This is a genomic window from Granulicatella elegans ATCC 700633 (assembly GCF_000162475.2).
Classification (GTDB): Bacteria; Bacillota; Bacilli; order Lactobacillales; family Aerococcaceae; genus Granulicatella; species Granulicatella elegans.
Genome location: NZ_KI391971.1, coordinates 213,285 through 265,985, shown reverse-complemented (window position 1 = coordinate 265,985; position 52,701 = coordinate 213,285). Strand labels below are relative to the sequence as shown.

Annotated in this window: 49 protein-coding genes and 1 other annotated feature (1 of these 50 cut by a window edge); of the genes, 8 read left to right on the top strand and 41 right to left on the bottom strand. The window is 34.2% G+C overall.

Annotation, left to right across the window (positions count from 1 at the left end; genetic code table 11):
- Window positions 1-300: a sequence feature (16S ribosomal RNA rRNA prediction is too short), on the bottom strand.
- Between the two features lie 404 nt (window positions 301-704).
- Window positions 705-1,418, top strand: a complete 714-nt coding sequence (locus HMPREF0446_RS01155; RefSeq protein WP_006703597.1) for a pseudouridine synthase — start codon at window positions 705-707, stop codon at window positions 1,416-1,418.
- A 47-nt stretch (window positions 1,419-1,465) separates the two neighbouring features.
- Here HMPREF0446_RS01155 and HMPREF0446_RS01150 read toward each other — a convergent pair whose 3' ends face one another.
- From HMPREF0446_RS01150 to malQ, 14 genes are all read right to left on the bottom strand, one after another.
- On the bottom strand, window positions 1,466-2,701 hold the full coding sequence (locus HMPREF0446_RS01150; RefSeq protein WP_006703598.1) for an NAD(P)H-dependent oxidoreductase: 1,236 nt from the start codon (window positions 2,699-2,701) through the stop codon (window positions 1,466-1,468).
- Between the two features lie 27 nt (window positions 2,702-2,728).
- Window positions 2,729-3,337 carry an NADPH-dependent FMN reductase gene (locus HMPREF0446_RS01145; RefSeq protein ID WP_006703599.1) on the bottom strand — a complete coding sequence of 203 codons (609 nt, stop codon included), beginning with the start codon at window positions 3,335-3,337 and terminating at the stop codon, window positions 2,729-2,731.
- A 26-nt stretch (window positions 3,338-3,363) separates the two neighbouring features.
- Complete coding sequence (locus HMPREF0446_RS01140) at window positions 3,364-4,284, bottom strand: FAD:protein FMN transferase (RefSeq protein WP_020991251.1); 921 nt, start codon at window positions 4,282-4,284, stop codon at window positions 3,364-3,366.
- Between the two features lie 187 nt (window positions 4,285-4,471).
- The gene (locus HMPREF0446_RS01135; protein WP_006703601.1) at window positions 4,472-6,325 is read right to left on the bottom strand and encodes an acyltransferase family protein; all 1,854 of its coding nucleotides are present in this window, start codon (window positions 6,323-6,325) and stop codon (window positions 4,472-4,474) included.
- A 141-nt stretch (window positions 6,326-6,466) separates the two neighbouring features.
- The gene (locus HMPREF0446_RS01130; RefSeq protein ID WP_006703602.1) at window positions 6,467-6,799 is read right to left on the bottom strand and encodes a zinc ribbon domain-containing protein YjdM; all 333 of its coding nucleotides are present in this window, start codon (window positions 6,797-6,799) and stop codon (window positions 6,467-6,469) included.
- 36 nt (window positions 6,800-6,835) lie between these two features.
- Window positions 6,836-8,077, bottom strand: coding sequence for a peptidase U32 family protein (locus HMPREF0446_RS01125; protein ID WP_006703603.1), 1,242 nt, complete (start codon window positions 8,075-8,077; stop codon window positions 6,836-6,838).
- A gap of 10 nt (window positions 8,078-8,087) precedes the next feature.
- Entirely contained in the window at window positions 8,088-9,008 is a 921-nt protein-coding gene (locus HMPREF0446_RS01120; RefSeq protein ID WP_006703604.1) for a peptidase U32 family protein, read from the bottom strand.
- Between the two features lie 169 nt (window positions 9,009-9,177).
- Window positions 9,178-10,365: an elongation factor Tu gene (gene tuf / locus HMPREF0446_RS01115; RefSeq protein WP_006703605.1), complete on the bottom strand. Its 1,188-nt coding sequence runs from the start codon at window positions 10,363-10,365 to the stop codon at window positions 9,178-9,180.
- A gap of 160 nt (window positions 10,366-10,525) precedes the next feature.
- On the bottom strand, window positions 10,526-12,613 hold the full coding sequence (gene fusA / locus HMPREF0446_RS01110; protein WP_006703606.1) for an elongation factor G: 2,088 nt from the start codon (window positions 12,611-12,613) through the stop codon (window positions 10,526-10,528).
- Between the two features lie 71 nt (window positions 12,614-12,684).
- The gene (gene rpsG, locus HMPREF0446_RS01105) at window positions 12,685-13,155 is read right to left on the bottom strand and encodes a 30S ribosomal protein S7 (protein WP_006703607.1); all 471 of its coding nucleotides are present in this window, start codon (window positions 13,153-13,155) and stop codon (window positions 12,685-12,687) included.
- 62 nt (window positions 13,156-13,217) lie between these two features.
- Window positions 13,218-13,631, bottom strand: coding sequence for a 30S ribosomal protein S12 (rpsL, locus tag HMPREF0446_RS01100; protein WP_005607493.1), 414 nt, complete (start codon window positions 13,629-13,631; stop codon window positions 13,218-13,220).
- A 273-nt stretch (window positions 13,632-13,904) separates the two neighbouring features.
- Complete coding sequence (gene yaaA / locus HMPREF0446_RS01095; RefSeq protein ID WP_006703608.1) at window positions 13,905-14,624, bottom strand: peroxide stress protein YaaA; 720 nt, start codon at window positions 14,622-14,624, stop codon at window positions 13,905-13,907.
- Window positions 14,625-14,721: 97 nt separating this feature from the next.
- On the bottom strand, window positions 14,722-16,983 hold the full coding sequence (gene glgP, locus HMPREF0446_RS01090; protein WP_006703609.1) for a glycogen/starch/alpha-glucan family phosphorylase: 2,262 nt from the start codon (window positions 16,981-16,983) through the stop codon (window positions 14,722-14,724).
- 25 nt (window positions 16,984-17,008) lie between these two features.
- Complete coding sequence (gene malQ, locus HMPREF0446_RS01085; protein WP_280510977.1) at window positions 17,009-18,529, bottom strand: 4-alpha-glucanotransferase; 1,521 nt, start codon at window positions 18,527-18,529, stop codon at window positions 17,009-17,011.
- 309 nt (window positions 18,530-18,838) lie between these two features.
- Between malQ and HMPREF0446_RS01080 the strand changes: the two genes are divergently transcribed.
- The 6 genes from HMPREF0446_RS01080 (at window position 18,839) to HMPREF0446_RS01055 (ending at window position 25,073) form a co-directional block, all read left to right on the top strand.
- On the top strand, window positions 18,839-20,140 hold the full coding sequence (locus HMPREF0446_RS01080) for an ABC transporter substrate-binding protein (protein WP_006703611.1): 1,302 nt from the start codon (window positions 18,839-18,841) through the stop codon (window positions 20,138-20,140).
- Window positions 20,141-20,239: 99 nt separating this feature from the next.
- A complete protein-coding gene (locus tag HMPREF0446_RS01075) occupies window positions 20,240-21,166 on the top strand; it encodes a carbohydrate ABC transporter permease (protein WP_006703612.1) in 927 nt (308 codons plus the stop codon).
- Window positions 21,166-22,041, top strand: coding sequence for a carbohydrate ABC transporter permease (locus HMPREF0446_RS01070; protein WP_006703613.1), 876 nt, complete (start codon window positions 21,166-21,168; stop codon window positions 22,039-22,041). Before HMPREF0446_RS01075 ends, HMPREF0446_RS01070 begins: the two co-directional genes overlap by 1 nt.
- Window positions 22,042-22,124: 83 nt before the next feature.
- Window positions 22,125-23,108: a LacI family DNA-binding transcriptional regulator gene (locus HMPREF0446_RS01065; protein WP_006703614.1), complete on the top strand. Its 984-nt coding sequence runs from the start codon at window positions 22,125-22,127 to the stop codon at window positions 23,106-23,108.
- 109 nt (window positions 23,109-23,217) lie between these two features.
- The gene (locus HMPREF0446_RS01060; RefSeq protein WP_006703615.1) at window positions 23,218-23,691 is read left to right on the top strand and encodes a MarR family winged helix-turn-helix transcriptional regulator; all 474 of its coding nucleotides are present in this window, start codon (window positions 23,218-23,220) and stop codon (window positions 23,689-23,691) included.
- A 23-nt stretch (window positions 23,692-23,714) separates the two neighbouring features.
- Window positions 23,715-25,073 (top strand): MATE family efflux transporter, encoded by a 1,359-nt coding sequence (locus tag HMPREF0446_RS01055; RefSeq protein WP_006703616.1) that lies wholly within the window; start codon window positions 23,715-23,717, stop codon window positions 25,071-25,073.
- A 20-nt stretch (window positions 25,074-25,093) separates the two neighbouring features.
- Here HMPREF0446_RS01055 and HMPREF0446_RS01050 read toward each other — a convergent pair whose 3' ends face one another.
- From HMPREF0446_RS01050 to HMPREF0446_RS00955, 20 genes are all read right to left on the bottom strand, one after another.
- Window positions 25,094-25,939: a hypothetical protein gene (locus HMPREF0446_RS01050; RefSeq protein WP_040507387.1), complete on the bottom strand. Its 846-nt coding sequence runs from the start codon at window positions 25,937-25,939 to the stop codon at window positions 25,094-25,096.
- Between the two features lie 200 nt (window positions 25,940-26,139).
- The gene (locus tag HMPREF0446_RS01045) at window positions 26,140-26,496 is read right to left on the bottom strand and encodes a YbaN family protein (RefSeq protein ID WP_006703618.1); all 357 of its coding nucleotides are present in this window, start codon (window positions 26,494-26,496) and stop codon (window positions 26,140-26,142) included.
- Window positions 26,497-26,505: 9 nt separating this feature from the next.
- Window positions 26,506-27,861: a 23S rRNA (uracil(1939)-C(5))-methyltransferase RlmD gene (rlmD, locus tag HMPREF0446_RS01040; protein WP_020991249.1), complete on the bottom strand. Its 1,356-nt coding sequence runs from the start codon at window positions 27,859-27,861 to the stop codon at window positions 26,506-26,508.
- A gap of 493 nt (window positions 27,862-28,354) precedes the next feature.
- Complete coding sequence (locus tag HMPREF0446_RS01035) at window positions 28,355-28,735, bottom strand: hypothetical protein (protein WP_006703620.1); 381 nt, start codon at window positions 28,733-28,735, stop codon at window positions 28,355-28,357.
- Window positions 28,736-29,063: 328 nt separating this feature from the next.
- Window positions 29,064-29,792: an ABC transporter permease gene (locus HMPREF0446_RS01030; protein WP_006703621.1), complete on the bottom strand. Its 729-nt coding sequence runs from the start codon at window positions 29,790-29,792 to the stop codon at window positions 29,064-29,066.
- A complete protein-coding gene (locus tag HMPREF0446_RS01025; protein WP_006703622.1) occupies window positions 29,785-30,609 on the bottom strand; it encodes an ABC transporter ATP-binding protein in 825 nt (274 codons plus the stop codon). Before HMPREF0446_RS01025 ends, HMPREF0446_RS01030 begins: the two co-directional genes overlap by 8 nt.
- Before the next feature lie 183 nt (window positions 30,610-30,792).
- On the bottom strand, window positions 30,793-31,821 hold the full coding sequence (locus HMPREF0446_RS01020) for a YdcF family protein (protein WP_006703623.1): 1,029 nt from the start codon (window positions 31,819-31,821) through the stop codon (window positions 30,793-30,795).
- A 14-nt stretch (window positions 31,822-31,835) separates the two neighbouring features.
- A complete protein-coding gene (gene brnQ, locus HMPREF0446_RS01015; RefSeq protein WP_006703624.1) occupies window positions 31,836-33,197 on the bottom strand; it encodes a branched-chain amino acid transport system II carrier protein in 1,362 nt (453 codons plus the stop codon).
- Between the two features lie 87 nt (window positions 33,198-33,284).
- Window positions 33,285-35,297, bottom strand: a complete 2,013-nt coding sequence (gene metG, locus HMPREF0446_RS01010) for a methionine--tRNA ligase (RefSeq protein ID WP_006703625.1) — start codon at window positions 35,295-35,297, stop codon at window positions 33,285-33,287.
- A gap of 94 nt (window positions 35,298-35,391) precedes the next feature.
- Window positions 35,392-35,817, bottom strand: coding sequence for a GtrA family protein (locus tag HMPREF0446_RS01005; protein WP_006703626.1), 426 nt, complete (start codon window positions 35,815-35,817; stop codon window positions 35,392-35,394).
- Between the two features lie 84 nt (window positions 35,818-35,901).
- Window positions 35,902-36,510, bottom strand: coding sequence for a DNA-directed RNA polymerase subunit delta (gene rpoE, locus HMPREF0446_RS01000; RefSeq protein WP_006703627.1), 609 nt, complete (start codon window positions 36,508-36,510; stop codon window positions 35,902-35,904).
- A gap of 62 nt (window positions 36,511-36,572) precedes the next feature.
- Window positions 36,573-36,983: a DUF1934 domain-containing protein gene (locus HMPREF0446_RS00995; RefSeq protein ID WP_006703628.1), complete on the bottom strand. Its 411-nt coding sequence runs from the start codon at window positions 36,981-36,983 to the stop codon at window positions 36,573-36,575.
- A 145-nt stretch (window positions 36,984-37,128) separates the two neighbouring features.
- The gene (gene gatB, locus HMPREF0446_RS00990) at window positions 37,129-38,559 is read right to left on the bottom strand and encodes an Asp-tRNA(Asn)/Glu-tRNA(Gln) amidotransferase subunit GatB (protein WP_006703629.1); all 1,431 of its coding nucleotides are present in this window, start codon (window positions 38,557-38,559) and stop codon (window positions 37,129-37,131) included.
- A gap of 13 nt (window positions 38,560-38,572) precedes the next feature.
- Window positions 38,573-40,030, bottom strand: a complete 1,458-nt coding sequence (gene gatA / locus HMPREF0446_RS00985) for an Asp-tRNA(Asn)/Glu-tRNA(Gln) amidotransferase subunit GatA (RefSeq protein WP_006703630.1) — start codon at window positions 40,028-40,030, stop codon at window positions 38,573-38,575.
- Between the two features lie 5 nt (window positions 40,031-40,035).
- On the bottom strand, window positions 40,036-40,335 hold the full coding sequence (gene gatC / locus HMPREF0446_RS00980) for an Asp-tRNA(Asn)/Glu-tRNA(Gln) amidotransferase subunit GatC (protein ID WP_006703631.1): 300 nt from the start codon (window positions 40,333-40,335) through the stop codon (window positions 40,036-40,038).
- 68 nt (window positions 40,336-40,403) lie between these two features.
- Window positions 40,404-41,522, bottom strand: a complete 1,119-nt coding sequence (locus tag HMPREF0446_RS00975) for a CamS family sex pheromone protein (RefSeq protein WP_006703632.1) — start codon at window positions 41,520-41,522, stop codon at window positions 40,404-40,406.
- A 2-nt stretch (window positions 41,523-41,524) separates the two neighbouring features.
- A complete protein-coding gene (gene ligA, locus HMPREF0446_RS00970) occupies window positions 41,525-43,531 on the bottom strand; it encodes an NAD-dependent DNA ligase LigA (RefSeq protein WP_006703633.1) in 2,007 nt (668 codons plus the stop codon).
- Window positions 43,532-45,829 (bottom strand): DNA helicase PcrA, encoded by a 2,298-nt coding sequence (gene pcrA, locus HMPREF0446_RS00965; RefSeq protein ID WP_020991248.1) that lies wholly within the window; start codon window positions 45,827-45,829, stop codon window positions 43,532-43,534.
- A 29-nt stretch (window positions 45,830-45,858) separates the two neighbouring features.
- Complete coding sequence (locus HMPREF0446_RS00960; RefSeq protein WP_006703635.1) at window positions 45,859-46,971, bottom strand: ATP-grasp domain-containing protein; 1,113 nt, start codon at window positions 46,969-46,971, stop codon at window positions 45,859-45,861.
- Window positions 46,972-46,978: 7 nt separating this feature from the next.
- Complete coding sequence (locus HMPREF0446_RS00955) at window positions 46,979-47,620, bottom strand: glycoside hydrolase family 73 protein (RefSeq protein WP_006703636.1); 642 nt, start codon at window positions 47,618-47,620, stop codon at window positions 46,979-46,981.
- Window positions 47,621-47,805: 185 nt separating this feature from the next.
- Here HMPREF0446_RS00955 and HMPREF0446_RS00950 point away from each other — a divergent pair, with 185 nt between their 5' ends.
- Complete coding sequence (locus HMPREF0446_RS00950) at window positions 47,806-48,303, top strand: FUSC family protein (protein WP_020991246.1); 498 nt, start codon at window positions 47,806-47,808, stop codon at window positions 48,301-48,303.
- 53 nt (window positions 48,304-48,356) lie between these two features.
- On the opposite strand, the gene HMPREF0446_RS00945 is transcribed toward HMPREF0446_RS00950, so the two are convergent.
- From HMPREF0446_RS00945 to HMPREF0446_RS00915, 7 genes are all read right to left on the bottom strand, one after another.
- Entirely contained in the window at window positions 48,357-48,593 is a 237-nt protein-coding gene (locus HMPREF0446_RS00945) for a hypothetical protein (RefSeq protein ID WP_006703638.1), read from the bottom strand.
- Window positions 48,594-48,849: 256 nt separating this feature from the next.
- Window positions 48,850-50,070, bottom strand: a complete 1,221-nt coding sequence (locus HMPREF0446_RS00940) for a hypothetical protein (protein WP_006703639.1) — start codon at window positions 50,068-50,070, stop codon at window positions 48,850-48,852.
- Between the two features lie 13 nt (window positions 50,071-50,083).
- On the bottom strand, window positions 50,084-50,878 hold the full coding sequence (locus HMPREF0446_RS00935; RefSeq protein WP_006703640.1) for an ABC transporter permease: 795 nt from the start codon (window positions 50,876-50,878) through the stop codon (window positions 50,084-50,086).
- Window positions 50,875-51,564, bottom strand: coding sequence for an ATP-binding cassette domain-containing protein (locus HMPREF0446_RS00930; protein ID WP_006703641.1), 690 nt, complete (start codon window positions 51,562-51,564; stop codon window positions 50,875-50,877). Before HMPREF0446_RS00930 ends, HMPREF0446_RS00935 begins: the two co-directional genes overlap by 4 nt.
- 1 nt (window position 51,565) lies before the next feature.
- The gene (locus HMPREF0446_RS00925) at window positions 51,566-51,937 is read right to left on the bottom strand and encodes a GntR family transcriptional regulator (RefSeq protein WP_006703642.1); all 372 of its coding nucleotides are present in this window, start codon (window positions 51,935-51,937) and stop codon (window positions 51,566-51,568) included.
- 234 nt (window positions 51,938-52,171) lie between these two features.
- Entirely contained in the window at window positions 52,172-52,351 is a 180-nt protein-coding gene (locus HMPREF0446_RS00920) for a 2-hydroxymuconate tautomerase (RefSeq protein WP_006703643.1), read from the bottom strand.
- A gap of 34 nt (window positions 52,352-52,385) precedes the next feature.
- On the bottom strand, window positions 52,386-52,701 hold the 3' portion of the coding sequence (locus HMPREF0446_RS00915; protein WP_006703644.1) for a folate family ECF transporter S component. The gene runs 212 nt beyond the window's last position; only the last 316 of its 528 coding nucleotides appear in the window; the start codon falls outside the window, past its right edge — the gene reads right to left on this strand; the stop codon is at window positions 52,386-52,388.

Sequence of the window (52,701 nt, the reverse complement as noted above, 5' to 3'; positions counted from 1 at the left end):
CCCCGTAGGAGTTTTGGGCCGTGTCTCAGTCCCAATGTGGCCGATCACCCTCTCAGGTCGGCTATGCATCACGGCCTTGGTGAGCCGTTACCTCACCAACTAGCTAATGCACCGCGGGTCCATCCATCAGTAGAAGCCGAAGCCTCTTTTCCTTCTTCAGTCATGCGACTGTAGAACCTATGCGGTTTTAGCATCCGTTTCCGAATGTTATCCCCCTCTGATGGGCAGGTTACCCACGTGTTACTCACCCGTTCGCCACTAGATTGACCAGTGCAAGCACCGGTCGCTCTCGTTCGACTTGCATGTATTAGGCACGCCGCCAGCGTTCGTCCTGAGCCAGGATCAAACTCTCATGAAAATACATTCATAAGCTTTTGAAAGCTCATTTAATTACTGACTTATTGTTTTTCTCCTTAGAGAAAAGAAATTGTTGTTTCTTCACTTTCGTGAAGTCCCTACACATTTGGTTTGTCTTCTTTGTTTAGTTTTCAAAGGCCAACGTCGCTTAGCGCGACAACTCCTATATATTATCATAGGCGTTTTTCTCTGTCAACAACTTTTTTCATTTTTTGAAAATTGTTTCAGAGTCGTTTTTGTTGTTTCGCAACAACGTTTAATAATTTATCATAGATATACTTCATCGTCAACCCTTTTTTTATAAAAATATGCTATAATTTTTTCGAATATTTATTAAGGAGGTTTTTATGCGTCTTGAGCATTTATTAATGAAGCATTTTGATATTTCTCGAAAGCAAATGAAAAAATTAATTTCTTCTGGCGAAGTACTAATCGATTCAACTCCCGCAACTCATGTAAGTAATAATGTCGATCCACAAATTCAAGTGATTACCGTTCAAGGAAGTCGCATGGAAGATAACTCCCAAAAGTATTATTTATTAAATAAACCTAAAGGAGTCATCACTGCTACCACCGATTCTCAACTTCCTACAGTTATTGATTTATTTAAAAATGAAAATATCGAAGGATTATATCCCATTGGTCGATTAGATAGAGATACGGAAGGACTTTTAATCATTACGAATAACGGACCTTTAGGCTATCGTTTATTAAATCCCATTCAACATATTGAAAAGGAATATTATGTAGAAGTAAATGGGCCTTTAGACAATTCCTGTATTCAGAGATTTTACGACGGAATTATGTTTCATGATGGAACGATTTGTAAACCTGCTAAATTATCAATTCTTGAATCGTCTCCTTCCTTTAGTAAAGCTACTGTTACAATTTCAGAAGGAAAGTTTCATCAAATTAAAAAGATGTTTTTATGTGTTGGAGTCAAAGTCACTTTCCTTAAAAGAATTCGTTTTGGTGAATTTCTTTTAGATGAATCTCTTTCCCCAGGTGAGTATCGTCCTTTAAATTTTTCTGAACTTCAAATCTTAAAACATTATTTTTAACACTAAAAAAGGCAAACGAAAATTTCGCTTGCCTTTTATTGTTATTTTTAGTTACTTGCATTTGAAGTTGCGTCTGCTTCACCATGACTTGGAGTATCTGATGAAGCTCCTGATGTTGCATCTGCACTTCCATGAGAACCATGTCCTCCTGCAGCTGGAGCATTTCCTCCAACTAAACGTTGACCAGTTGTTTCTAAATACCAATCTAACCATGGTTGGAAGTTAAAGATAATTTCGTTAATTCCTGCATATGAACCATCTGGATAGTACATTGCTTTATAGTTATGAGTATTAATAACTCCTTCTGGTTGTCCCGGAACAATTGTACGAACGTACTCTTGATCACCATTACGTAATACACCTACAACCCACTCAACGTTTTTCATTCGTGCTGGTGGTAATGAAGCATGCACAGTTCCTAATCTGCTACCCGCTTGAACACGTACACGTTTACCAAACATTGTGCTTGGTTCTTGATGAGCGTTATTGTAATACAAGAATTGGTTGTTATCATCTGCATATGTTAACTCAAATGGCATTGCTTTTAAGAACATGTCAATTTGGTTAACTGTTAAGATACCATGGTCTAATTTAACATAAGTATCTCCAGATACAGCACCTACGATTTCTGCTGCTTTTTCAACCCAATCTGGATCATCTGGGTCAACACCTTGAATTGTTGTTGCAATTGGATTTGTACAATATAAATCTTCTGGAGCAATTGGTTTTGGTTTTTTCAATTTAGAAACGACCTCCACATATTTTACAAAGTTATCTAAGCAAGATTCTAAGAATTTCACTGTTCCTTCATTCGTGATATTTCCATTAGCATCAAATGCTTCTTTAGCTTTCCCTAATAAGAATTCATTTCCTGGTAATGTATATGCATTCACACCTGGAGCATCTAAAATTTTACGTAAATGTACTTGCGCACGTGATGTTCCTTGATCGTGGTATGAAGCACCCACAATCATAACTGGTTTGTTTTCAAATGGATGTACTTTGTAAGATAACCATTCTAACACGCTTTTTAGTGATGCTGTAATTGTATGATTGTGTTCTGGTGTTGCAATGATAACACCATCAGCACGAGTAATTTTGTTATATAAATAACGTAATTGGAAGCAATCGTCCCATTTTTCATCTTGATTGAATACTGGAACTTCATCAATTTCAAGAACTTCTAATTCAAATTTTAATTTAAATTCACGTTGAATGAATTGTAATAATTTACGGTTATATGATAGTTCAGCATTTGAACCTACAATCCCTACAAATTTCATAATGTCTTTTCCTCTCTTTTTAAGGTATTAAATATTTTCCCAATCAAAGTTTTCTGCTTCTTTGTGTAATAAATCTTGAGCACTTCTTAATTTTTGAGTAATTTTCACGAATAAACGGAAATCATCAAATAAAGCATCTAATTTTTTGATTGTATCTAAATCGATTAAATTACCTTTTTTATCAAATGCTTGAAGTGAGTGAGATAATAAGAACTCAGATCCTGGCATTACATTTGCTTTTAATTCTGGAGAGTCCAAAATTTGACGTAATTGTAATTGAGCACGAGAAGAACCTAGTGTTCCATAAGATGCTCCTGTAATCATTACAGGTTTATTTAATAATGGATGAATACCATATGATAACCATGCTAATGCGCTCATTAATACAGCTGGAATAGCGTGGTCATATTCTGGAGTACCAATAATTACTCCATCAGCAGCTTCAATTTTAGCAGCAATTTCTGTTACAAGTTCTGGTACTTGTTTATTTGCTGGTTTGTTGAATAATGGAATATCTTTAATTTCCACTAATTCAATTTCAACTTTATCTGCAAAATGATTTTGCATATATTGTAATAAAGTACGGTTTGTAGAACGTTGTGAGTTTGTTCCTACAAGTGCAATAAATTTTGTCATAATAATTCCTTTCTATACATCTCTGATTAAACGAAATGAATTCCAGATGTATACATCATTTTTTGATTTTTTGTAATCACAAATGCTTCCAGTCCAGGTTGTTGTTCGATTTCTTCAATAATGTCATATGGATTTTGTCCAAACAAACGCGTCGTCCATATTTCGCAATCTACTGATTTTTCAGCAACTATTGTAATACTAGCTAGCTCTGTTTCCATTGGATAACCTGTTGTTCGATCAAATATATGGTGATAAGTTTTTCCATCTACCACTAATTGACGTTCATAAATCCCAGAAGTTACAACAGACCCATCAGATACCTCAATGACTGCTACATGTTCCCCTCTGTCTAATGCAGGATTTTGAATTCCAATTCTCCAAGGTCTGTGAAAAGTTGGATTTTCACCAATTGTAAGAATATTACCTCCTAAATCAATAATTCCTGATTGAACTCCTTGTTCTACCAAAAATTCTTTTAATTTATCAGCAATATATCCTTTTGCTAACGCTCCTAAATCGATTCTCATCCCTTCTTTTGATAAATAGACTTCTCTATTTGAATCATTTAAGAATATTTCTTCAGGATCTGTTATTTTTAATAACCTTTGAATCTCTTCTTCTGAAGGAAGTTTAGCATCTGAAAAACCAATTCTCCACGTTTGAACTAAAGGTCCAATCGCAATGTTAAGATGACTATTCGCTGCAATACTATGTTTCTTTCCTAACTCAATCAATTCAAACAATTCTGGATGAACTTGAACTGCTTTCTTTCCAGCTTGTAAATTAATCTCCATTAGTTCTGAATCAGCATCATTAGCACTGAAACGATTTTTATAAAGATGTAACAGTTGTTCACTCTGTAACAATAAATTCTGTGCATCTTCATGAAAAATCGTTAAATGAATAGATGCTCCCATTAATCGAAGACTGTGACTAGCACTTTGCAAACAATTTCCTCTTTCCTTTTGCATTTACATTTAATATACCAAAACAATGACGTTTTCTCAAGCAATTTAGCTCATTTACTCACATTGGTTTATATAAAATAAGTACACATTTTCATAACTGTTCTGCTTTTTATAACAAAAAAACCTCTTTAAATAGCTAGAAACTAATTAAAAAGGTTTTTATATTTTATTCATTTATTTTCATTTGCGTAATAGCATCTAATAAATACTCTGCAAATTGTTCTGCTCCTTGATTATTCGGATGAATTTTATCTTCATAAAACCACTCTGCATGATTTTTTGCTAATTCATACCAATCAATAACTCGAACATTTGCATGACGCGTTTTAGCTTCGTGTAATTGTTGATTTACTTCATTATTCCATTTCACCGGAGCAAATATTGTAACAAAGTATAATTCTCTATCTTCTCCGAGAATTCGAATATATTCATCTAATTGTTTTTGAGAAAAAGTACCATTCGTTCCTAAAACTGTTACAACTCGATTTGCCATTTTCCCTTTAGAAATTAAGTCTTGTAAAGTTGCCGAACTAGAATATAATTGTCTTCCTATTTTCCCGTCGATAATAGCTCTAGGGAATAATTCTTGAACTTTATCTGCTGCTGCTAATAAAATCGAATCTCCAACAAAGGTAACTGGTTCTTGAGCAATTCGTTCTTTCAATTCAATTTCTCTATTCGGATCTACTGTTGTACTTTCTTCTTGAGTTGTTTGTTCAATCAATTCTTGGTTTCGTTTAATCACACTTTCCAATTGCTGTGCAACTAAATTTGTTTCCGCTGAAGATTGAAAGAATCCGACAAATGCCAATCCAATTAAAACAATATAAGTAAATGAAAAGGCTATTCCCATCATTTTTTTAACCGGAGGTAACTCCTTCACAGTAAAATGATGAATACTCATCAAACTAAATGTTTGTCCAAAAGGTACCAACCATTTTTTCGTTTCAAACACTTTATAAGTTATTTCCGCTAACATTACAATACATAACATTTGAACACCTAAAAACACAATATTAGATTCTTCCCCACTTTGGAAATAAGGTGCAAACATATGTACTGGATAAAACCATAAATAATAAGAAAAACTTCTTCTACCAAAAAACGTAAATCCTCTAAAGCGTAAGAAATAATTTAATACAGAGTTTTCATACAAAATACTCCATAAAAAGACAATCGAAATAATGGAAAATAATTGCATTCCATATAAGTAAGTGTCATCTTGTACACCATTAAAACTTAATGCCATCCATCCCATTAATAAAAAACTAACTAATCCTAGCAATTGGATGAATAATGAAGCTGATTTACTTCTAGGTAAATGAAGAGATAATTGTCCTTCTGTAAAATAGCTTAAAACTCCACCTAATAAGAACGAGAAAATCCTAGTTGAAATCGCATAGTATATATAAGAAGGATCCTTTTGTACGATATACATAACCGTCATTAACACAGCTGAAAGAACACTTAAGATAAATAAAATTAAACTTTCTTGCATTCGTAATAAATTTAAACGATGAAATACTTTCCGAATTCCAACAGCTATTAACATTAATTGTAAATAAAGGGATACATACCATAAATGAACAAATGGACTTGGATTAATCGATTGTACAAAGTAAGATTGTTGATTAATGATTTGATAGTAGTTATTGAAAAATACTAAAGACGATAATGACATCATTCGAATATTTTTCAAATGTTCCGGCAATGCAATAAATAAAAATGCTACCGTCCCAATAATCATAAATAACATTGGAAGCCATAATCGAGATAGTTTTGATGACAAATGCCATTCTACTGGTTTTTTATGAAACAAATGCTTATTATCACGAAAAGCTAAGTAGCCACCTATCGCAAAAAATGCATTTACCGCAAAAAAACCACCTGGCAAATAATTTTGAAAATAATAATATCCTATAATTGCAAGAATCATCATCCCTTTAAAACCATCAAGGGCTGCTACACGTTTATATTTAGAATTTTTTTGAGATTCTTGCATCACATTTTGTTGAACCACGTGAAATTTTCCATCCTTTAATTTGTTGTCCTCTCCATTATATTCTCTGGAAATTTTCCCGTCAAACCTCTTTTGAAATATTTTGTAGATTTTTAATAAATCATAAAAAGCTGAGGATTTCTCCTCAGCTTTGCTATTGAATTAGATTTTTTTTACAAATTCAGACTTTAATTTCATCGCACCAAAACCATCAATTTTACAATCAATATTGTGGTCTCCTTCTACGATACGAATATTTTTTACACGTGTGCCTTGTTTAATATCTTTTGGAGCACCTTTAACTTTTAAGTCTTTAATGACTGTTACAGTATCTCCATTTTCTAAACGATTTCCATTTGCATCAATGGCAACTACTCCATCTTCTTCAACTTCTTGTCCTGGTTCCCATTCATAGGCACATTCTGGACAAACTAATAATACACCATCTTCATACGTGTATTCTGAATTACATTTTGGACAATTTGGTAATGACATAATCGTCTCCTTTCTCTCTTTTTGTTTGTATCTATTTTACCTTCTTTTTCGAATCATGTCTAATGGTTTCACTGTTTCAGTGACTTTCATCTTGCAAATCATCATCGCATGAGGAGCTGCTTCGATTTCTTCACCATTTTCATCCCATAAAGTTGTTAACACTTCTTCATGATGACGCATGCCTGGTCCATAAAACTCAATATGATCTCCTACTTTGAAGTTGTTTCTTTGTTGAATCGTTGCAATTTGAGTTTCTGGGTCATATGCTAACACTTGACCAACGAATGCATATTGCGGAATTTGGCGACGTGCACCAAATAATTGTTCTTCTTCTGTAGGAATTTGATAATAGAATCCTGTTGCTAACTCACGTTGAGCTGCTTTCCATAATTCATCTACCCATTCTTGTTTACATACATAATTATCTGGATCTTCACAATAACTATCTACTGCAGCACGGTATACATTTGCCACTGTTGAAACATAGTGAATAGACTTCATACGTCCTTCAATTTTCAAGCTATCTACTCCAGCTTCAATTAAATCTGGTAAGTTATGAATCATTGATAAGTCAACCGCACTCATAGAGAATTTTTCTTCGATACCTTCTTCACCAGCACCAACCATATTTTTTTCATTCGCAAATGGCATATCAAACAAACCATATTTCCAACGACAAGATTGCGCACATCCTCCACGGTTCGCATCACGACGCACCATGTGATTAGATAATACACAACGACCTGAATAAGAAATACACATTGCACCATGAATGAATGCTTCAATTTCAACATCCACTTTTTCTTGCATTTCTTGAATTTCTGCCATAGAAACTTCACGTGCTAATACAACACGTTCTAATCCTTCATCTTTCCAGAAGTTTAACGTTTCCCAGTTTGCAGCAGAAGCTTGTGTAGAAAGGTGAATTGGTAATCCTAGAGCTTCTGAAGCACAAATGTCCATTAAAGCCATATCACTGATAATCGCAGCGTCAATTCCAAGGTCGCGAACTGTACGGAAAAATTCTCCCGCACCTTTTTCGTCTCCTTCGTGAGTAACCATGTTCGCTGCAATATATACTTTAGCATTATGGCTATGTGCAAATTCTACTGCCTCTTTCATTTCTTCGAAATCAAAATTCCCTGCACGACTTCTTAGTCCGTATGCTTCTCCTCCTAAGAAAACTGCATCTGCACCATATAAAATCGCTGTTTTTAATTTTTCAAGTGTTCCTGCTGGAGCAAGAACTTCTGGTTTTTTCAAAATTTTTCTTCCCATTGGTCTCCTCCTATTTCACATCTTCTGGATTTAATATATAAAATCCTGCGTCTAAACCACGTTGTTCTGGATGAAGTTCTCTTACTTGTAATTCTAAGCTAGCACTCTTTTCAACTGTCCAAGTACCTGCTTCAATTTCTTTACGAGCATTATCAAATAATTGAACCACTTTAACAAAGTTATCGCCAGGAGTTAAAACTCCATCAAATTTCCATTGAGGAACACCCATTTGACTTAATTCTAATAAATAAGGTGCAAGAGAAACATCATTATTCGCGAAAATATGTGTCCCATTAATATCTTGATAGATTGAATAATGAGAATCCTCATCTGCAGGCTCACTCACAAACAATCCACGTTTTTTCTCAACACTTTCTTCTTTCTCAATATAGTTAAAGTAATTTTGTAATAATGGACGTTTAGAATGATGGATACATGTTGCACCATAAACTAACACTTCAATTGGAACTTCCACTTGGCTTGCTAAAATTTCCATTTCTGCTCTTGGAATTTCTCTAGCAATCACTGCACCTATTGCTCCACGTTTAGCCCAAAAATTAACTTGACGACTACTTGTGACTAATACAGCCGCATCGTAATAATAAGGAATTGAATATTCTGGGTTCTTCATAATTTGTACAACACCAGGATCTCCTACTGTAATCATATCTACATTAATAGATTTTAAAAATTGTAAATATTCCGGAACTTTCGCAATTCCTTCATTATGAAAAATCGCATTCACCGCTACATTTACTTTTTTACCATAGCGATGTGCCAATTCTGTTAATTCTTTTTGTTCATCTCGTGAAAACGACATTGGTAATCTTAAACCAAATAAGTCTTCACCAAAGCACAATACATCTACTCCTGCTTCAAGTAGTGCTTGCGCTTGTTGGATTGATTCAACTGTTGCAATCAGCTCTATCATTCCAAACGCCTCCTATTCTTTCATTAAAATATACTGATATAGAGTAGCATAAAATTCAAAATATCGCCACCAAAAACCAGTAATCTAGAATGAGAACAGTTTTCAATTAGAATTTTTATATAAAAAAATCCTCCCATAAAGGGAGGATTGAAAATCAATTTAATAAAAATTATTTTTCGATAGAAGCTACGATTCCAGCACCTACAGTACGTCCACCTTCACGGATAGAGAACTTAGTACCATCTTCGATCGCAACTGGGTGAATTAATTCAACTTCCATAGTTACGTTGTCACCAGGCATTACCATTTCAGTACCTTCTGGTAACACACAAACACCAGTGATGTCTGTTGTACGGAAGTAGAATTGAGGACGGTAGTTAGAGAAGAATGGAGTGTGACGTCCGCCTTCTTCTTTAGTTAATACGTAAACCTCAGCTTTGAATTTTGTATGTGGAGTGATTGTTCCTGGTTTAGAAAGAACTTGTCCACGTTCGATGTTGTCACGTGTAACACCACGTAATAATGTACCAATGTTATCCCCAGCTTCAGCGTAGTCTAACAATTTACGGAACATTTCAACACCTGTAACAGTTGTTTTAGAAGTTTCTTCAGAAATACCAACGATTTCTACTTCGTCACCAACACGAACTTGTCCACGTTCAACACGTCCTGTAGCTACAGTACCACGACCAGTGATTGAGAATACGTCTTCGACTGGCATCATGAATGGTTTGTCAGTGTCACGTTCTGGAGTTGGGATATATTCGTCAACAGCAGCCATTAATTCTAAGATTTTTTCTTCGTAAGATGCATCGCCTTCTAAAGCGCGTAAAGCAGAACCTGCAACAACTGGAGTGTCATCGCCTGGGAAATCGTATTCTGATAATAAGTCACGAACTTCCATTTCTACTAATTCTAATAATTCTTCATCGTCAACCATGTCAACTTTGTTTAAGAATACAACGATGTAAGGAACACCTACTTGACGTGATAATAAGATGTGTTCACGTGTTTGAGGCATTGGACCGTCAGCTGCAGATACTACTAAGATAGCACCGTCCATTTGAGCAGCACCAGTGATCATGTTTTTAACGTAGTCCGCGTGTCCTGGGCAGTCAACGTGAGCATAGTGACGAGTGTCTGTTTCATACTCAACGTGAGCAGTGTTGATAGTGATACCACGTTCGCGTTCTTCTGGAGCTTTATCGATTGAACCGTAATCTTGAGCTTGTGCGAAACCTTTCTTAGCTAAAACAGTTGTGATAGCTGCAGTTAAAGTTGTTTTACCGTGGTCAACGTGGCCGATTGTACCAATGTTAACGTGTGGTTTTGAGCGGTCAAATTTTTCTTTTGCCATTTTAAATAATTCCTCCTAAATGTTTGAGTATTTTTGTTAGATTCTATAACAGTATCTACCGATTTGAATTATACCAAAGAATACCTATAAAAATCAACTGGTTACACTAGGTAACCAGTCGACCTAGATTCTTTGATGAAGTTGCGTTTTTAGCAATTTATTATTCGCCATTTCCGCCATTTTTCTTAATGATTTCTTCTGCAATGCTCTTAGGAACATCTTCGTAGTGGTCGAATGTCATTGAGAATGTACCACGACCTTGTGTTGCAGAACGTAATGTAGTTGCGTAACCGAACATTTCTGATAAAGGAATCATACCTTTAACGATTTGTGCGTTACCACGAACTTCAGAACCTTCAACGCGTCCACGACGAGCGTTAACGTGACCCATTACATCTCCGAAGTATTCTTCTGGAACTGTAATTTCTACAGCCATCATTGGTTCTAAGATAGATGGTTGTGCTTTCTTAGCAGCAGCTTTCAATGCCATTGAAGCAGCAACTTTGAAGGCAGTTTCTGATGAATCGACATCATGGTAGCTTCCATCATATAATTTAGCTTTGATGTCAACTAATGGATAACCAGCTAATACCCCGTTTTCCATAGCATCTTTCAATCCTGCTTCTACAGCTGGGATGTATTCACGAGGAACTACCCCACCGACGATAGCATTTTCGAATTCGAATCCAGCACCTTCTTCGTTAGGAGCAAATTCAATCCATACGTGACCGTATTGACCTTTACCACCTGATTGACGAACGAATTTACCTTCTGCTTGAGTAGAAGCACGGAATGTTTCACGGTAAGATACTTGAGGAGCACCTACGTTAGCTTCAACTTTGAATTCACGACGCATACGGTCTACGATAATATCTAAGTGTAACTCACCCATACCAGCGATAACTGTTTCACCAGTTTCTTGGTTAGTGTAAGCACGGAATGTTGGGTCTTCTTCAGCAAGTTTTTGTAATGCAATACCCATTTTATCTTGGTCAGCTTTTGATTTTGGTTCAATCGCTACTTCGATAACTGGATCAGGGAATTCCATAGACTCTAAGATAACTTCTGCTTTTTCATCACATAATGTGTCCCCAGTAGTTGTATCTTTAAGACCTACTGCTGCAGCGATATCTCCTGAGAATACTTCAGGAATTTCTTGACGTGAGTTAGCGTGCATTTGTAAGATACGTCCTACACGTTCACGTTTACCTTTAGTTGAGTTTTTAACGTATGAACCTGATTGTAAAGTACCAGAGTACACACGGAAGAATGTTAAACGACCTACGAATGGGTCAGTCATAACTTTAAATGCTAATGCTGAGAATGGTTCTTCGTCTGAAGAATGACGTTCTACTTCTGCATCAGTGTTAGGGTCAATCCCTTTAATTGCTGGTACGTCTAATGGTGATGGTAAGTAGTCAACTACTGCATCTAACATTAATTGTACACCTTTGTTTTTGAAAGCTGATCCACATAATACTGGATAGAATTCAGCAGCACATGTAGCTTTACGGATAGCTGCTTTTAATTCTTCTTGTGAAATTTCATCGCCTTCTAAATAGCGTTCCATTAATTCTTCATCAGTTTCAGCTACTGCTTCCACTAATTTTTCACGCCATTCTTCTGCTAAATCTTGTAAATCTTCAGGGATATCTGTTTCTTGGATATCTGTACCTAAGTCATTTGTATAGATTTCAGCTTTCATTTTAATTAAATCGATGATACCTGAAAATTCATCTTCAGCACCGATTGGTAATTGAATTGGGTGAGCATTTGCTTGTAAACGTTCATGAATTGTACGTACAGAATATAAGAAGTCTGCACCAATTTTGTCCATTTTGTTAGCAAATACGATACGAGGAACACCATATGTTGTAGCTTGACGCCATACAGTTTCTGTTTGAGGTTCAACCCCAGACTGTGCATCAAGTACCGCAACAGCTCCATCTAATACACGTAGAGAACGTTCTACTTCAACTGTGAAGTCCACGTGCCCTGGTGTGTCGATGATGTTAATACGGTGACCTTTCCATTGTGCTGTTGTAGCAGCAGATGTGATAGTGATACCACGTTCTTGTTCTTGTTCCATCCAGTCCATTTGTGAAGCACCTTCGTGAGTTTCACCAATTTTATGGATTTTACCAGTGTAATAAAGTACACGCTCAGTTGTTGTAGTTTTACCTGCGTCAATGTGAGCCATGATACCGATATTACGCGTGTTTTCAAGAGTAAATTCTCTCTTTGCCATCTTCGTTCTACACCTCTTTATTTTATGATTAATTTATGCATAGATTAAAAAGCCCGAAGGCTTTTTGAATCTTACCAACGATAGTGAGCAAACGCTTTGTTTGCTTCTGCCATTTTATGAGTATCTTCACGTTTTTTAACAGAAGCACCTGAGTTGTTCGCTGCGTCCATGATTTCACGAGCTAAACGAACTTCCATAGTGTCTTCACCACGTAAGCGTGAGTAGTTTACTAACCAACGTAAACCTAATGTAGTACGACGGTCTGAACGAACTTCAACTGGTACTTGATAGTTAGAACCACCAACACGGCGAGCTTTAACTTCTAATACTGGCATAATGTTCTTCATAGCTTGATCGAACACTTCCATTGGATCATTTCCAGTTTGTTCTTTAACGATGTCAAATGCATTGTATAAAATTGTTGCTGCTTTACCACGTTTACCATCTACCATTAAACGGTTGATTAAACGAGTAACTAATTTTGAATTATAAATTGGATCAGGCAAAACATCACGTTTTGCGACAGGACCTTTACGAGGCATTTATAATCCTCCTTTCATCATTTTGAGTTATTGTTTATTGTTTATTATTTTGTTAACCTAAATTATTTTTTAGGACGTTTTGTACCGTATTTAGAACGACCTTGCATACGGTTGTTAACTCCAGCAGTGTCTAAAGCACCACGGATGATGTGGTAACGTACCCCTGGTAAGTCTTTTACACGTCCACCACGGATTAATACTACGCTGTGTTCTTGTAAGTTGTGACCAATACCTGGAATGTACGCAGTTACTTCGATTAAGTTTGATAAACGTACACGGGCATATTTACGTAACGCTGAGTTAGGTTTTTTAGGTGTCATTGTACCTACACGAGTACATACACCACGTTTTTGTGGAGAGTTTGTATTCGTTTGTGATTTTTTAAAGCTGTTATATCCTTTACCTAACGCTGGAGAAGCTGATTTCTCAACTGCTGATTTACGAGGTTTACGGACTAATTGGTTAATTGTTGGCATTTAGCTCTTCCTCCTTCCCTATCGGGTTCTTCTTGGTCCACACATCCTGGTGGTCCATTTTTTTGTAAAAATTAAAAGACACATAAATGTCTCTCTCAGTGGCCTTTTTACCAGTCAGCACGACTGATATGATTTCTAATCAGGAATCAGGTATAAAAGCACCTTTGACATAGTACCATAATTATTCAAGTTCGTCAATGGGGCTAAACTATTTCTTTTTATAGTTTTTGCGTATATTCTAAACTATTTTTCGAATAGAATTTATACTCTATATTAAACCTCTTTTACAAAACAATAGTGATTTTCTTTTGAAATTGATTCATCAAATGTATATCCATCTACATCAAAATTTCGTAACTCAGCTTTATCTTGAATTTGATGAAGTACTATCCAAGCTGCCATTTTTCCTCTAGCTTTTTTTGAAATAGTAGAATGTTGTTTTAATGCCCCTTCTTTTTTCTCATAAAAGTCAACATCTAGCCAATCATATTGTTTTTTATTAAACAACGCAGAAAACTCACTACTTGCTAGATTGACGATACATTCCCCTTTTTCAAAAGAACTTACAATTCGTTCTTTCCAATATTTTTTCAGAGTTTCTCCTTCGACTTTTAAATTCATCGTTAAATCTAAGCGATACGGCTTCACACATTCATCTGGACCGATTGCTCCATATAATGCTGAAAGAATTCTAAGATGTTGCACTGCATAAGCCTTATATTCTTTCCAATCAGCCACTTGCTTAAAACTACGGAATGCTAATCCTTGATATAAATCCATTGCATGATAAGTAACGCTTTCTTGAAATCTTTGAATTTTATCCCAATTTTCTTCTAATAAAGCATCACTAACTTTCAATAATTTCTTCAGTTCTTCCTTACTATAATTCGATAATAAAGATACAATTTTTTGACTATCTTCCTTTAACACCCAATCTTTTTGCACAGGTGCATCTGTTGCCATTTCTTTTGCGGGTGACATAATAATTTTCATCAGATCTTCCTTTCAATTTCAATTTGTTTTATTGTAACTCAAAAAAGAAGCAAGAAACAACTCTCGTTATCTCTTACTCCTTCATTTTTTCGTTCTATTAGTTTAATTTCCAAATATCACGGTTGTAGTCTTCGATTGTACGGTCGCTTGAGAAGAAACCAGCCATTGCAATATTTGTAATTACTTTTGCAATCCAGTTTTCACGATCATGATAGTCTACTAACATACGTTCTTTTGTTTGGATATAGTCTTCTAAGTCTAATAAAGTCATGAACCAGTCTTTATTGATTAATTCATTGAATAATCTTTCTAGACGTTCTCTATTTCCTAATGATACTAAAGCATCACTTACGATAAAGTCTACTAATGGACGAATCGCTTCTCTTTCATAGTATGAATGTGAATGATAATCACTATTTTCATAATGTTTAATAACAGTGTCGCTATCTTCACCAAAGACATAAATGTTTTCATCGCCAACTAATTCGTGGATTTCCACATTCGCTCCGTCTAATGTTCCTAATGTTAACGCACCGTTTAACATGAATTTCATATTTCCTGTTCCACTTGCTTCTTTTGAAGCTAATGAAATTTGCTCTGAAATATCTGCTGCAGGAATTAAATGAGTTGCTGCAGTAACATTGTAGTTTTCTACCATCACAACTTGTAAGTGTGGACTTACTTCTGGGTCATTGGCAATTAATTCAGATAAGCATAAAATTAAATGAATAATATCTTGCGCAATTACATAGGCAGGAGCAGCTTTCCCTCCAAAAATAATTGTGATTGGTTTTGCAGGAATGTTTCCATTTTTAATGTCTAAGTATTTGTAAATTACATATAATGCATTCATTTGTTGACGCTTATATTCATGCATACGTTTAATTTGAACATCAAAAATTGAATCTTCTTTTACTGTTACACCTTGGTGTTCTTGTAAGAAGTGTTTCAAACGTAATTTATTGTTACGTTTAATACCTTTTAATGCTTCTTGGAATTCTAAATCATGTGTATGAGCTTTTAGAGCTTCTAATTTAGTTGCATCATGACGATATTCTTTTCCAATTGTACGATCTAATAATTTTGCTAATTCTGGGTTAGCGTGTAATAACCAACGACGGAAAGTAATACCATTTGTTTTGTTATTGAATTTCTCTGGATAAATTTCATAGAAATTCTTCAATTCGCTTTGTTTTAAAATTTCTGTATGCAATGCTGCTACACCATTTACGCTATATCCATAGTGGATATCCATATTCGCCATGTGAACACGGTTATGTTCGTCAATAATGGCTACACTTGCATCATCAAATTGAGCTCTTACACGAGCATCTAATTCTTTAATAATTGGCACTAAATGAGGTACTACTTGTTCTAAGTAATGTAAAGGCCATTTTTCTAATGCTTCTGCTAAAATTGTGTGGTTTGTATAAGCTGTCATTGAGCGAACAATTTCAACTGCTTCATCAAATTCAATTCCACGTTCGCCTAATAAACGAATTAATTCTGGGATTACCATTGATGGGTGAGTATCATTAATTTGAACTGTTGCATATTCTGCTAAGTCATGTAAGTTACTTCCTTTAGCAACTGCTTCATCTAATAATAATTGAGCTCCATTACTTACCATGAAGTATTGTTGGTAAATACGTAGTAATTCACCTTGCTCATCACTGTCATCTGGATATAAGAATAATGTTAAGTTTTCAGCAATTTTTGTTTTATCAAATGCGATTGAATCATCATGTACTAATGATTCATCAATTGTATCTACATCGAATAAATGTAATTGATTTTTATGAGATTGTTCATACCCTAAAACATCAATATTGAACATTTTTGATTTCAATGTAAAGTTTGCAAATGGCACTTCGTATGAAACAGAAGTTGGAACTAACCAACTATCTGGAGTTAACCAGTTATTTGGCACTGCATTTTGTTGATTATCTTTGAATTTTTGTTCAAATAATCCAAAGTGATAATTTAATCCAACTCCATCTCCTGCTAAACCAAGAGTTGCGATAGAATCTAAGAAACATGCGGCTAAACGTCCTAATCCGCCGTTTCCTAATGATGGTTCTAATTCAATTTCTTCGATTTCTGCTAAAGTATGACCTTCAGCTTCTAATTCTTCCTTAACTTCATCATAAATTCCTAAGTTGATTAAATTATTTGACAACAATTTACCAATTAAAAATTCTGCAGAAATGTAATATACTTTTTTCTTTCCTTCATTCAATGGTAATGCTGCACTTTTTTCTTTTGTATAATGTAATAACGCTACATATACTTCTTCTTTTGAACATTCTCCTAATGATTTATGATAATTACTTTCTACATATTGTTTTAATGTTTGCATTTTTATCTCCTTCTATTTGTTAACCCTACAACTGTTCGTTTGAACGATCATACAATTCTGTAATCTCTAATAGGAAATCTTCCACTTCTTGTGTAATATCTCCTTCTTGCATTCTCCACACCCAATTTCCACCAAGAGTGCTTGGAATATTCATACGAGCTGTTGTATCTAATTGTAATAAATCTTGCATTGTTGCAATGGTCATCTTACTTACTGAACCGTATAGACTTCTTAACATAGCATAACTAATTGTTTCTTCTGTACGATTTAAATAACGATTACAGAAATCGCGTTCTTCTTCCGATGCAGATTCATACCATCCTAGTACTGTATCATTGTCATGCGTTCCTGTGTAAGAAACAGAATTTACTGGATAATAATGAGGCAAATCTGTGCTACTTGGCTCTGAACCCATGAATCCAAACTCTAAAATTTTCATTCCAGGGAAACCAGTCGCTTCACGTAATTCAATAACTGCATCATCCATAAAACCTAAATCTTCAGCAATAATCGGTAAATCACCAAGTTCATTTTTCACCGCTTCAAACAAGTCAAATCCTGGGCCTTTTACCCATTCACCACCAGTAGCATCTGTTGCACCTGCAGGAATTTCCCAATAAGCTGCAAATCCACGGAAGTGGTCAATTCTGACTACATCAAACAATTCAAAGCTCGCTTTCAATCGTTTAATCCACCAAGTAAAGCCGTCTAACTTCATCGCTCTCCAATTATAAATTGGATTTCCCCATAATTGTCCTAATGGTGAGAAGCCATCTGGCGGACAGCCTGCTACACAAGCAGCATTTCCAACTTCATCTGTTTTGAAGTAATGAGGGGTAGCCCACATTTCTACACTATCTTCGGCTACATAAATCGGCATATCTCCAATAATTTGAATATGATGTTTATTCGCATATTGTTTTAATGCTTTCCATTGTTTATCAAATAAATATTGAGTCACACGATGATACTCTAATTTATCTGCTAATTTTTCACGATAAGTAGCTAAAGCTTCAGGTTTACGACGTTTAATATCTTCATCAGTCCATTTTGACCAACTCTTCATATCAAAACTCTCTTTAATCGCCATATACTCAGCAAATGGTTCTAACCATTCTGCTTTTTCTTCCACAAAACGATGGTAATCTGTTAAATCTTCTTTTTCTAAGAAGCGTTGAACTACTTTTTCTAAAATAGGTCTTCTTTTTTCATAAACCAAAGCATAATCAACAGTAGTAGAATCATCTCCCCAATTTCCTGCTAATTCATCTTCAGTTAATAAACCTTCTTTTACAAAAGTATCAAAATCTAAAAAATGTGTATTCCCAGCAAACGCTGAAAATGATTGGTAAGGCGAATCTCCATAACTAGTTGTTCCTAAAGGTAAAATTTGCCAATAAGTTTGCTTACTACGTACTAAAAAATCAACAAAATCGTAAGCAGATTTTCCGAATGAACCAATTCCATATTTCCCTGGTAAAGATGAAATATGCATTAACACACCAGATTGTCTTTCCTTCATAAGTATTACTCCTCTTTTCTTTATTAATTTTAGATACGTAGTCTTTCAATTACGCAATCGTTTGCTTTAATACTAGTAGAAAAAAAATAAAAATGCAAGTAGAAATTTATTTTTTTATAAAAGCCTTAAAAAAATTATCACTTAAAAGAAAAAATCTCTTCTATATATAGCTTGATTTTTTTGAATTAAATTTTCTTCCCAAAAATGTAAACGCTAAATTTTTTTTATTTTTTTGTAAAAAAACTCTTGCAAACGATTTCTGAAAGGGGTATACTAAAGCCAGTTAAGAAATCGTTTGCGTTAACTGAATATATCTCAAGGGAGGAAAAAATAATGGCAAACAAATGGCTTAAAAAATCATTCGTTGTCGGCTTAGCTGGTTTATCATTAGCAGCTTGCGGCAGCAAATCAACTGACTCTACAAAAGGAGGCTCTTCTGAAAGTAAAAAAGAATTCACTTTATATAGTAACAAGAGTGAAATTCAAGACGCTTTAACAGCATACGCTAAAGAATGGGGCGACAAAAACGGAGTTACAGTAAACATTAAAACATGTTCTGGTTCATGTAAAATTGCAGACCAATTAAAAACTGAATTTACAGCTGGAACTGCTCCAGACGTATTCGTAATTGAAGGACAAGCTGGATACGACTTATGGAAAGACAACTTACAACCACTTAAAGGTGACTGGATTGATAAAACAGAATTCGAATTCAAACAAGGAAACGATGTTTACGGATTCCCAGTTGCTGTTGAAGGTTACGGTTTAGCTTACAACAAAGAACTATTATCTAAAGCTGGTATCGACCCTGCTTCATTAACTTCATTTGATGCAGTTCAAAAAGCAATGGATACATTAGAAAGCAAAAAAGATGAATTAGGTTTATCTACAGTAGTAGCAACTGCTACTAAAGAAGGTGAAACTTGGATCATGGGTATCCATGACTTCGCTGCTTACTTAAGTTCAGGTTTACCAAATGGTGACCGTACAATTACTCAACAAGTAATTAAAGGTGAAACTGATAAAGCTCGTTTATCTAACTATGCTGACTGGGTTGAATTATTATTCAAACACACTGAGAAAAAATTATTAACAGTTGGTACACAAGAAGATATGGACTCTGCATTTGCTAGTGGTAAAGCAGCATTCTTACACCAAGGTAACTGGAAAGATCCTAACTTAAAACAATTAAATGCTAAATTCGAAATGGGATTCATCCCTTATCAAACTTTAGGAAAAGACAAAAATGCTGATGGATTATTCATCGGTGCTCCATCTTACTATGTAGTTAACAAAGACACTAAAGCTTTAGATTCAATCAACAAATTCTTCTCTGACTTAGTTGATACTAAAGAAGGTCAAGATTACACTGTAAACAAAGCTAACATGATTTCAGCATTCTCTACTTCTAAAGAAATGCCTAGCGCTCCATTATCTAAATTCTTAGCTGAATGGGTTGCTGCTAAAAAACCAGTATATTCATTTGATAACCCATACTTCATGCCTGATAACTTCTTAATGGGTAAATTAGGACCAATCTTCGGACAATACGCTCAAGGTTCAATCGACAAAGCTAAATTCCAAGAATTGATCACAAATCAAATCAAAGAAGTACCAAGCTTACTTCAAAAATAACAATTAAGTATGTAACACAGGCCCACAACTACTTACAACGGTCGTTGTGGGTTTGCTGTTATTAATACCTCAGCAATACATAAAAGGAGGAACCCTAACATGTCTAAGAATAAAAAAGCTCTTAGTCGTGACGATCGCGCAAGACGTACCTTTTACTGGCTTGTGCTACCGGCATTTATCATTTTCGCACTCGTAATTATTGTACCTTTCTTCTTAGGTTTCTACTATTCTCTAACAGACTGGAAGAGTGTAACACAAACTAAAATTAACTTTGTTGGATTAAAAAACTTTACAGACAGTTTTGCCGATACTCGTTTCCAATACTCTTTAATGATTACTGTAATTTTCGCATTATTTAACGTAGTCGTTGTAAACTTTGTATCATTCGGTTTAGCTTTACTAGTATCTAGTAAAATTAAATTCAGTGAAATTTTCAGAGCTGGATTCTTTATTCCTAACCTTATCGGGGGACTTGTATTAGGGTATATCTGGCAATTCATTTATAACTCAGTATTCCCTGCTTTAGGGTCTGCAATCGGCAGCCAATTTTTAGTTGATAATCTATTTTTAGGTGATGTTAAATTAGCTGTACTAGCTTTAATTATTACAAACACATGGCAATATGCTGGTTATATTATGATGATTTACTTTGCAGCATTACAAAATGTACCTTCAAGTTTAGTAGAATCAGCTTCTCTTGATGGAGCAAATGCTTTCCAAAGATTAAAACATATTATTATCCCAATGGTAATGCCTGCGTTTACGGTATCACTATTCTTAACTATTACAAACTCATTTAAAATTTTCGATGTAAACTTCTCACTTACTGGTGGTGGACCATCTCTATTATGGCATGATAAAGCTATCCAAAGTACAGAGTTTATTACAATGAACATTTATAACACTGCTTCAGGAGATAACTTAATGGCACAAGGTCAAGCTCGTGCGGTTATTCTATTCTTCATCTTAGTAGTTATTAGTGTTGTTCAAACAACAATCACTAAACGGAAGGAGATTGACTTATAATGAAAAACCAAAAACTTGGCTTATTACTTTTAGAAATTTTTGGAGTTGTTTTATTCCTATTATTCTTAAGTCCAATCTTTTTATTAGTGATCAACTCAGCTAAAAGTTCTGCTGAAATCCTAGCTAGCCCATTATCATGGCCAGCAAGTTTCGGTCAACTATGGACAAATGCGGTAACAATTTGGAATAACCCTTCCATTAAATACCCATCATCATTCTTTGCTTCAACAATTATTACAGTGATTTCTTTAGTAACCATTACATTATTCTCAGCATTAGCTGCTTGGGGATTAGTTCGTTACCGTTCTAAATTATCAACTGTTGTATTCTTTATCTTTGTAGCATCAATGGTAATTCCATTCCAAGTTGTAATGTATCCATTAGTAACTTGGTTCAAAATTTTAAGTGACGCAATTACAAACCCATTATTCGGTGTTAGCTTATTACGTACTTATCCAGGTATCATCTTTGCTTATACTGGATTCGGGATGTCTCTATCTGTATTCATGTTCCATGGATTTATCAAAGGTGTGCCTCTAGAAATTGAAGAAGCTGCTGAATTAGACGGATGTAATAAAATGCAAACATTCTTCTATGTTGTATTACCAATTTTAAAACCAATCTATGTAACAATTTTAATCTTAAATGGTATTTGGATTTGGAACGACTTCTTATTACCTCTACTATTATTAGGTAAAGGAAATGCTATTCAAACACTTCCAATCGCAGTATCAAACTTTGCAGGATCATTTACTAAACAATGGGATATGATTTTAACATCTACTCTATTAATTATGTTACCAGTCATTATCCTATTCTTAATTGCTCAAAAACATATCATGAAAGGTATGGTTGACGGAGCTATCAAATCTTAAGATGATTTTTACTCTGGGCTGGTTAACTCCGTTTTCCTGCCCAGATTTTTTATGGTTAATTTTTAAAAAAAGGAGGAACATAAATGGCTGTCACGATTAAGGATGTTGCACGTCTAGCGGAAGTATCACCTTCAACTGTTACACGGGTAATTCAAGATAAACCAAGCATTAGTCAAGCAACTAAGAAAAGAGTTCGTCAAGCAATGGAAACTCTTAATTATCATCCTAATTTCAACGCACGAAGTTTAGCTAGTAATAAAACAAATGTCATTGGCGTCGTTCTTCCAAGGGATACAGATGCATTTTATCAAAACTCTTTCTTCCCTGAAGTTATTCGAGGGATTTCTCAAATTGCTGCTGACCATCATTATTTGATTCAGTTATGTACAGGGAAAGATGATGAACAACGTCTACGCATTTTAAAAGACACTATTTTAGGGAGACGTGTCGATGGAATTATTTTTCTTTATGGGGAAACAGATGATCCTTTAGTGGAATTAGCAATTGAACAAGAATTCCCTAGTGTTGTCATCGGGAAATCTTTATCTCCATTTATTTCATTTGTCGATAACAATAATGAAAAAGCTGGATTCGATGCTACAGAATACATGATTCAAGAAGGATGTTCTTCTATTGCATTCGTAAGCGGTCGTCATCAATTATTCGTTTCGCAAGATCGTTTAATTGGTTATCAACGTGCTTTAGAACATTATCATATTCCTTTCAAAGAAGGTTTAATTTCACATGTTGGGGAATTTACAAGAGAACGTGGATATCAAACAATGAAATCAATCATTGAAAGAGAAACGATTGATGGTGTTGTAACAACCGATGCTTTAATTACAGAAGGGGCTTTAAGATATTTAAATGAACAAAAAATAAGCCTTCCTGTTATTACATATGATTCAAATCCACCTCTACTTCCAATGACTGCCTACGTCAATATTCATACATTAGAACTGGGTAGAAGTGCCTTTCAAATGTTATTAAAAGTCATTGATTCTTATAATGATAAACAAATGATGTGTTATCGAACATTTGTAGAACATTCTATTGTTCGATTATAAATACAGAAGACAAGCAGTTCCAAGCTTGTCTTCTTTTTATATAAAATCCATTGGCAAATTGTACTTTTTTTTGATAAAATAGTACCAATTCAAAAAAGGGAGGTTTTTTATGAAAACTGATAATCCATTATCTAAAAGACTATGCTATTCTATTTATTCCACTCAAAAACTCGTAAATAAATATTATCAACACGCATTAGCACCTTATCATATAACTTATACACAATTTATTGTTTTAGAGACTTTGTGGGAAGAGGAAAAACTTTCCCTAAATGAAATTGGCCAAAGAGTAGGACTAGAAAGTAACACACTGACTCCTCTACTAAAACGATTAGAAGATAAAAAACTCATTATCCGTAAACGTCCTGCAGCCAATAAACGTCAATTAACCATTCGCCTTAGTGCTAACGGAAAGAGACTTCATGAAGAATTAGAACAACATTTAAAATCTTGTTTTGCTAACGTGGAAGGTTTTGATTTTGAAAAAGCAAAAGAACTCGTAGCATTAAACAATCAATTAAAACAAACTATCGAAAATTTCATTGCGAATAAGGAGGAAGATTCTAGCCAAGTAGAACAATAAATTTCTACTTGTATGATATGATTATGTTTAAAAAAACATCCGTTAATTTATTAGATGGTCCCATATTACGTTCCATCATTGCCTTTGCAATTCCCATTTTAATTTCAAATATATTCCAACAATTATATAATACAGCAGATATTATGATCGTTGGTCGCTATTTAGGGCCAAATGCACTTGCAGGAGTTGGGGCAACGGCTGCAATTTTTGAACTTGTAATTGGTTTTGCCCTTGGTGTTGGAAATGGAATGGGAGTAGTTATTGCACGCTGTTTTGGTGCACAAGATATGACCCAATTAAAACGAGCTGTAGCTTCAACATTAGTCATAGGTTTTGGGCTTAGCTTAATAGTTTCTACTCTAGGTCATTTTGGAATGTATCCACTGTTAGAGTTTTTAGGAACTCCAACTGAAATCATTGATTTATCGTACCAATATATTCATATGATTGTTTTATGCGTTGGTGTTACATTCGCTTATAATCTCTGTGCCGGTTTACTTCGTGCCGTTGGAGATAGTCAAGCTGCATTATATTTCTTAATTTTTTCTGCAATCATTAATATTATTTTAGATATTTTATTTATTACTCAATTACATTTAGGAGTACAATCTGCCGGTTTAGCAACGATTATTTCTCAAGGAATATCTGCTATCCTTTGTTTCTTTTATATTCGAAGAAGAGCAAGTTTTTTACTTCCTCAAAAAGAACACTTTATATGGGATAAAGAATTATATCTTGATTTACTAGGACAAGGTCTGGCAATGGGACTAATGACTTCAATTGTTTCTATCGGAACAGTAACGTTACAAACTTCGATTAATGCACTTGGAGCAACTATTATTAGTGCACAAACATCTGCTAGAAGAATTATGTCATTTTCGATGCTACCTGTATCAGCCATTGCATCATCCTTAACGACCTTTACTTCTCAAAACCTAGGAGCAAATCGACCTCAAAGAATTCAACGTGGAATTTATTTAGGATGTATGGTTGCAATTATATGGACAATTTTTATCGCTATTACATTATTTTTTGCAAGTCCTGCATTGAATGAATTAATTTCTGGTTCCACTGATCCAGCGTTAATTTCTAATGCATCTCTCTATAATCGAATTAGTTCTACTTTCTATCCTGTACTAGCCGTTTTACTAGTATTACGAAATAGTTTGCAAGGACTAGGACAAAAAATTACACCATTAATTTCAAGTTTCATTGAATTATTTGGGAAAGTTTTATTTGTACTCTTCATTATTCCTTCAACTGGATATATGGGAGTTATCTTCTGCGAACCACTTATTTGGGTTCCAATGACGATTCAGTTGTATTATTCTTATAAACATCAACCAATTATTCAATCATTAAAAAACGCATCTCATTCTTAATAGAGATGCGTTTTTTGTTATTATTTCACTTTTTCTTTTAACGTTGTTTTCAATATGAATATTGCTGTTGCTAAACTAGCCAAAGCTAACCCTAGTATTCCTCCATCAATACTTTCACCTGTTTGTGGTAATTGCGGAACTTTCTTTTCCTCTGTTATCGTTTTTTCTGGAATAGTAGTTGTTGGTTCCTTAGGTTTATCTTTTGAAGTTTCTTCCTTTGGTTCTTCAGGAACTCTTGGTTTTTCAACTTCCTTTGGTTCTTCCTTTTTAGGAACAGCTACAACTGGTGGAATATCCTTGGTTTGTTCTTCTTTATATTCTGGACGATCAAAGACTAATGGATTTCCTTTTTTAGAAACTGAACCATTATATTCAGGAACTTCTAAAACAGGCGGATTAGCACCTTCTAATTCTCCTTTCTCATGAATTTCAGGTGTTATCTTACCTTCTGAAAACTCTTCTTTTTTATGCACTTCCGGAGTCCCGACTTCATATATAAATTCTGGCTTTTCTAATGTTTCGGGAACCCCCTTTTCTGATTCATATGTTCCATAAAATCTAATAGTCTGATAAACTCGGGATAATGTCTTTCCTGTTTTCTTATCCTTATAGTTTACTTTACGCGTTACTTCTTTTTCATACCCCTTTGGTTTAGTATTGACTTCCTTATCTGGTGCTTTTATTCTAGTAGCTAATACTCCATCTTCATCCGTAAATTGCTCTCCATAAGGAAATTGATTAATAAATGCCTCATTTACAGCTATTTCAGCCGCATGAAGTTTATCCGTATTATTTTCTTGTGCGCTAACGATATGTGAAGTATACAATCCACCGAATATCGTTGTTACTAAAACTATTTTTATCATTCTCCTTTTTTTCATTTTATAACACCCACTTTACCTATTTTTTTATAGTTCCTAGATAAAAATTCTTTCATTTTTTTATACTCAGTTTAATTGTACCGCTTCTAGAATACGTTTTCAACATTCCTATATTTAATTATTTCTTCCCCTTATGTGAAGAAATAATTGAATGAAAAAAAGCCTCCCTAAGGAGACTTCAATCACTATTTATCTGGAATAACCTTAAATAGATAATACGTAATAAATACCGTTAATAAAGCTAATCCAATTTTCACAAAAATAATTGGAGCAAAATAAATAGAAATCCCCATTAAAATGTAAATATAAATAATAATTTTCTTTTTACGTGAACGATCTATCGATTTTGTTTCTAAATAATCTGCTACATAAATTTGATATAATTTTGTTTTCGCAAACCATTCTTCAAATCTTTTAGAACTTTTTGAAAAACAAATTACTGTCAGTATCAAAAATGGTGTCGTTGGTAACACAGGAAGTACAATTCCTATAATTCCTAACGCTAATGAAATCCATGCTACAACAAAATAAAATCCTCTCATATTTCCTCCTTAATTCATTCGTTCTAATACAGCTACTGTTTCAATCGCTGTCGTCATTGGGAACATATCCACTGGTTGAGCATACAGTGCCTGATACCCTTTTTCTTGGAATAATGCTAAATCACGTGCCAATGTTGCTGGATTACAACTAACATAAACAAGTTTTCTAGCTTTAGTTTTAACAGCTGCATCAATAAAGGCTCCATCTAATCCTTTTCTCGGTGGATCGACTACAATCACATCTGGTTGTAAGCCTGAATCTACCCAAGTAGGCATGACTTTTTCAGCCGCTCCCACTTCGAATGTTACATTATCAATCTGATTGATTCGTGCATTTTCTTTCGCCATTTGAATGGCATCCGGTACAATTTCCATGGCATAAACTTTTTTAGCACGTTTGGCAAAAGCTAAACTCATTGTTCCGATTCCACAATAAGCATCCACTACTGTTTCATCTCCAGTTAATCCAGCTGCTTGAATGGCTTCATGATACAACACTTCCGTTTGAATGGTATTAACTTGGAAAAATGAACGTGAACTAATCGTAAAAGTAAATTCCATTAATACTTCTTGGAAAGCATCTTCTCCAAATAATACTTTCTTTTGAGAACCCATAATCACATTTGATTGATGCGGTTGAATATTTTGGACAATGGACACCACTTCTGGTAATTGCTGAGTAATTTGATCTACAACTGCCTCTTTTTGAACAAACTTCTCTGTACGAGTGACTAAAATAATCATCACTTGAGAAGTACGCAATCCTCTACGTACAATAATATGACGTAAATCGCCAGTATGTTTTTCTTCATCATAAGCTTCAATTGCATATTTTCGTAAAATATCTCTAACAACTAAAATAATACGATCAATTTCTGGATCTTGAATGTGGAAATCTTCCATTGAAACTAAGTCGTGTGAGTTTTTCTTGAAAAATCCTGTTGTTAATAAGCCATTCACCATTCTGACAGGGATTTGCGCTTTATTCCGATATCCAAATGGATGTTCCATTCCAATCGTTGGACGAACTTCTAACTCTGGCATTTTCGCAATTGTATTCATGACATGTTTCACTTGTTTTTGTTTGAAGGCCAATTGAGCTTCATATTTCATATGTTGTAAAGGCATTGTTCCCACTCGAGTTCCATTTGGATCAACTAATGGAATACGGTCAGGACTCGTAGATACCCATTCAACGACTTTGGCATAGCCAAATTTTTTCCCTATTTTTAAAACATGAGCCACTACTTTTTCTCCAGGCAGCGCATTTTCAATAAAAAGAGGAAATCCATCGACTTTTGCAACGCCCATTCCTTCATACGTTAAATCATCAATTTGTACTTCTATACGGTCATTTTTTTTCATCTCTATCCTCACTTACTACTATTTGTCTGACTTATTATAGCTTATTTTTGTATAATTTTATAGTGAAGTGAGAAATTCAAACTAAATAATTTGGAAAGATTTATCAAGGACATAAACAAAATTTCTTTGATAAATTTATATCTTCTCTGTTTCTCTCTTGATTAACTTCAGTATTTTATCTTTGTATGTTTCGCCTGTGCTTTCTTAAAATGTAGATTTACAGTATATTTTGTTTTTCCAATATCCATTATTAGCTGTTTATGTTGTAGTTTTTTATATCTCTTTTTTCTTCTTCCATGTGTCCTCCTTTCCATTTTTAGACAAAAAAACAGTAAACCTTTTTCGATTTACTGTTTCATAAGTTGCTATATTATTGCTTTTATTTAATTGTTTTACTTTGACAAACTGGGATTTGTAACTATCTTTTTTTGAACAAATATCTGTACATTTACTATCAGAACCCGTGAAATTATATCGTAATTATTTTAATACACTATTCAATTATCAGCTCTACATAATCCCCATCTTCCTTATTGTATACATGCTTATCTACAATTCCAAGTAGTTTCTGTATATCTTCCATATCTGAAGCCGAAAATTCCAAATAACAAGTCTCATCACTTGTATAATTCAAATCTTCATAAAAATCCTGAATCGCCACATAAAATTTATCTAAAATATCTTCCAATGGATATTGGGAAATATTCCTTGGACTAACTCCTTCTCCTAATTCTGGTTCTTGAACAAATTTTAATGAAGTAACAAAGCAATCACTTTTCATAAAATCGTCATACGTTTTATATATATGTTCTGCTACCTTTTCGTAATCAGCTTTGTTATATTTTTCATGTACAAAAATATCTATATTTTTCATCTGAACCTCCTTAATGTGGTGTGAAAATTATCATTAGTCCCGCACAACTTCTAATTTTTATTGATCTACTTTAGCTTTTTTAGTAATTCTACAAAAGGTACTTTATCCTCAACAAATTCAAGTTTATTTCACTTGATATTTATAATATTATACCATATTTCAGCCCAGTTTTATAAGTCTAACTCGTTCCTCTTTACCTGTGTTAGTCTTCTATTTTCTTGCGTAAAGTTTCAAAGTAACTTCTAGTTAAGCATCAAAACTAGAACTTAGATTGAGAGTTTACTAAAAAAGGTGTTTTGACTATAAAGTCAAAACACCTAATTCGCCCTTACACAGCCTTCTTTGTTAGTTTTGCTAAAAAGATTTCTTTTCTTGTAGGATTTAATACAATTAAGTTTACTAAGAACAACCCTACTAACCAAGCTAACGGTACACCAATCGTTTCAAAACTTAACTCAAAACTTTCTTTTGTAAAGAAGTCTACATAAACGCCCATAAATGTATAATGAGCAATTTTTGAAACAGTCTCACTCAATCCAGAGAATAATGGTAAAAATGAAATAGCCATCATAGGTACTAAACCATTCACTTGCGCTTGTGATTGAGTATTAGAAAGAGAAGCAATTAATAAGTTTAATAATACAACACATAGCCCTACAACAATCGCTACTACAAAATATTCTCCCCAATGTTTGCCAAAGTCTGCATCTACAATCTTCGGAAAACTTACAATCGTTACAAGTCCAATAATGACTGGATAAAATAGTGCAGATAATAAATATTCTCCATTTCTAACACCACTAAGTAATAAAGATTTCAAGTTTTTCTTTTCCTTATCTTCAGCAATTGTTAAAGAAGTTAAACTTCCTAGAGAAACTGAGAATGCTAATGATAAACACATGAATACCATATATGAAGAATGTAGTCCATCCGCATTCATAAATTGATTATATAAAACTAATAATCCATACGGTAATAAAATCGTTGCTAACAAAGTGCTGTTACTTAATAATACTTGTGTGCGTAGCCAAATTAAGGCAGTTAATCGTTTAATCATTTAATTTCTCTCCTGTCAATTGAATAAATATTTCTTCTAACGTTGGTTCACATGAGTGAATCGCAACAACTTGTGCTAAATCTGTTTGTCCTAATTCTTCAAAAGCAATTTGTGTATGTGTTTCATCCACGAATGTTAATTGAACTTTTTTCTCGTGATTATATTTTTGAATAATCGAAGCTGGTGTTCCATATTCAATTAAATGTCCTCGATTCAATAAACTTAGACGGTCACATAATAATGTTGCTTCGTTCATATCGTGAGTTGTTAGGAAAATTGTTGTTCCTGCTTCTTTTAGTTCTAATAATAATTCATGGATTTTCTTAGAAGTAGTTGGATCTAATCCACTTGTTGGCTCATCTAAGAATAATACTTGTGGCTTATTAATTAAAGCTCTTGCTAGAAACATTCTTTGTTTCATTCCTGTTGATAGTTTTTCTGCTGTTAAGTTCTTACTATCATATAAATCAACTTGTTTTAACACTTCATCTACTCGTGCATTTGGTTTTCCATATAATTTTGCATAAGCTTGTAAATTTTTATAGAGGCTTAGTTTTTCATAAAATCCACTTGTATCACTGACTAATCCGATTTGTTCTAAATCTGCTGGAGTTAACTTCTCGGATACTTTTCCTAACAATTCTGTTTGACCGCTATCGGCATTTAATTGTCCCGTTAAAATTTTAATCATCGTTGTTTTCCCTGAACCAGATGGCCCTAAGAATCCGAAAATTTCTCCTTTATTCACTTCAAAAGAAATCTCTTCTAAAGCAACTTTTTGTCCAAATTTTTTTGTTACATTTTTTACTACAATCATGTTTATCCCCTCTTTACTGATTTCCTAACTGATGAATTCATTATAGAAAATTTTTCTTTATTCCAGTAGTGCCTAGAGTCACTACCTACCATGACTTTCGTCACGATTCTTCATGCAAATCGTCACGACAAAAAAACATACCGAAATCAATCGGTATGCCTTTCTGATCATCTATTTAACTTTCTACCATAAAATGCCTCTATACGATAATAGAATCAACAACATATAAAGCAGTTCAAACCCTATAAAGAGTTTTTTCATTTTGACACACATTGCTACATATTCACGAATAAAAGCTGATGGAATATAATAACTTGCAGTAGAGCAACCTAAACCATCACCTTGCATTCCAATTTGACGAGCATACGTACTCGTGCGAAATACATGATAGTCATTTGTCACAAATAAAAATCGAGGGTTTTCAACTAATTGCTCGCCTAGTTCTTTAGAGAACAATAAATTTTCATACGTTGTTGTAGATTTGTCTTCTAATAATATGGCTTCTTTTGGCACATCTGTTTGTTCCACTAAATAGTTATACATCGCTTGTGCTTCAGATATTTTTTCATCGCTACCTTGTCCACCACTTGCAATCAGTTGAATATGAGGATTTTTTGATTGTTGAAATGCTTGTACAGCCTTATCAATTCTCTTTTTTAGAAGAGGCGTAACTCTTTCCCCATCTAACAATCCGGCACCATGAATAATAATAAAATCATAATGCTGTTTTTTCGGCACCCATAAATAGACAAATGAGTACATCATAAATCCTACAAATGCAAAGCCAAAAATAATATAAGAATAAATGATAAACATAAATAGTATATCAATCCACGGATTATAAAAGAAAAAATCATTTGTAACTAGCCCAACTCGAATCCACATAAAAACAAAGAATAATAAAATCACAATTCCCATAATTGGAGAAAGAAGATTCGCTTTAGAAAAGCCTTCTTTTTTTAACAAAATAAAGCCATTAACGATTAAAAATAAACCACTCAAAAGAATCAAAACGGGAATGAGTAAAATTCCTATTATCATCACTAAATGCGCATTTTCATATCCAAAACTGAAGAAGGCATTCGCAATCGATAAATATAAAAACAATACTTCAATCACTAATAAAGCTGGATTCCATAAACTACGATTATCTTTCCACATTGAAAAAAGTAGAGCTATCAATACGATTGTCGTAATTCCATATAAAAACATATTCGCCTACCTTCTTACTCTGCTAAAATTTTTTCAAAATCAAACACTTCACCTTTTTGTTTATCACTTAAAACGAAAGCAATCACAATTCCAATTAATGCTGGAACGACCCATCCTAACGATAAAGTAGAAAATGGTAATTGATTCATCACAGTAGTTAATGCAGATAATTTTAACGTATCTCCTAATACTGTTAACACTGATACTAAAACTGTCAATCCAACTGTTAACTGCATTCCAATTTTAGAAAGTAGCACAAATTTATTTAAAATAATTAATACAACCATAATAATAGTAATTGGATATAAAATTAATAATACTGGCAGCGAAACTTTAATGACAGTATTTAATCCTAAATTAGAAATTCCAAATCCAATTAACGAGAACACTGTTGCATATACTTTATAAGAATATTTAGGGAATAACTCTTCAAAAAACTCCCCTGTTGAAACAATTAGCCCAACAGTTGTTGTAAAGCACGTTAAAATAACCATTGCTCCTAAAAATACTTGTCCAAACACTCCAAAAATATCTTTTGAAGCAGCTGCTAAAATATATGACCCTTTATTCACCGCTTTATCTACTAACACATCTGCAGGTACTGTAAAATGATTTCCTAGATTTGCTAATCCTAAATATAAAATACTAAATCCTACTGCAGTTACTAAACCTACACCGATAATCGTTTTTGTAAACTCTTCTTTTGAAGAAAAATGGAATTTTTTCAACGTATTTACCGCTACCACACAGAATGCAACAGAAGCTAGGGCATCTAATGTATTATAACCTTCAATAAATCCAGTACCAAACGAGCCACCATTTTGATAAGCAGTTGTTGCTTCCATTGGAGCTACTCCTGCATATTTAATTGCTCCTAATAACACTAAGACTAAAATTAATCCTGCAAATAAAGGTGTTAAAATTTTTCCGATACTATTTAAAATCGTAGAACGATGAATCGCAATCCAATACGCTGCAGCAAAATATAATACTGTATAGATAAACAATGATAAAGTACCCGAAATTCCCATTGATGCTAAAGCTGACTCAAATGGCTGAATACTAATCGAATACGATACTGTTGCTGTTCTTGGAATCGCAAAAAACGGTCCAATGGATAAATATAAAATAGCTAAAAATGCTACCGCAAACACAGAATGAACTTTTGTCTCTAATTCATGTTTAAAACTTCCATTACTCGTTGCACCCACAATTAATGTAATAATTGGAATACCTACGCCTGATAAAATAAATCCCGCAACTGCTGGCCAGAAATACTCACCAGAAAATAATCCTAATGAAGGAGGAAAGATTAAATTTCCTGCTCCAAAAAAGAAACCAAATAATAATAAACCTGTTAATAAGCCCTTCTTCATCGTACATTCTCCTTTTTCTCTTATATATACGAAAGAGCACGTTGTAAAGCAACGTACTCTCCCTACAATAACTGTGTTTCCTATTGATTATGAAACAAATGAACCATTTGGCATTTCTTGAGGAGCTAATACGACTTGTAATACTCCATCTTTTTCTGCCGATAAGATCATCCCTTGGCTAATTTGTCCTCTCATCTTACGTGGTTTTAAGTTTGCCACAATCACTACTTTTTTACCGATAAACTCTTCTGGATTTGGATACCATTGAGCGATACCAGATAAAATTTGACGGTGTCCGCCAGCATCTCCTGCATCTAATCGGAATTGTAATAATTTATCTGCACCTTCCACTGGTTTACAGTCGATAACTTCTGCGACTTTTAATTCCAACTTATCAAAGTCATCATATTTGATGGCTTCTTTTTCAGTTGTTAATTCCACTTCTTCTGGGTTCCATTCTGTCGCTACTTCTTCTTTCACCGTTCCACCCATTTTACCTTGAATATAAGCAACTTCTTCTTCCATATCTAAACGTGGGAAAATTGGTTGTCCTTTTTCAACAACTGTTGTACCTGCTGGAATCACTCCAAATGTATGAAGCGAAGGATAGTCACGTAAAGCTTCGTCGTGAATTCCTAATTGTGCTAAGATTTCTCCTGGCGTTTGTGTTAAGAATGGTTGTAAAGCCACCGCAATAATACGTAAGCTTTCTGCTAAATAACTCATTGTACGAGCTAATTCTTCTTGACGAGCTTCATCTTTTACAGCTGCCCATGGAGTTGTTTCATCAATATATTTATTTGTACGAGAAACAAATTTCCAAATCGCTGATAATGCAACTGAGAATTGCATTTCTTCCATCGCTGCTTCTACTTCTTCAATCATCACTTTTGAAGCTTCTACTAATTCATGATCGAAGCTTGAAACTGGAGCAGAATAAGTTGGAATTGTTCCATCAAAATATTTATTAATCATCGCTACTGTACGATTTAATAAGTTTCCTAAGTCATTTGCTAAGTCATAATTAATACGTTCTACAAATGATTCTGGTGTGAAAATACCGTCTGAACCAAATGGTACTTCACGTAATAAATAGTAACGTAAAGCATCTAAACCATAACGTTCAATTAATGTGTTAGGGTCAACGACATTTCCTTTAGATTTAGACATTTTACCGTCTTTCATTAATAACCAACCATGTGCAAAAATTTTCTTCGGTAATGGTAAGTCTAATGCCATTAACATAATTGGCCAATAAATCGTATGGAAACGAACGATTTCTTTTCCAATAAAGTGCACATCTGCTGGCCAATAACGATTGAACAATGTCTCATCGTCACTTCCATAGCCTAAAGCTGTAATATAGTTTGATAACGCATCAATCCATACATAAATGACATGTTTTGGATCATTCGGTACTGGAATTCCCCAGTCAAATGATGTACGAGAAACAGCTAAATCTTCCAAACCTGGTTTGATGAAGTTATTAATCATTTCATTTTTACGAGATTCAGGTTGAATAAATTCTGGATGTTCTTCATAGTATTGTAATAGACGATCTGCATATTTACTCATTCTGAAGAAATAAGATTCTTCCTTCACTAATTGGACTTCATGACCACTTGGAGCCACTCCCCCAATCATTTTACCATCAGCATCACGATAAACTTCGACTAATTGTGATTCTGTAAAGTATTCTTCATCACTAACAGAATACCAACCTTCGTATTCACCTAAATAAATATCGCCATTATCCATTAATTTTTGGAAAATTTTCTGTACAGATTTTTTATGACGAGGTTGTGTTGTACGAATAAAATCATCATAAGAAACATCTAATTTTTTCCATAAATCTTGAATACCAAAAATAATATTATCGACAAATTCAATTTCACTCACACCTGCTTCTTGAGCTTTTTGTTGAATTTTTTGTCCATGTTCATCTGTTCCTGTTAAGAAATAAGTATCATAACCTTGTAATTTTTTATAACGAATCATTGCATCACTTGCTACAGTTGTGTATGCATGTCCGATATGTAATTGTCCACTTGGGTAATAAATTGGTGTTGTTAAATAAAAAGTTTTCTTATCTTCCGCCATTTGGCAGTATCCCCCTTAAATCTATAGATAGTGTTATTTTACCATAACGATTCCTATAATTAAACCACTAACTCTTTTTGTGAATAAAGCATTATTACACATCTTTTTTAGGTGAAAAAGCCCAAAATCTTTGCCCAATATAATTCAATCCGACAAATAAAACCATCCCTGTAAATAGTGCAACATTCCCTTGTATATTCGTAGAGACTCCTGAAAGCATCCATGTAACAAGTGGCTTCGCGAAGCCATAAGCAAGAACGTAACAAATCGTGATATTCACAATAAATTTCCATAAAGTATTCCAATCATGGCCTTTTTGCTGGAAAGTATATCGCTTATTCAACAAATAACTCACGATGCTTCCCACTATATAATTCAACGCACTTGAAATCCAATAATTCCACTCTAATACATTGAAGCAAAAAAACATAATCGCTGTTCCAACCAGTGTATTGACGACTCCTACTAATATAAATCTTAGAAAAGTCGCATCAAAAAAAGATGATAAAATTTTTTTCAAAACTTTTCCTCCCTATAAAAAAGAGGAGCGCTACGCACTCCCACTTTCTAATCTATTCGTTATCGTTTGTAGATGAACGAGGAATTATAATTCATCCTCTTCTTCGTCAAAATCACTATCTAACTCATCATCACTAATAATAGATAAATCTTCATCTGCACTAACTTCTTCATCTAAGTCTTCGTCAGCACCTAATTCACTTAAATCTGAACGATATGCATCTAATTCTGTTTCTTCTTCATCATCTACATCATCGTCTAAGTCGATAACATCATCATCTTCTTCGTCTTCTAGCAAGCCATCTTCATCTTCTGGATCATCATCATTGTAATCGATAAGATCTTCTTCAGTTCCAAAGGCATTAACTTTTTTACGTTTTTTACGACGTTTTTTCAAGTCTTCATCATCCATTGATGAAACAATTTCTTCATCGATTGAATCAATTGGATACCATGAACGTAAGCCCCAACGATTTTCTCCAAGAGAAATGAAGCTTCCATCAATATTTAAATCTGTATAAAAACGAGCCATGCGTGCTTCTAATTGCTCATCGCTTAACTCCATATATGATTGAACTTCTACTAATAATTGATTAAAGTCCATTACTTCTTGTTTTACTTCCAAGATAGCATGTGCTACTTCAACCATTGATAATTCATTTTTGTTGATTCCATCCAGTGCTTTTAATTCCAAAGGATACACTTCCTTTCCACATATTCCTTAACAGTATAGCACACAAAAGCCATGATACGCTACTATTGCACAATGTTTTCTTTAAGAATTTCCATATTTACTGTAAATTCTCCTAAATTTTCTCCTAATTGAGATAATTGGTATTCAAAGGAAATTTTCTTCCAATCAGAAGAAACTTCCACATTCTTCGTTTTAATCTCAAATAAAATTTCTTGTCCTTGAGCTAATTGATAACGACCCTTTGTTTTCTTTTGATGTTGAAATAGTAATTGACTAGCTACTTCGCCTTTACGGAATAATTGAATTTCTCCATTAGAAACTAATAAATCAACTTTTGTCTGTGTTTCTTTTTCTTGATACGACAACGCTAATTGTTCGTTTTCAACTTTCCATTCAATGGATTCAATCTTTGCTTCTAATTCCGTTTGTAAGGTTTCTCCAGCTTGAATAATTTTTGTATGCACTCGAATCATTTTAATACCTCCATTCATTCTTTATGAAAAAGAGAGAAGGAGTGAATAAAAGTCGGAAATCCCGTTTTCTATTCACCCCCAGTAATTATTTAACCGAACGTATTATAGAAAATTTTCTTCTTCTACGTTTCAGTTCTCTCAGTTATTAATATTTTGCTAATTCTTCTTGTAATAATTGGTTTACAACTCCAGGATTTGCTTTTCCTTTTGTTTGTTTCATAATTTGACCCACTAAGAAGCCAACTGCACGATCTTTACCATTTTTGAAGTCTTCAATAGACTGTGCGTTATTAGCTAACACATCTTGAATAATTGGTAATAATTGTGATGGATCACTTAATTGAATCATACCATGTTTTTCAACAACTTGACGAGCAGTTCCGCCTTCTTCAGCTAATAATAAGAATACTTTCTTCGCTAATTTAGAGCTGATTGTTCCATCTCCAATTAATTGAATCATTTCTGCTAAACTTTGTGGAGTTAATAATAAATCATGTAATTCTAACTTTTTACTATTTAAGTGAGCAGAAATATCTCCCATTAACCAGTTAGAAGCTAATTTTGGATCACTACCTGCTGCAACTGTTTCATCAAAGAAATCAGACATTTCTTTTGATAGAGTTAAGACCATTGCATCATATTCTGGTAAACCAAATTCACGAACATAACGTTCACGACGAACCGTTGGCATTTCAGGAATCGATTGACGAACTTCTTCTACCCATTCATCTGAAATTTCTAAGTTTGGTAAATCTGGTTCTGGGAAGTAACGGTAGTCACTTGACCCTTCTTTCACACGCATTAAAATTGTTTGACCATTTGATTCATCAAAACGTCTTGTTTCTTGACCGATAACGCCACCGCTACGTAATACTTGAGCTTGACGTACTTCTTCAAATGCTAAACCTTTACGTACATTATTAAATGAGTTTAAGTTTTTCAACTCTGTTTTTGTACCGAATTTTTCTTGGCCATAAGGACGTAAAGAAATATTCGCATCACAACGCATTGATCCTTCTTCCATTTTCACATCAGATACGCCTGTAAACATAATAATTTGGCGTAATGCTTCTAAATAAGCATAGGCTTCTTCAGGCGAACGCATATCCGCTTCAGATACAATCTCAATTAATGGAGTTCCTTGACGGTTTAAGTCTACATATGAGAATCCATCCGTTCCGTGAGTATTTTTACCAGCATCTTCTTCTAAGTGAACACGTTCGATACGGATACGTTTTGTTTTCCCTTCTACTTCAATATCAATCCATCCATCATGACCGATTGGGTAATCAAATTGAGAAATTTGATACGCTTTTGGATTATCAGGGTAGAAATAGTTTTTACGGTCAAATTTTGTATGTTGTGAAATTTCACAGTTTAATGCTAATGCAGCACGCATTCCAAATTCAATGGCACGTTTGTTGACAACTGGAAGTACCCCTGGATATCCCCAGTCAATAACGGTTGTATTTGTATTTGGCTCTGCTCCAAAATGAGCTGGTGAAGGAGAGAAGATTTTTGAATCTGTTTTTAACTCTACGTGAACTTCTAGCCCAATAATTGTTTCAAAATTCATCTTATTTTCCTCCTTATACGTTTGCTTGTTTTAAGTAATAGTCATTTGCTTGTTCAAATGCAAATGCTGCTTGATAAATGGTTTGTTCTTGGAAGTAATTCCCGATTAATTGAATACCAATTGGTAAACCTTCGCTAGAGAAGCCCGCAGGTACAGAAATCGCTGGAAGTCCTGCTAAGTTTACAGGAACTGTTAATAAGTCCGCCATATACATTTCAATTGGATCATCATTTCTTTCTCCAATTCCATATGCAGTTGAAGTCGTTACAGGTCCTAAAATTAAATCGTAATTTGCAAAGACATTGGCAAAATCTTGTTTAATTAATGTACGAACTTGCCCTGCTTTCTTGAAGTAAGCATCATAGTAACCAGAACTTAATGAGAATGTTCCTAACATAATACGACGTTTTACTTCCATACCGAATCCTTCAGTACGACTCATGATGTATAAATCTTCTAAAGTTTTCGCTTCAGCTGAACGGTGTCCATAACGAATTCCGTCAAAACGTTGTAAGTTAGAAGATGCTTCTGAAGAAGCAATAATATAATATGCAGGAATACCGTATTTAGAATGAGGTAAGCTCACTTCTTCTACAGTTGCTCCTAATGCACGATATTGTTCAGCTGCTTTTAAGACTGCTTTACGAATTTCAGGATCAATTCCATCCCCTAAATATTCTACTGGTAAAGCAATTTTTAATCCTTTAATATTGCCATTAATTTGTTGGTAATAATTTGGAACAGGTACATTTACACTTGTAGAATCACGGTGATCATATCCACTAATGGCTTCTAATACTAATGCATTATCTTTAACCGTACGAGTTAATGGTCCAATTTGGTCTAAGCTTGATGCAAAGGCAATTAATCCATAACGAGATACACGACCATAAGTTGGTTTCATCCCAACAATTCCTGTAAAACTTGCTGGTTGACGAATCGAACCACCTGTATCAGAACCTAAAGTGGCTAATACTTCTCCAGCTGCTACAGCTGCTGCAGAACCACCTGAAGATCCACCAGGAACTTTTGTTAAATCCCAAGGATTTCTAGTTTTCTTGAAATAAGAATTTTCTGTTGAACCACCCATGGCAAATTCATCCATGTTTAATTTTCCAACATTAACAGCACCTGTTTTTTTCAATAAGTCCATTACATGCGCATCATAAATTGGATTGAAATCTTCCAACATACGACTTGCAGCTGTTGTGATTAAATCACGAGTTACAATATTATCTTTAATCCCGATTGGCAAACCTTGAAGAGAAAGAGCTGAATCATAACCTTTTTCGTCAGCAGCTTTTGCTTGAGCCATTGCTTCTTCTTCATTTAACGCTAAGAAAGCTCCAACTTTATCATCTACTGCTTGAATTTTTTCAAATGTTGCACTAGTTAATTCTTGAGAAGTAAATTTCTTTTGAACTAACCCTTCATGCAAGCTTACTAATGTTTGATTTTCTAATAAACTCATGCGTCTTACTCCTCTCCTTCACCCATAATTGCAGGTACTTGGATAAATCCATCCTCGCTTGTTTTTACATTTCTCATTAACAAATCACGATCTGTTCCTTTTACCGGCACATCTTCACGGAAAACATTCACTAATGAATATCCATGAGTTGTCACTTCTACTCCTGTTGTATCCACTTCTTTTAATTGTTCTACCATATCGATGATATCACTCATTTGCTCTGTGAAATGTAAAATCTCATGATCTGCAAATGATAATTTCGCCAATTTTGCAACGTGACGTACTTCTGATTCTTCAATTGCCATGACTGTTCCTCACTTTCTACTTTTCTTTCGTTTCTATTGTAAAAGGCACGTACCTTTTATGTCAATCTTTAATCAAAAACATGATACGTAAACACACCTTGAGCTGTATCTTGCATTAAGAATGCTTCCATCCCATTAATCGATGAAATACGAACTTCTACTGGTGTTGCTTTTGGTAAATATTTATTGGCAACATCTGTTACATGTTGTGCTAAAGCAATAATTTCTGATTCTCCATAAAATTGAGTCATAATATTAACAACCATTTTTTTAGGAGCATTTTCTTGATAATAAACTTTTGCGGTTACTCCTGATAAATTCGGGAAGAAGTTTTGAACTTCTGTTCTAAAGTTTTCAAATGCTGATGATTCCTCTGTTGGATTACCATCAATTAATGGTAATACTACAATTTTTTGATTCATATTTGTCCAATTTGTAATTTCAGTACCTTCTACTGAAGTAGCTTCTAAAATATAAACTCCTCCACCGATATCATCTTTAGGAGCTTGCTTAAAGATTCCAAACACAATCGGCACTGTCTTTAATGCATCATTTTGACGTAAACGAGTTAATACTGTATTGGCAATTGATTTTGCTTGCTTCAACATTTCTTCATTAGAAATTTCTTGCTCCGCATCTTTATCCCCCGCAGTGTAATAATCCACTGAATTCATCGCAAGACCAATACTAATCCCACCTAGTTCATAATTGTTTTCTGTTTGAATCATGAAATCTTGTTCTAAAATTTGCGCTAAATAATAAGGATTTCTCTTACTTGCATCTATTTCACCATTATCTTCTGGATTTAATCCATCTGGATTTTTTTCAGATTTACGAGCGACCCATTGATTCGTTGTAGTCGCATCAATCACTTGTCCTTCCCTAAAGAAATATTGATTTGTCGGGAAAACTGCACGTGATAATTCAATTAATCCTGATTCAAAATTTCTTAAATTGAATCCCGTATTTAAACTTAATGTTGCTCCACGAGTCTTACTGACCTGATACTTCCCATCCATAATTAACGCTCGATAGAATTGATTCGAAAGTTGGTTCGTCGTTGGTTGAGCCACTTTTGCACGTGAAGATTCTGATTCAGCATTTTTTTGTGTTGCCTGATTAATATTCGCACACCCTGCTAGTAACATCATTGTTACACTAGCTAAAGTGATGATTTTTTTCTTCATAACTATTCCTTTCCTTCAATCATTGTTCTAAATTGTTCTTCATCCCATACTAAAATTCCTAGAGATTCCGCCTTTGTTAACTTACTTCCTGCTTGCGCTCCAGCAATGACTATGTCTGTTTTCTTAGAAACAGAACCCGTCACTTTTCCACCTAAGGACTCGATTGCTTCTTTTGCTTCTTGTCTTGTCATCTGCTCAAGCGTTCCAGTTAATACAACTGTTTTTCCAGCTAATAGGGAGTCTTCTGAGATAGCCACTTTAGCTTTCCCTAAATAACGCATATTAACGCCTGCTTCTTTTAGTTCTTCTAACATATCTTGAACGGTTTCTTGGTTAAAATAAGCCAAAACACTATGCGCAATCACTAATCCCAATCCTTCAATAGCAACCAATTCTTCCACAGTCGCTTTTTGAAGGTTTTCCATTGTTTCAAAATGCATTGCTAAATCTTTTGCAGCTTTTGATCCGACATTTCGAATACCTAACCCCGTTAATAAACGCTCTAATGAATTTTGTTTACTTGTTTCGATTGCCTGTAAGATTTTTTGAGCAGATTTTTCTTTAATTTTATCAAGTGTTAATAATTGCTCCATTGTTAAGTGATATAAATCTGCTACATCTTGAACCAATCCACTTTCAAATAATTGATGAATAATTCTTGTTCCAACTCCAGACATATTCATCGCATCTCTCGATACAAAATGAGTTAATCCTTCTTTTAAAAGAGCTGGACATTTTGGATTCATACATCTTAAAGCAACCTCTTCTTCTAAATGAACGAGTGGATTCGAGCAAGACGGGCATTCTTTAGGAAATTCATACGGTTCTAACCCTTCAGGTCGTTTGTCTAAAATCACTCGAGTGACTTCAGGAATAATATCTCCTGCTTTATGAATGACAACCGTATCTCCAATTCGAATATCTCTTTCTCGTATTAAATCGACATTATGTAAGCTGGCACGTTTCACAGTAGTTCCCGCAAGAAATACCGCATCCATCACGGCTGTTGGGGTCACTACTCCCGTACGCCCCACTGTCCATTCAATATCTCGCACAATTGTCTGTGCTTCTTCAGCAGGGAATTTATAAGCAATTGCCCATTTTGGAGCTTTTACAGTGAACCCGATTTCTTCTTGCGCTTTAAAGTCATTGACTTTAATCACTATTCCATCAATTTCATAAGGTAAATTATTTCTTTCCACTGTCATTTTTTCAATAAATGCCCATACTTCATCAATCGAATGACAAAGTACGCTTTCTTGATTCGTGACAAATCCTAATGCTTGCATCTTTTCTAGCAATTCCATTTGAGAAGCCACTTCTAAAGTTTCAACACTAGGACTTTGATATAGAAATACTGCTAAATTTCGACTAGCTGCCACTTTAGAATCTAATTGTCTTAAACTTCCTGCAGCAGCATTTCTAGGATTGGCAAATACTTCTAACCCTTCTTCTTCCCTTAATTGATTTAATTGTTGGAATGATTTCTTTGGCATATAACATTCCCCACGAACTTCAATCGACCATGGATGCTCTAATGAAAGAGGAACGGATTTAACCGTTCTAATATTATGTGTAATATCTTCTCCTATTACACCATCTCCTCTTGTAGCACCTAGAACTAACTGACCGTCTTGATACGTTAGTGCTACAGATAAACCGTCAATTTTCAATTCGCACACATAATCAATCGTACGATTCGTTAATTTTTTAATGCGATCATCAAATGCTTGTAAATCTTCTTTTGAAAAAGCATTTGATAAACTCAACATAGGATTTTGATGGGTTACTTTTTCAAAACCTTCTAAAACAACACCACCAACACGTTGAGTTGGAGAATCTGAAGTAACCAATTGTGGATACTCCGTTTCTAGCCGTACTAGTTCATGATATGTTTCATCATACTCATGATCCGTAACTGTTGGACGATCTTGAACATAATATTCATGACTCCAACGATTTAATTGTTCTCTTAATTGTTGGACTTTTTGTTCTATTGAAGTATCCATTTACGACTCCTCTATTCTTTCAATTGGGGCAAAACTTGCTAATAATCGTTTAATACCCATTCCTGCAAAAGCTACATCAATTTCTTGATTCGTACCTTCCCCTGTCACTTTTACAACTGTTCCAACATTCCATTTTTTATGCATCACCTTGTCGCCAACTTTCCATACCGCTCCATCATTGGCAGTCACTGTCTGTTTACGTACTGGTTGAATGCTAGAAGGCTGAACTGCTTTTGGTTGATAAGCAGTTGCCTGAGATTTCGCTCTATATTTGTCAAATAATGAACCAGAAGACGAAGTTTTCGAAGTAAATGAAGAAGACTCTCTACTTGTATAACTGTAGGATTGCTGTTGTTTTGAATCAAATAAGTCTTCACCAATTTCTAATAGAAATCTTGATGGACGATTCGTTTGTGTACGTCCATATAACAATCTGGAGTATGCATTTGTCAAAAATAATTTTTGTTCTGCACGGGTAATTCCTACATATGCTAGACGACGTTCTTCTTCCACATCATCGCCATTCTCCATTATACTTCTTAAACTTGGGAAAATCCCTTCTTCTAAACCGATAATAAATACGACTGGAAACTCTAGCCCTTTAGCCGCATGAAGCGTCATTAATGTTACCATACGGCCATCTCCATCATCGCTATCTGCATCAGAAACTAAAGATAAATCTGTTAAAAATTGTAATAGTGGAGAATCTTCCGACTCTTCTTCTAAACGATCTTGTTCGAATTGTTTTGCAACTGAGATAAACTCTTGAATATTTTCAATTCTCGCATCAGCTTCCATTGTATGCTGTTGTTCTAAAGCAGCAAGATATCCTGTTTTCTCAATCACTTGTTCTACAAATTCACTGATTGATAGAAATTCTTGCATTTTTCTCAAATCTTCAATCATTTCAGCAAATTTTTCTAAAGCTTTCGCTGCTTTCCCTGATAAAGGAGAGATTGCTATTTGCGAACTGGCTTCTAATAATGAAAATTGATGCATAGAAGCAAAATCATTTAATTTATCTAAAGAAGTTGCTCCTATTCCTCGTTTCGGACTATTGACAATTCTTCTAAAGCTTAAATCATCTTGAGGATTTACAATTAAACGTAAATATGCTAGCAAATCTTTAATTTCAAGTCTTTCGAAGAATCGTTGTCCTCCTACTAAACGGAATGGAATGTTTGATTTTAATAAATTTTCTTCCATGACACGAGATTGCGCATTTGTACGATATAAAATGGCAAAATCATCATAATGATAACCATCTCTTAATAAACTTTGAATTTGTGACAATACATAACGTCCCTCATCTTGCTCCGATTGAGCACGATAATACGTAATGGGTTGTCCTTCTTCATTTTCAGTCCATAATTTCTTCACTTTACGATTAAAATTATTTTCAATGACATGGTTCGCTGCTTGTAAAATCGTTTTGGTAGAACGATAATTTTGTTCTAATAAAACAACTTTTGCGTTTTGATAATCTTTTTCGAATTCTAAAATATTACTCATGTCAGCACCACGCCAACCATAAATACTTTGGTCTGCATCCCCAACAACACAAATATTTTTGAATTTCTTCGCTAACATCGTTACTAATCGATATTGAGCATGGTTCGTATCTTGATACTCATCCACATGAATATATTGGAATTTTTGTTGATAATACTGCAATGTTTCAGGATGTTTTTGGAATAATTGTACCGTCAACATAATTAAATCATCAAAGTCCAATGTCATACTTTTTGCTAGTTCTTTTTGATATTCACGGTAACATTTCGCAATGATTTGTTCCACATATCCCGTATATTTTTTGCTAAATTCTTCCACATCTTCTAAATCATTTTTTGCTTGACTAATACGATTTAAAATCATGCGATAATCATACTTTTCGCTATCAATATCTAATTTCTTTAAAATTCGCTTCATTGCTGTTTGTTGCTCACTTGGGTCACAAATTGTAAAAGAACGTTGATAACCTAATAATTCAATATCTCTTCTTAAAATACGCACACACATGGAGTGGAACGTAGATACCCACATATCTTCAGCTTGCGGGCCAACTAATTGGCTTACTCGCTCTTTCATTTCACGTGCGGCTTTATTCGTAAAGGTAATCGCTAAAATATTCCAAGGATGAACCTCTTCTTCTGCTAAAATATACGCCATACGGTGTGTTAACACTCTTGTTTTCCCACTACCAGCACCTGCCATAATTAGTAAGGGGCCTTGAGTATGTTGAACCGCCTCTTTTTGACGATCATTCATTCCTTCTAGTAATTTCGCCGAAATACTCACAAAGTCATCCTTTCTTCTCTTGTTACATTCTAATCGTGTAATCCACTTAATTCTAATTCATTCACTAAATCCACACTTGAAGTACCTGTTAATCGAATCACTCCAACTGCTTCTTCTAGATTTCCACCTTCAACTTGGAAATATTCAAATTCCCAATGAGGTTTTAACACTGTTAAAATATGCGCTTTTTCTAACATTTCTTGATAAATCGGAACAATTAACCCTTCTTCTAGCAATCCACTTTCTAAAACACCTAAGCCCGTTGCTAATCGTAAAACAATTTCACTAAACGATTGAGGAATTTGTCGTGCGCTAAACTGATGTTGAAGAAGTGGTAATTGATCCACTTTTTTTACATAAAAAATTCCACTTTTTGCCATTACTACTTGAATCGATACTAAAGTAGACCCTGAAATTGAACGCATTATTTTAGATGCAATCGTACGAAGCTCTCCAACCCATTCAGGATTCATTCGTTTAGACGCAATTGAATATTTTAAATTTCCATCTACATATACATCTTCGGTAATTGGTAAAATCGTAATATGATCTTCATAATCTCGTAAAATTGTCATACTAAAATGTCGTTGACCGGGAACAAATGCTGTTACCATACAAGATTGTTCCTCTACTAGTTGGAACACATGATCATCCATATCATGGTCATAAATCATAATTCCCTTATGTTTTTTATGAAAACGATTCGTCTCTAACACAGCAGGAAATCCAATACTTGATAATAAGCTTGGTAATTCTCCAATACTTGTAATCATTCCATAAGGAGCTACATTAATCGCATGTTCTTCTAAAAATAACTTTTCAACCATACGATTTTGAGAAATTTCTGCTAATTCAAACGATTGATAATAACGTGTTTTCCCACTTAAGGCGATAATCGTATCTATTTCAATTTGATTTGTTAAAACATAAATCGTATCCACTTGCATTGCAAAGTCTGATAATGCTTGTTTATTCGAATAACGAGCAATCACTTCTTTATCTGCTAACAAAACACTAGGTTCATCTTCTTCTCGGAAATGGTAAACACGATACCCTAAACGTTTCGCCATTAAAATAATAGATGAAATTTGAGAATCTCCACCAATAATTCCAATAATACTTCCTGGTAATAATTGACTCATGTGTTTTCTACTCCTTTACAGATTTTTCTTGAAGTTGATCATATTGTGATAAATGATATGTTTCAATGACCGTAATAATTTTTTGTGCATAAGTTGGATCTGTAGCATACCCTGCTTTTTGAAGGGCGTGTGCTGCTTCTTTATAATTTTTTGCTTTTAAAACTGGTTCATATAATTTAGGATTCCAATCCACTCCATATGTCAATAACTTAGCATGTGCTTCTACAGATTCTGCCCAACTATTATAAACTCGAAAAGGGGCCATAATGGTAATCCATTGACCATTGACAAATTCACTTGTTTCTAATTGAACACTCGGTTCTGCAGCACCAGCTTTCATCCCATATAAGTTATAATAATCCTTTGATAACCCACTTTCTCCCCAATCGGACTCTAATATAGCTTGAGCTAAACTAATACTCGGTAAGACTTTATACAATTGATAAGCTTTTTGAGAAGACGGGACAAGCGTTTGAATAAATTGTTGGTGTGCAATTTCTGTAGGGTCTTGTCTTGTTTCTTGGAACTGTAACGTCCCCATAATAATCACACTACAAATCGCTACGAATACTAAAACGATTCCTAGCGTCAATCTCTTAACCCCTAATTTCATATGTGATTTCCATTTGATTGATTTTCGTCTTCCCACAGCAACACCACTTTCTATACATACCTCTAATTCTATCATAAACCTTAATTTTACGCTTGAATTTTCCATGTTTTTTATAAAATTAATTACATTTTCAATCTGACTTTAATCGACATTCTTACTCGTTGTCGCTTGATACAATTTATGATATGATATTCAAGAATTTTAAACAACGAGGTGAAAGTGTGCCTAATCAACAACAAAGTCCTTTTCACATTGGACTCCGAACTTTAAAAACAGCCGTATCTGCCTTTATTTGTATCGTTCTTTTTAAAGTACTTCATCGTGGGTCTCCAATGTTAGCAGTGTTATCTGCCGTATTTAGTTTAAGAACGGATCATAAACAAACTTGGAAATTTGGAGTTTCTCGCTTTTATGGGAATATGTCTGGAGGGATATTAGCCATTATCCTTCTTCAATCGTATCGATATTTTACTCTTCCAGACTACATTGACTTAATATTAGTTCCTCTTGGAATTATTTTATTAATTTTATTTTGCAATCGATTCAACAAAACAGCGGTCATTAATTCTTCAGCGACTTTCTTAGTAATTTTTTACAATATCGAAGCTGCCGTGAATGTAGAATATGCGATTCAACGTGTCTTGGATACTTTAATTGGAGCAGTGATTGCGATGATTGTCAACCGACTATTACCAAGTCCACATTTACAAGAAAAATAGAGCATCCCAAAGCGGAATGCTCTTTTTTGTTTGCTATATTTTCTATAATTTTTTTATTTCGGATAATAATTAATTCCAATCCAGAAAACTCCAAATACAAGCACTAAAATACCGTTACACAATAAATAACGAGCAAAATTGCGACGATTAATATTAGAATTATCAAAACTATAATATAACATCATCACAAAACCCACAATCGGAATTGCTATAAGAAGCCCATACCCAAAATATTCCCATGCACTTAATGGTCTATATTCAGGTGGTCCATCATAATAATTTTTATGCATTTTTTCTCCTCCATATTGTATCTTAAAAGCTATTATATCTTCTATTAATCAAATTTCAAACAATTTTATAAACCTTTTAATTTACCTTTATTATCAAACCCTTAATGATGAACAAAAAAGGCACCCCATACGGAGTGCCGTCAATAAATAGTCGGACGGAGTCGCACCGTCATCTCCTCTCTATTACTAGAAAGGCGTCTTCCTTTTTGAACTACTGCCCTATTTATTACTTTGATTGTACTATATTTACAACCTATTAGTAAATCACATAGTCACGTTTTCTTTGGAAATATAACTTCGCATCTGCTTTTGGTGTGATTTTTGCTGAGAAAACTTCTTCTTTCTTATTCAAATCAAATACTCGAAGTGCATCTTGTCCTTGGTCAAGTCCGACATAAACTAATGTATCTTTGTTTAGCACTTCTTCTGAAGAATATGGATCACGTTGAATTGTTCCAATTTTTTCTAATGACAAATCTGAAGTAAGTTGATAAACCGTTTCATTATTAGCTTGACGCTCACTATTTTCAATATATCCTGGTCGTTCAGCAGGATCCGGTCTTCCATGTTTTCTTCCGGCAAATTTTGGCTGATTCGTTTCTACTGCATAAATTTTAGAACCTGAAATATAGAAGTTTGCTGGACTTCCTAGTGAAGTAGTATCCAATTTGCGGAATGTATTTGTAAATAAATCATATTGATAATACTCATCTTCCTCTGGTTTTTCAGAAGATTTTGGTCCATCTTTTAAAGGAAGTACATTAAATACAATTGTTTCTGGATTATAAGAATGATTTCCGAATGCTGCATTAATCCATAAACCATCTTTTTCAAGTGTTAATTCTCCCACATCTTTCACAGTACCTTCTTCAAAGGATACAATAAACTTCAAGAATTTTCTTTCACTCGATTTTTTTTCTACGAAAGGAATGATAACTCCTAATTCTTTTCCCTTACGTTGGAAGATTGGCTCTTCTCCCCAGCCAAATGATCCCGTAAAATGAATCGGAATTTGTTTTTCAATGATTCGTTTGTTTTCATTCGAGTACATCGCATAATTAAATGTAAAGTCTCCAGAATTACTGAAATATGAATCCCAATGAATATCATAAAATAGTGAAGAATTATCTAATTGTAATACGTGTCTATGATTGACAAGTAATGAACGTTCCAAAAGAGGGATTTTGCTTAATGTCTCTTGTTCTCTCATCTGTCCATTCCAAGTCCCTAATGTTTGGAATAGTTTTTTCACTTTCCCATCCACAATGGCTGATGTCGAAACATTATTACTTAATTTTCCTGCGCCTTCTTTTCCTACTTCAAAAACTGTCCCTTTTAAATATTGATTGCCTTCTGCTGAAGTTTCTATGGTGTAAGGAGCATCTGACATTGACGTCCAAACCATATTCCCAATTCCTACTACTAGAAATCCAACAACGATAACCAATAATCCCCATGCAAATTTAATTGATTTCATATGCTCACCCCCATTAAACACTGACCTTATGTTCTAATAAATAATAATCAACTAACCAATGAATGCCTATAAATCCAACTGCATACAACATTGTCATAAAATATTGTTCCGTTTGAGTAAGAGATAAATGCAGCATCAATTGCATATAACTTGCTAAAATACCACAGCAAATAACAAAGTAAACGACTAAAGACGCCACCATCAAAGCCCAACCATACGCTTTCAATCCTTCTTCTAAAATGGCTAATTGGAAGAAGAAAACAATGACAACCATTATAAATGCCATCAACCACAAATATGCAGTTCCATTTAGTGGTAATAAATATTGTAACATTGAACCCGAATTTAAGAAGTCCGTGTAATGAAGTTGGTCTGCTAAAACTGGGAATCTCCAAATTAATAGCGCCTTATTCACTCCAAGAATGATAAATTGTGTTATTTGAAGTACTAAAATGTAAGACAAAATCGTTAAAAATTTTGCAAAATACACTTGCATTCGATTCCCTGGTAGTAAGAATAATCGATTAATAAAATTCCCTTTACTACGAAATTCTTTGACCCAAATATAAACCGAAGCAATAATAATAATGATAAAAGCTGCCATCAGTGCTAAATTCATTCCAAATCTTGATTGCACTAAATCCGTCACGCTTCTTGTATCTTCGACATTCAGATTTTTAGGATCTATTCTTAAAATACGCATCAGATGAACTAATACTTGAATGACAAAGAACACAATCATTAGAAATCCTAACATAAATTTACTTTTTCCCAACTCATACAACCATAAATTAAAAATCTTTTTCATGATTGATACACCTCCCTCATCACATCTACAATAGATTTACCTTCTTCTTCACGCACTTGTTCTGCGTAAAATTCTTTAATTACTTTTCCTTCATCTAATAAGATAGCTTTATCAACAATATATTCAATATCTTCGATTTCATGAGACGTTAAAATAACTCCAATTCCTTCTAATAAATCTGAAGTAAATAATTGTACAATTTGTTCTCTTGAAAAAATATCAATTCCAGAAAATGGTTCATCCATTAATACAAAATCAACATCTAAAGATAATCCTAATAACAAGTTAACTTTTGCAACATTTCCTTTTGATAATTGTTGAATCACTTCATTCCCTTTGAATTTGAAGAAATGTAATAATTTTTTAGCTTTCTCATCATTCCAATTCGGATAAAAAGTTCTCATAAAAGCTATTGCTTCAAAAATCGTTTCACCTTTATTCACAACAATCTGATCACAAATGTAAGCTAACTTCTTCGAGCGATCTCCTTTGATCACCTGTCCATCAATACTTACTTCCCCTTTTTGGATTGGAATTAACCCCATGATCATATTCATAATCGTTGTTTTCCCAATCCCATTCACTCCGATTAATACGGTAATTTCTCCACGTTCTGCTGTAAAAGAAATTCCATTTAACACCGCTTTGTTGCCAAATCTCTTATGTAAATGTTTCACTTCTAACATGCTACTCTCCCTCTCTTCTCTTCATCGCTTGTTCCAACTGTTCCATGACTTCCTCATTCGAAACATGTAATGGATAAATCGAATCTGCAAAAATTTGTATTGCTTCTTGTAACATTTCTTGCTTTAATTGCCCAATTAAATCGGGATTATCTGTCACTCGACTCATGACATTATTTCCTGTTGAAATCAACCCCATCTCCTCCATTTCTCGAAATGCCCTTTGAACAGTATTCGGATTCACTTGAAGTTGACTAGCAAATTCTCTTCGACTTGGCAATTCTCTTCCTAATTCCCATTCACCTGATACAATTTGCTTTTTAACATAGTCAATAATCTGTTCATATACCGGCAATCGTTTATCAAATTGGATCATAACATTTCATCCCCTCCTTGTACTATTGTGTTAATGCATTAATACACTTTGCTTCTTGACTGTATTATACGCTTGATACACTCATTTCGTCAATCATTTTTTGAAAACATTTTTAAAAAATCCGAAAAATTCTTTTGCTGGCTGTTTTTTGAGATAAATTCGTCGATTGGATAGCGATTTTGACAATAAAAAAACTTTAGACAGGAAATTCCCATCTAAAGTTTTCACTAAGCATTAGCCACGTAATTGACCGTTTTGCCCTAAGTTTCCATGTTTGATTTCTTGAATAATAATGTGAATATGTTCTGTAGGAGCGCCCGTATTTTTCGAAACAACTTCTGTTACTTCTTTGACAAGTGCTTCTTTTTGTTCACGTGTACGTCCTTCTAACATTTCAATATGAATAAATGGCATGACTATCCCTCCTTATTGTAAGAATAGTATACGCCTATACTCGATATTTCTCAATGATCTGTTGCATGGTTTGATTACGAAACAGCACATATAAAATCACAGTATTCAACGGTAAACTGATGATATTTTTCAAAATTCGAAGTCCCATAAAGGCTGAAAAAGCTTTTTGCGTTATCATATAAATCCAAAGCGAATTCAATCCTAAATTAATCACAACTGTAATGATTAATACCGTCACAAAAATACGTGGAAGTGTTAATTCTTTACGATACAGGCAATAGCCATAAATTAATCCACCTAAAACGGCTGTTAAAGTAAATCCAGGGAAAAAGGTACTCGCTTCCCCTCTT

Coding starts and splice junctions, on each gene's coding strand:
- HMPREF0446_RS01155 (WP_006703597.1), top strand. CDS start 705: ATGCGTCTTGAGCATTTATTAATGAAGCATTTTGATATTTCTCGAAAG.
- HMPREF0446_RS01150 (WP_006703598.1), bottom strand. CDS start 2,701: ATGAAATTTGTAGGGATTGTAGGTTCAAATGCTGAACTATCATATAAC.
- HMPREF0446_RS01145 (WP_006703599.1), bottom strand. CDS start 3,337: ATGACAAAATTTATTGCACTTGTAGGAACAAACTCACAACGTTCTACA.
- HMPREF0446_RS01130 (WP_006703602.1), bottom strand. CDS start 6,799: ATGTCATTACCAAATTGTCCAAAATGTAATTCAGAATACACGTATGAA.
- HMPREF0446_RS01125 (WP_006703603.1), bottom strand. CDS start 8,077: ATGGGAAGAAAAATTTTGAAAAAACCAGAAGTTCTTGCTCCAGCAGGA.
- HMPREF0446_RS01120 (WP_006703604.1), bottom strand. CDS start 9,008: ATGATAGAGCTGATTGCAACAGTTGAATCAATCCAACAAGCGCAAGCA.
- tuf (WP_006703605.1), bottom strand. CDS start 10,365: ATGGCAAAAGAAAAATTTGACCGCTCAAAACCACACGTTAACATTGGT.
- fusA (WP_006703606.1), bottom strand. CDS start 12,613: ATGGCAAAGAGAGAATTTACTCTTGAAAACACGCGTAATATCGGTATC.
- rpsG (WP_006703607.1), bottom strand. CDS start 13,155: ATGCCTCGTAAAGGTCCTGTCGCAAAACGTGATGTTTTGCCTGATCCA.
- rpsL (WP_005607493.1), bottom strand. CDS start 13,631: ATGCCAACAATTAACCAATTAGTCCGTAAACCTCGTAAATCAGCAGTT.
- yaaA (WP_006703608.1), bottom strand. CDS start 14,624: ATGAAAATTATTATGTCACCCGCAAAAGAAATGGCAACAGATGCACCT.
- glgP (WP_006703609.1), bottom strand. CDS start 16,983: ATGCAAACATTAAAACAATATGTAGAAAGTAATTATCATAAATCATTA.
- HMPREF0446_RS01080 (WP_006703611.1), top strand. CDS start 18,839: ATGGCAAACAAATGGCTTAAAAAATCATTCGTTGTCGGCTTAGCTGGT.
- HMPREF0446_RS01075 (WP_006703612.1), top strand. CDS start 20,240: ATGTCTAAGAATAAAAAAGCTCTTAGTCGTGACGATCGCGCAAGACGT.
- HMPREF0446_RS01070 (WP_006703613.1), top strand. CDS start 21,166: ATGAAAAACCAAAAACTTGGCTTATTACTTTTAGAAATTTTTGGAGTT.
- HMPREF0446_RS01065 (WP_006703614.1), top strand. CDS start 22,125: ATGGCTGTCACGATTAAGGATGTTGCACGTCTAGCGGAAGTATCACCT.
- HMPREF0446_RS01060 (WP_006703615.1), top strand. CDS start 23,218: ATGAAAACTGATAATCCATTATCTAAAAGACTATGCTATTCTATTTAT.
- HMPREF0446_RS01055 (WP_006703616.1), top strand. CDS start 23,715: ATGTTTAAAAAAACATCCGTTAATTTATTAGATGGTCCCATATTACGT.
- HMPREF0446_RS01050 (WP_040507387.1), bottom strand. CDS start 25,939: ATGATAAAAATAGTTTTAGTAACAACGATATTCGGTGGATTGTATACT.
- HMPREF0446_RS01045 (WP_006703618.1), bottom strand. CDS start 26,496: ATGAGAGGATTTTATTTTGTTGTAGCATGGATTTCATTAGCGTTAGGA.
- rlmD (WP_020991249.1), bottom strand. CDS start 27,861: ATGAAAAAAAATGACCGTATAGAAGTACAAATTGATGATTTAACGTAT.
- HMPREF0446_RS01035 (WP_006703620.1), bottom strand. CDS start 28,735: ATGAAAAATATAGATATTTTTGTACATGAAAAATATAACAAAGCTGAT.
- HMPREF0446_RS01030 (WP_006703621.1), bottom strand. CDS start 29,792: ATGATTAAACGATTAACTGCCTTAATTTGGCTACGCACACAAGTATTA.
- HMPREF0446_RS01025 (WP_006703622.1), bottom strand. CDS start 30,609: ATGATTGTAGTAAAAAATGTAACAAAAAAATTTGGACAAAAAGTTGCT.
- HMPREF0446_RS01020 (WP_006703623.1), bottom strand. CDS start 31,821: ATGTTTTTATATGGAATTACGACAATCGTATTGATAGCTCTACTTTTT.
- brnQ (WP_006703624.1), bottom strand. CDS start 33,197: ATGAAGAAGGGCTTATTAACAGGTTTATTATTATTTGGTTTCTTTTTT.
- metG (WP_006703625.1), bottom strand. CDS start 35,297: ATGGCGGAAGATAAGAAAACTTTTTATTTAACAACACCAATTTATTAC.
- HMPREF0446_RS00995 (WP_006703628.1), bottom strand. CDS start 36,983: ATGATTCGAGTGCATACAAAAATTATTCAAGCTGGAGAAACCTTACAA.
- gatB (WP_006703629.1), bottom strand. CDS start 38,559: ATGAATTTTGAAACAATTATTGGGCTAGAAGTTCACGTAGAGTTAAAA.
- gatA (WP_006703630.1), bottom strand. CDS start 40,030: ATGAGTTTATTAGAAAATCAAACATTAGTAAGCTTGCATGAAGGGTTA.
- gatC (WP_006703631.1), bottom strand. CDS start 40,335: ATGGCAATTGAAGAATCAGAAGTACGTCACGTTGCAAAATTGGCGAAA.
- HMPREF0446_RS00975 (WP_006703632.1), bottom strand. CDS start 41,522: ATGAAGAAAAAAATCATCACTTTAGCTAGTGTAACAATGATGTTACTA.
- ligA (WP_006703633.1), bottom strand. CDS start 43,531: ATGGATACTTCAATAGAACAAAAAGTCCAACAATTAAGAGAACAATTA.
- HMPREF0446_RS00960 (WP_006703635.1), bottom strand. CDS start 46,971: ATGAGTCAATTATTACCAGGAAGTATTATTGGAATTATTGGTGGAGAT.
- HMPREF0446_RS00945 (WP_006703638.1), bottom strand. CDS start 48,593: ATGCATAAAAATTATTATGATGGACCACCTGAATATAGACCATTAAGT.
- HMPREF0446_RS00940 (WP_006703639.1), bottom strand. CDS start 50,070: ATGAAATCAATTAAATTTGCATGGGGATTATTGGTTATCGTTGTTGGA.
- HMPREF0446_RS00935 (WP_006703640.1), bottom strand. CDS start 50,878: ATGAAAAAGATTTTTAATTTATGGTTGTATGAGTTGGGAAAAAGTAAA.
- HMPREF0446_RS00930 (WP_006703641.1), bottom strand. CDS start 51,564: ATGTTAGAAGTGAAACATTTACATAAGAGATTTGGCAACAAAGCGGTG.
- HMPREF0446_RS00925 (WP_006703642.1), bottom strand. CDS start 51,937: ATGATCCAATTTGATAAACGATTGCCGGTATATGAACAGATTATTGAC.
- HMPREF0446_RS00920 (WP_006703643.1), bottom strand. CDS start 52,351: ATGCCATTTATTCATATTGAAATGTTAGAAGGACGTACACGTGAACAA.